This is a genomic window from Algoriphagus jejuensis (genome assembly GCF_039523455.1).
GTDB classification, from domain to species: Bacteria; Bacteroidota; Bacteroidia; order Cytophagales; family Cyclobacteriaceae; genus Algoriphagus; species Algoriphagus jejuensis.
Map to the genome: position 1 here is coordinate 1 of NZ_BAAAFI010000049.1, position 57,671 is coordinate 57,671.

A 57,671-nucleotide genomic window follows, 5' to 3' on the forward strand; every position below is an offset into this window, starting at 1 on the left:
CGAATTTTCGCAATCATCAATCAAGGTCGAGAATATGAGAAAAATTATATCCATCCCCTTGCTTAAACCATAAGAGTAGTTGGTATTGGGAGCCCAATAGAATCTCAAGTCCGGAGGGTTGGCTGCCGGGTCATTGTTGCCGAGATCTTCCATATACACCCAAACGCCTATTTCGTAGGTTTTGCCTTTTTCGGCAGGGAATGTGATCGCCTTATTCGAGTTGTCGGTGTGACCGATGATCATGCCCCCAGCTGGCTCCATGACCACATAGCCACTTCGCTTGCCATCCTTGGACTGGGCGTTGCTGATGTTGAACTTGTATTTGTCCCAAGGTGCTCCCCACCATTGATATGGCCAGTCGGTATTGGTTGAGGTCTCAAAGCTGTAGTCAAAGGCTGTTGTCTTCAGGATGTTTTCTCCCTCAAAGACCACTGGTACGTCGGCGAAGCTTGACGCGAGAACGCCATCTGCGGTAGCCAATTCTCCCGCGGTATAGGACACGGTGACCTTGTCATCGTTGAAGATTGTCTGATTATCCAAGGTGAGGATGACGAGATTCCCTTCGTTGGGATCCAGAGCCGCCGTCGCCACCGTTGCCGGAATGGGATTGTCCTTGTTGGTGATGGTCACTGTGAAATCGGCAGGATTGAGGGTCGCCTCATTCATCTCGCGGCTGAAGTTCAGTGCGATACCTCCGTTTCTTTCTTGCGCGCCGTCCAGCGTCACTGGCTCGGTAGAAGGGATGATTTTCAGGAAGTCGATGGTCCCCATGACAAACTCTCCCTGCGGTCTAGGTCGAGATGCGATCAGCCCGAAGTCAAATTCCCCCACCTTCTTGTAGCGGACGTCGAGGGTTTCGACCAGTTCGGAGGAGAAGGCCGGGTCGCCTCCTTCGAGATTCCAGTGGTAGACAGAGGGCTCGCCTTCAGCCTGCACGGTGTATCGTACCCAGCTTCCTGCCATTACCTCGTTGAGCGCGCCGTCCTGTATCGTCAGCACCTTGCCCAGGCTGCCGTCTGCGTTGAGCAGATTGGCCGAGACCGCCAGTTTGATTTCGCCCAGCACCTTTACCACGATCGTGGTGTCCAGCTCCTTGCCTCGCTGCTCCAATCCCACAAAGGCATTATCCTTAAACACCTGGTGCAGTTTGACTTCGTGAGTGCCGACGACCTTGAATACCGTCTTCACATTGGCTTCGGTAGAGGTGAGGTCATTGTCGGAGCCTTCGATATCCACGACTCCCTCCGGGAAAGTCCAGACTCGGGACACTACGCCAGCGGACACGTCCCCAAAGGAAAGGGTGCCATCCACTTGAACCGTATTGTCAAAGTCCATCTCAGAGGTGACGATCACCTGGTGGCTGGCTTCGTTTAGGTTGATCCCTTCGTAGGGATCTTCACAGGACTGCGAAAGGACTACCGCAGCCATCATCAGTAGGTTATTGATATATTTTTTCATTTCGGGATTATTTGCCAATCGTATTATTTGTCTGAAGCTCCTGCGCCGGAATCGGAAAGTAATTGTGGGCGGCAGGATTGTAGTTGGCCGAGGAGAGGAGAAAGTCGGGTCTGATTCGCTCCACGATGTAGAGAGGGGCCTTGTCGAAGATTTCGGTTTTGTGGGCTTCTCTCCAGATTTCATCCTGTCGGAGCTCCGCAAAGACGGTCTGTACCAGTCCCCAGCGAACGAGATCTTTCCAGCGGTGGCCTTCGAAAGCTAGCTCCACAGGACGTTCTACCCGGCGGATGTGCGTCATGACATTTTCCGCAGTGGGAGCGACCATGGGTTGCACGCCGTGCACTTGCTTGCTGATGTGCAGCTGGGGAAAGGTGTTGCTGTTGGCATTCAAGTATTGTCTGAGTGTGACGACGCCTGCCCGCGCGCGGACTTTGTCGATGTATTCGATGGCCTCATCTACCGAGCCGCCCGCGTTGAGCAAGGCCTCGGCATACATTAGGTACACGTCAGCGAGTCGGATGTGGCGGAAGTTGATCCCTGAGCGGGAGTTTCCGTCTTCGTTGGGCAGATGGTACCAGTTGGTGAATTTCTTGATGTAGGCACTTTGACCAAAGGCCCATCCCGCCCGGGTGCCGATAGGGAGGAGGTAATAAAGTCCTTCCCCGTTCTTTGGAACGACCGATGCGGTCATCCGCACAGACTGTGTGTTTCCCTTGTTGATGGAGTTTTTGGGATCGACCTCGTCATTTACATAGAGTTCGTGGAGGTAGTAGCTTGGCAGGAGCGTGTTGTAGGCTCCAAAGTTCAGCTGTCCCAAAGCCGTGGCAATATTGGTAGCCTCAGCGCCGGTGCGGCCTGGATCGTCATCCACCACAGATCCATGGGCGCCTGGGTTGATCTCGGAGTTGTAGGCGACTTCAAAGATGGACTCCTCGTTGAATTCGTTTTCCTCCGAAAAGTTGTCTCTGATCTTTGGGGTCAGGGCATAGACATCGGAGTCGATGACGCTCTTGAAGGCATTGGCAGCTTCCGTCCACTTTTCCTGGAAGAGCAGGGTCTTGCCATAGAGTGAGCTCGCCGCTCCCCAAGTCGCCCTTCCCAGGTTGTTGGAGTCCCAGGTTTTTGGCAGGTGGGTTTTGGCAAATTCCAGATCAGGAAGCACCACGGTGTTGAAGATCTCTTCTTGGCTGCTGGCAGCTTTGTTGAAATCCTCATCCGTCACGGGCACTTCCGTACGGATCACCGCCTGTCCGTAGGTGGTGGCCAGTTGGAAATAGAAGAATGCTCTCAGAAATCTTGCCTGCGCCTCGATGCTTTCTTTTTCATTGATTCTAAACAAGTCTTCGTCGGCGGCAGCGATCTGGTTGATGACCTGGTTGGCTCGGAATATGCCGATATAAAGCTCGTTCCACTTGTTGGTCACCTGGTCGCTGGCGTCGTTGTAGGTGAGGTTGCGGTAGGCTGTGGGACGGTACCAGGATTCGGTTCCTCCGATATCTCCCAAGATCATCTCATTTATCAATCCCTCACCGCTGACGGACTGGAACTGAAGGGCACCATAGACGGTGGCCAGGCCACTCTGGAACTGGGAAGCATTTTCCCAAAAGGTATCCGTGGTGATTGCGTTTGGATTGGTTTCGTACAGGAAATCCTGGCCGCATCCAGCAAGCAGGGTCGTGCACAAAGCCATGCAGACCGCAGATCGTTTGTATGTTTTGAGTTTCATTGTAAGAGCTGTTTTGGGTTAGAATTGGATCTGGACGCCGAAGATGAATCTGCGCGTGACCGGGTAGTTTCCTTGGTCGACACCTCTGGTGCTGATGCCGTTGCCACCTACCTCAGGATCATATCCCGTGTATTGCGTGAAGGTGAAAGGGTTCATCGCCGTACCATAGATCCTCGCCTTGTTTACGCCGATCTTATTGGTGGTGGCGACGGGAAGGGTGTATCCCAGGGTGATATTTCTGATCCTGAAGTAGGATCCGTCTTCCAGGAAGAAGTCTGATCTTGCGCGGACGTTGTTGTGGTAGCCATCACCTCGGTCTGTAGGGATGTCAGAGTTGGAATTTTGCGGAGTCCACATGTAGTACTGATCCATATGGCGACCTTGGGTATAAGTATAGTAGCGTGAGCCATTGTACAGTTTGGCACCGTAGGAAAAGTAGTTTTGGACATACAGGTCAAAGCCTTTGTACTCAAAATTCCCACTCAGACCGATGTTGAACTTAGCCTGGCCAGAACCAGAATAGACTCGATCATTTTCGTCGATTCTTCCGTTTCCGGCATCGGGGATACCGTCGCCATCGGTGTCTTCGGTGAGTTGATCCTTATACATCATATCACCGATCTGGGCACTTGGGTCGGTCTTTTTGTATTCCGCGAGTTGCTCCTGGGTTTTGACAATGCCTTGATGTTGTACCAAGAAAAATGCTCCCGCCTCATAGCCGACGGCAAAGAAGGTGGTATAGTCCACATTTGGTCCCAAGGAAGAAGAAGGCTGGCCATTGCCATATCCCCGCTCTATGCCCTCGAGATCCGTGATTTCATTTTGGTTTTTGGTGAAAGTAGAAGCGAGATTCCACTTGAAGCCAGAGGCATATTCAGTGCGGTAGGAGAGGGAAAGTTCGATCCCGCGGTTGGTCATGTTGCCGGCATTGACGATGATGGGGCTGTAAGTTCCCACAGCACCGGGATGGTAAGCGCCGCCGGAGGGGGGAGTGGCACGAGGCAGGAGCATGTCATGCTTTTCGTTGTTGTACAGATCCATGGTGAAGTTCAGGCGATTGGAAAACATGGCCAAGTCCAAGCCGATGTTGGAGGAGATGCTGGATTCCCACTTGACATTCGGGTTAGAATACCGTCTTTGGATCGCACCATTGTATAGGTCTTCTTCCGTCCCAAAGATGTAGTTCACGCCGCTTTCGATCTGGCTGGCATAGGTATAGGGCGGGATGCTTTGGTTGCCGACCTGGGCATAGCTTCCCCGGAGCTTGAGGTTGTCGATGAATTCTATATTTCCATTTCTGAAAAATTCCTCCTCGGAGATATTCCAGCCGGCCGATACGCCGAAGAAGTCACCATAAACGTTGCTTTGGCCAAAGTTGGAGGAGCCGTCTCTTCTGTAGCTTCCCGAGATCAGGTAGCGCTCGTCATAGTTGTATTGCACTCGGGCCATCAGGCCGCTCAGTGTGTTGACAAAGTCAAAACTGGTAGGCTTGGTAGCCTGCTGGCCTGCGCCGAGGACTGGGGTATTATTGCTGAGCAGACCGATGATGCCTGTGCCGATTTGCTTGGAAGTGAATTTTTCCCAGGAAGCAACTCCGGTGACATTGAATTTATGCTTCCCGATCTCCTTGTTGTAAGCCAGGATGTTTTCGATGGTGTTCCGCTGGGTAAAGGTGTAGTCTTCGTTGAGTAGGGCATCCTCGCGGGAAGCCGTAGGGTTGTAGGAGCCATCCCGGTTGGTAACCAGGTATTGAGGTCGGAAGAAATTTCTTCGATAGTTCCAGGAGTTGCTTCCCAGGTTGATTTTGTAGCTCAAGCCTTTGACGATCTCGTATTCGAGATTCATGGCAATGTTGCTGGTGTTGGTTTTGCGCTCGTCCACATTCTCCAGCTCGCGGGAGAGGTAGCTGTAGAGGATAGCGTTGTCCACGGGGATTTGTACGTTATTTTCTCCCACAGACTGGATGGAATTTAGGGGAGTGAGCCATGGGCGCTGCGCAATCGCGTATTCGTAAAGAGACCAAGGCTCCTGGGTTCTTTTTTCTTCTGTATATCCTAGGCTGGCGAAAGCTTTGAACTTACCTCGGTTAAACTGGGCAGTGAGTCGGTTGCTCAGTCGGTCAAAGCCTGAATTGATCAACACACCGTCTTGGTTGAAGTAGTTAGTGTTGAAGTTGACCAGCAGGTTTTCAGAACCTCCTGAGACTCCCAGCCCATAGTTTTGGATCAGCGCATTGTTGTTTTGCACGTCTCCCACAAAATCCGAATCATAGTCCAGCGCATCGGGATTGAAGAAAAAGATCAGCGGATCCCGGCCCAAAGCCTGTAGCTTGACCTCTTCCGCATACATCTGCTGCTGCGAATTCATGAGCGGCGTGCCGGAAGTGATGTTTTGAACACCCGCGTAAGCATTGAGATCCACGACAATGTTTCCTTTTTTGCCCCGCTTGGTTGTGATGAGGATGACCCCGTTAGATGCCCGCGTACCATAAACTGAGGCGGCAGCACCGTCTTTGAGGATATCCAGTGACTCAATCTGGTCGGGAGAGATGTTGGGATTGCTCTGATAGGGCACGCCGTCCACGACATAGAGCGGTTCCAATGCACCCATCAGCGAGCCTACGCCCCGGATTTGGATATTGGCTGGCTGTCCCGGTCTTCCGCTGGCAGCCTGGACATCCACGCCGGCCACTTGTCCTTGGATAGCTTCACCCACATCCGATACGGGAGCTTTACTGATTGTTTCGGCTTTGACCTGTGCTACCGCACCGGTGATTTCCTTTTTGGTTTGGGTACCGTAGCCTACGACCACGACTTCGTCGAGATTTTTGGTATCGGCAGTCATCTGGACGTTGATTTCATTGGCAGCGCCAACTGTCCTTTCTTCGGAGTTGAAGCCGATGAACGTAAACACCAGCACGTCGCCTTCTTTGGCACTCAATACAAAGGCTCCGTCGATGTCGGAGATGGTACCCTGGGTGGTACCTTTGATGATGATCGATGCACCGGGAAGAGGGTCGCCGAGGTCATCGGTGATCTTACCCCTAATTTGCTGCTGGGCCGATACCAGCGGTATCCATAGGCACAGCCAGATGAGAGTCAACGGGAGGGTTTTCCTCCATTGGTAGAGTTGTTGTTTCATACGGTATTTTGAGTTTAGGTTAATTGCTGTGGAGTCGGAGATCAAAAGCTTTTTAGCTGATGTCAGCAAGCACTTTGATCACAAAAACCTCGGTCAAGGTAGAATTCCGAAATCATACATTGCATTTTTACAACTCGATTAAAACTGGACAAAAGCGCGAAAAAATCGATTGCGAGCCTATTTTTCGCTGTACATAACTCGATGGCACCTTTTTTTGTCTGATAGACGTCTCGAAAAGCAACTCAATAGGGGCATAAAAAAACATCCACCGTGATAGCGGGTGGATGTCTTGAAATTTGGCGGTTTTTTGTAGGAATGAACGATGCTTTTTGTCGAGCCTAAAAAGGGACTAGTTTGGAAGTTTTAAGAATATCCTGCGATGAACTCGACTAAATTTTCATTTCTGTCTATGTCGAATTTCTTTCGCAGTCTATAGCGGGAAGTATGGACACTCTCGATAGAAATGCCCAGTAGGGAAGCCATCTCTTTGCTGCTAAAATTCAGCTTGACCAATGCGCAGATCTTCAAGTCTGCTTGGGTGAGTTCCGGAAATCCCTTCTGCAGGTTTTCATAAAAACTCTGGTTGATGGCCGTAAATCTTGCCTCAAACTCTTTCCAGTTGCTGCCGGGGGTACTTTGCACCGACTTGATCATTTTTTTCAGACTATTGACGTCCACCAAGCCCTTGTCGTCGGAGAGGTTGACCTTGAGTTTTTCGATAAACTCGTCCTTTTCGATGATCTGCAGTGCCGTGGTCGTCAGTTCTTTGTTTTTCAGCTCCAGGATTTCGTTGGTTTTTTGGAGCTCCATTGCCCGTTTATCCGCAAGGGCTTTTTTCTCCAGCTTGTGCTTTCTCCGGATATTTTTCACCAGTAGCAGCCCATAGATCACCAGTGAGAGGAGCACGACGGCCAGCAGCCAAAGCTTCATGGTATTCATCCGCTCTTCATGTTCCAGATTGGCGATGTGCTGCTCTTTGATCAGTTCTTTCTCCTTTTCTTTCTGGAGGCGATACTGGTCATTGATTTGGAAAAGGTGCTTGTTGTTTTTGCTGTTGGGGCCAAAGATTTCTGAATTGATGCGGTTGACCTCCCGTGAGTGAAGGAAGGCATTCTCAAACTGACTGGTCAGGGAATAGACAGAGGCCAGAGCCTCGTGGGCCATCAGCTTGTGGTTGGAATGGCTCCGAAACGCCTCCGAGTACCGGAGCGACTGGTTGTAATGCTCAGCACTCTTGGCGAGATCCCCCTTTTTCCGATAGATGTCTCCGATCAGGGTATGGATTACGATCAAGTAGGAGCGGTCATTTTTTTCGAAAAAGTCCATGGATCGCGACAGCTTGGCCAAGGCACTCGAGTAATCTCCGTTCATGCCATCCAAGTAGCCATCCTCGGCTAGGACATAGCTCATCGGATTGGTGCCCAACTCGTCCTTCAGTTGATAGCAGCTATCGAGATAGATGGCGGCCTTGGCATAGTCCCCGTTGACTCGGTAGAAGTTGATGAGTGCAAAAAAGTCGCTCATCACATAGGGCGCGTTGATGCTGTTTCGTTCGTAGAGTTCTTTATTGATGGAGAGTGCCAGGTTGAAATACTTCAAGGCTTCCTCGTCCCGGTGATAGAAGCTGTAGAGCCACCCCAATTCTTGATAGATCTTTGCTTTTAGAGAATCGTGGTCGATCTCATCCGCCAGGATGAGCGCTTCCCAGTAGCCGTCGTACGAGTTTCCGTAATCCAGCAGATGGGCGTAAAGACTCGAAAGTTCATTGAGCGTTTTGATAAGATTGACCGTGTCCTTCTGCTCACGCAACTGCTCGATCGTAGTTTTCAGATGAAGGATCGAGCTATCCGGGTTACTGTATTTCGCTTCGTTTTTTTGAAGGTTGAGAACTGGGTTTGTATAGTTGTCCGGTTGGGCTGTGGTTTGGGCTGTCGAGACCGTTCCTTGGATCAGTAGAATCAAGCCCAAAAGTGTAGCACATAATAAGGCGTTGCTCGGGAAGCGGGGGATATTCAGTTTATCAAAAGGAAACAGGGACATTTGTCTTAGAATTGGTTGTTTTTGGGCTTTGTGCCTACAATAAGCAAAATCTTCTGTGGCTTCGTTGCGGCAATTTTTACTTGGGTTAAATTTATTCACTGTCTAGGATTATTTTTTTTCATTCAGTTTCTTTTTTGCCCTTGTTCAGTTTTTGTCTAGTCTGGTTTTCGGGCGTTCAGCATTCCAAAGTCCATATTTGTTTGAGTTGGCCGGGGCATTTGTCTACAAGAAGACAAAGCTCTTTGGTCGCCTTCAACAAGTGAAACCCAAAATCAACGGATAAATGAACAACAACTCTTTAATGTCTCTATTGGCGGGCGCGGCGCTACTCTTTTCCTGCGCATCGCCTTCATCAAATCCATCGACGTCGGAAAAATCCGACATCCAGGTTACCCCCGCACAGATGGACAAGTTGGGAATCACCAACGCGGATTATATCAGTGCCGCATCCAAACGCGCACTGAAGTGGCCGGACATCGGCAACGAATGGTTTATCGAGTTTTCGGAGCTACAGCCACTGAAGGGCGACTTGGCCTATGAAGAGGGCGTGGTCCGTCGAGATCCGAGTGCGATGATCTTCGAAAACGGCAAGTACTATGTCTGGTATAGCAAAAGCCTTGGTGCAACCGACGGTTTTGCTGGGGATGTGGAAAAAGACAAGGTCTTCCCTTGGGATAGAAGCGACATCTGGTATGCTACTTCCGAAGACGGTTGGACTTGGAAGGAAGAGGGTATGGCAGTGGGACGCGGCGAGCCGGGAGCCTACGACGACCGCTCGGTATTCACCACGGAGATCATGAAGCATGAGGGCAAATACTACCTGGTATACCAGACGGTCAAGTCACCTTATACTGTGCGTGTCAAAAACCAGATCGGATTGGCTTGGGCTGACTCTCCGGACGGACCTTGGACAAAAAGCAGCGAACCCGTCCTGAGCCCCGCCGACAACGGCATTTGGAAAGGGGAGAAGCAAGACCGTTTTGCGGTGGAAAAGAAAGGGGACTTCGACAGCCACAAAGTGCACGATCCCTGCATCATCCCCTACAATGGTAAATTCTACCTCTATTATAAAGGAGAGCAGATGGGTGAGGAGATCACCTTTGGCGGACGCCAGATTCGACATGGAGTGGCTATCGCCGACAATCCCCTGGGCCCTTACGTCAAGTCGCCCTACAATCCTATCAGCAACAGCGGCCATGAGATCTGTGTTTGGCCATACAATGGAGGCATAGCCTCGCTGATCACGACTGACGGCCCGGAAAAGAACACGATCCAATGGGCGCCGGACGGAGTCAATTTTGAGATCATGTCCTCCATCAAGGGAGCGCCCCATGCCATCGGGCTCAACCGCACGGCAGACAACGAAGTGGAACCTACCGAAATCCTCCGATGGGGACTTTCCCATATCTACAAGAGCTACGACTACCAGTGCATCATGCGCTTCAGTTCCAAGCGAATCACCACCCACAAAGGCAAGGGAGAATAAGCTAACCAATAACCAACAAACATTTTGAAAGCAACAGTTTACCAAGGCAATCAATCCTTCGCTGTGATTGAGAAGGAAATCGACATGCCAAAATCAGGAGAAGTCCGCATCAAAGTCGCCTATTCTGGCGTCTGCGGCACCGATGTGCACATCTTTCACGGAATGATGGACAAGCGGGTGAGCATCCCGCAAACTATCGGGCACGAGATGTCCGGGGTCATTGACGCCCTGGGCGAGGATGTAGACGGCTTTGCCCTCGGGGACAAAGTGGTCGTCCGCCCACTTGACGATCGGCTGGTGCAGCCCTCCGACAAGGGGTTCAACCACATCTGCGAAAAGCTCAAATTCATCGGGATCGACAGCCCCGGATCGATGCAGCAGTATTGGAATGTTCCGGCTTTTGTGCTTCACAAGCTGCCGGCAGCTACAGACTTGAAGTTGGCTGCACTCGTGGAGCCTTTGTCCGTGGCGGTGCACGATGTCCGGATGTCCGGTCTTGTGCCGGGTGAGACTGCTGTCGTCCTCGGCGGAGGACCGATAGGCCTCCTCGTGGCCCTGGTCGCGAAGGAAGCCGGAGCCAAGGTCATCATCTCCGAGGTCAATGAGACCCGCATTCGGATGGCGGGGGAATTTGGGCTTACCGCAGTGAATCCTACCCAGCTGGATCTAGTGCAGTATGTCCGCGAGCAGACCGAAGGACGTCTGGCAGACGTGGTGTTTGAAGTCGCCGGGGTGCAGCCCGCACTGGACGTGATGACCGAACTCGCAGGCATACGCGGACGCATCGTGATGGTGGCGATTCATGGGCAGAAGAAGCCCGTGGACCTTTTCAAGTTTTTCTGGAAAGAACTGAAGCTGATCGGTGCCCGAGTGTACGAGAAGGGAGACTATGAAAAAGCCATCGAGCTGATTACAGCCAATGAGCTTCCTTTTGTAAAGATGATCACCGACGTCCAGCCTCTGTCCAAGATCCAGCAAGTATTTGAATCCATAGACAAAAATCCCGAAGGCCTGAAGGTGCTGATGGATTGTCAACTTTAACCACTAACCAATCAGAAAAATGGGAGTACTAGATACATTCAGTTTAAAGGGAAAAGTCGCTTTGGTCACAGGCTGCAAGCGGGGAATTGGCAAAGCCATGGCCATCGGTTTGGCTGAGGCGGGAGCGGACATCATCGGCGTGAGCGCCACTTTGGAGGAGTCCGGTAGCGCGGTGGAAAAGGAAGTAAAAGCACTCGGCAGGGAGTTTAAGGGCTATGCCTGCGACTTTGCGGACCGAAAAGCCCTCTATGCTTTTATCAGTCAGGTAAAGGCAGACTTTCCCCAAATCGATATCCTGGTAAACAATGCGGGAACGATCCTGCGGGCTCCGGCTGCCGAACACCCCGACGAGATGTGGGACAAGGTGATCGAGGTCAACCAAAATGCACAGTTTATCCTGACGCGTGAGATCGGCAAAGAGATGGTCAGTCGCGGATATGGCAAGATCGTCTTTACTGCTTCCCTGCTCACCTTCCAGGGAGGGATTACCGTGCCGGGCTATGCTGCATCCAAGGGTGCGATAGGTCAGATGACCATGGCTTTTGCCAATGAATGGGCTGGCAAAGGCGTGAATGTCAACGCCATCGCTCCCGGCTACATAGACACCGACAATACCGAAGCGCTGCGAAATGATCCCGCAAGAGCGGCTTCGATCTTGGCGCGTATTCCCGCAGGTCGCTGGGGACAGCCCAAGGACTTTGCAGGGCCTACCGTCTTCCTCTGCTCCGATGCAGCCTCCTACATGAGTGGCAGTATCATGCTGGTCGATGGAGGCTGGATGGGACGGTAATCTTTTCTCACAAAAAATCAAAACCATGTCTGAACTCAAAGAATATCAATTGTTCATCGATGGCTCTTGGGTTACCTCAGCCTCAGGGGAGACCATCGACATCATCAATCCGGCGACAGAGGAGCTGGTCGCCAAGGTGCAAAACGGTACCGTGGCCGAGGCCATCCAAGCTTTGGAGGCGGCCGAGGCGGCTCAGAAAGCCTGGGGCAAGATGCCTCCTAGGAAGCGTGCGGAGCTGCTGTACCAGTTGGCTGCCGAGATCAAGGCCAATTCGGATTATCTCGCCGAGCTGCTCGTGAAGGAGCAGGGCAAGTTGCTGAAAGTAGCCAAGATGGAGGTCGCCGTGACCGCATCGTTCATTGAATATGCCTGCGAGGGAGCCCGCCGAATTGAAGGTGATATCATCCCCTCCGACAATCCCGGGGAGCAGATCTGGATTCAGAAGATCCCCCGAGGTGTGGTGGTCGCCATCACCGCATGGAATTTCCCCTTGGCCTTGGCCGGCAGAAAGCTGGGCCCTGCCTTGGTCGCCGGTAATACGCTGGTGCTCAAGCCTACCTCAGAGACGCCTTTGGCTACTTTGGAACTGGGAAATCTCGCCAACAAGGTGGGCATACCCAAGGGCGTAATCAACATACTCACCGGACCGGGACGTGCCATGGGTACCGCACTCGTGGAGAGTCCCATCACCAAGATGGTCACCATGACCGGCTCCACGCCGGTGGGACAGGACATCGCCAGAAATGCCGCCAAAAACCTCACCCACGTCCAGTTGGAACTGGGAGGAAAAGCGCCTTTCATCGTCTTTGCCGATGCGGACATCGACGCGGCAGTGGATGCAGCGCTCCATTCCAGATTTGACAACTGCGGCCAGGTCTGCACCTGCAACGAGCGCATGTACGTGCAGGAGGAGATATACGGGGAGTTTATGGAAAAATTCCTCTCCAAAACCCAAGCCTTGAAGGTAGGCGATCCCATGCTAGCCGATACGGACATGGGGCCCAAAGTCAATAACGCCGAGCTGGCCCACATGGAAAAACTGGTGCAAATCAGCTTGGAAGAAGGGGCGACTTTGGCCTGCGGGGGCCAGCGTCCCAGCGGAAAGGCCTTTGAGAAAGGCTATTGGTTTGAGCCTACCGTCCTGACCGACGTCAGACAGGATATGACCATCATGCACGAGGAGTCTTTTGGCCCCATCCTGCCGGTGATGAAGTTCAAAACCTTCGAAGAAGTCATCGCCTATGCCAACGACTGCGACTATGGACTCGCAGCGATGGTTTTCACCAATGACATGAATCTGATCATGCGCTGCAACGAGGAGTTGGAGTACGGGGAAATCTACGTCAACCGAGGTCATGGGGAGCAGCATCAGGGCTTTCACAACGGCTACAAGCTCTCCGGAAGCGGAGGCGAAGACGGTAAGTACGGATTTGAGCAGTACTTGGAGAAAAAGACCTTTTACGTTAAATACAGAGGAGCATGAGCACATTGATCAAAGAAGTAAAGTGTCGCCTGTTTCAGGTGCCTTTGCCTGAAGTTTTGAATGACGCCAAGCATGGTGACCATACCCATTTCGAGCTCGTGACGACGACCATCACGCTGGAGGACGGGACGCAGGGCACCGGCTATACCTATACCGGAGGCAAGGGTGGCTTTGCCATCAAGGCCATGGTGGAGCATGATTTTGCCGGAGTACTGCTGGGAAAAGAGGGTACGGATATCGACGGGATATACGATTTTATGGAGTGGCATATCCACTATGTCGGTAGGGGCGGAATCGCCTCCTTTGCCATCTCCACGATAGATATTGCTCTTTGGGATATCAAGTGCAAAAGAGCCGGGCAGCCCCTGTGGCGGATGGCTGGCGGAGCGGATCAGACCTGCAAGGCCTACTGTGGGGGGATTGACCTTCAGTTTCCCCTGGAAAAGCTGCTGCACAACATGGAAAACTATCTGGCAAGGGGATACAATGCGGTCAAGATCAAGATCGGACGGCCAAATCTACAGGAGGACCTCGATCGAATCTGCGCAGTGCGAAAGTTCATCGGGCCTGATGTGACCTTCATGGTGGATGCCAACTATTCTATGAGCGTGGAAAAGGCGATCCGGGCTATCGAAGGCTTTCGCGACTATGACATCACCTGGTTTGAGGAGCCGATCATCCCCGATGACTATCGAGGCTATGGGGAGATCGTGGATAGGACGGGTTTTCCGCTCGCCATGGGCGAAAATCTCCATACCATCCACGAGTTTGAATACGCCATGGAGCAGGCCAAGCTTTCCTTCATCCAGTCGGATGCTTCCAACTGTGGAGGAGTTACCGGTTGGTTGCGGGCCGCACGCTTGGGAGCCAAGCACGGGATTCCCGCCTGCTCGCACGGCATGCAGGAGCTTCATGTGAGCTTGGTGTCGGCACAGCCCAATGCGGGATGGCTGGAAGTGCACAGCTTCCCCATCGACGAATACACGATGAGACCTTTGGTGGTCGAAAACCACCGCGCCGTAGCCCCGGACAGTCCCGGTGTAGGGGTGGAGTTCAACTGGGAGAAGCTGGCACCCTTTCAAACCGGATCCTGAGCCATGAAGACTTCGAGATCTGATTTTGGCAAAGTAGGGGATGCATCGATTGGGCTGTTCACGCTGAGCAATTCCAAGGGGATGAGGGTGAAGGTGATGGACTACGGCGCGACGATCACTTCCATCACGGTGCCGGACCGAAGCGGAAATCTCCTGGAGATAGCCTGCGGTTTCGATACCCTGGAGGGTTATTTTTCCGAAAACTACAAGGCGAACTCCCCATACTTTGGCTGCACGGTGGGGCGCTATTGCTCCCATATCAAAGATGGGCGATTCACGCTCAAGGGGCGTGAGTATAGCCTTGCAAAAAACGGGGGAGGCAACAATCTCCACGGTGGCGCGGTGGGCTTTGACAAGAAGGTATGGACTGCCAAGGTTCCCGATCCTGAGGCTGCGGAGGTGGTCATGTCTCTCTTGAGTCAGGATATGGAGGAGGGCTTTCCCGGCAATGTCGAGGTGTCGGTGGTTTTTTCACTCAGTGAAAACAACGAGCTCTCGATCCGGTATGAAGCGACGACTGATGCCGAGACGCCTTTGGCCCTCACCAACCATACCTACTTCAATCTTTCGGGATTTGCCGCCAACATCCTGGGGCACAGTGCCCAGATCGCCGCAAGCCGTCGGCTCGTGATGGACAAAACTGGCGCCGTGACCGGGGCGGTGATTGACCTCGAGAGCCAGCCGGATAACCTTTGGAACGCCAAGATAATCGGCGATGTCCAGCAGGCGATCGGGGATGGCTTCGAGCATTATTATGTCTTTGACAAGCCGGCTTTCCAGATGGCTGAGGTCGCAGAATTTCGCTGTGTCGAATCCGGGATATCCATGAAGGTGGCCACCGACGAACTCGGGATGCTCTTCTATACCGGCAAATATACATGTGACTCGCTCCGGCGGGAGGATGGCCTCCAATACGGGAAATTCCGGGGATTTTGCTGCGAGACGCATCGCTTCCCCAACGGACCCAACCTTCCCAATTCCCCGGGAACCCTGTTGAAACCGGGGCAAGTCTTCCGCAGCGCCACGCGCTTTTCCTTTTCGCAGTAAAAATACCCATTTGTAAAACCCCAAAATCCAACCAAAATGACCGAAGGAGTACTATTGGCAATCACTGCCGGCATCATGCTCGGGATCTACGCGCTTCCCGAAAAATTCACCAAGGGCTTTCAATATGAAAATACCTGGAGTCTGTTCTTTCTCCTGACCATGTTCGTGGTTCCCATCATCGCCTCCATGCTACTGATCGAGGGATTTGGGGAGATCTTTGGCGAGATGCCTGCGGAGCTTTGGGTCAAGATGGGATTGGCCAGCTTCCTCTGGGGCATTGGCGTGATGATGTGGAGCCGGGCGATCAATTACATTGGCCTGTCTCTGGGTTTTTCGATATTCATCGGGACGGTTATCCTGATCGGTTCTCTGCTGCCCTTTTTGGTGGATGGACTGCCCGACACGGACTCACTTGTCCTGATATTGGGCGGCATCCTGGTGGTCTTGCTCGGCATCGTGCTCAAAGGACGCGCGGGATTGCTTAGGGAAAAAGACGAAGCGGCCATCGCCCCTAAGGGTTCTGAGGCTGCCGGGGGAAACATGACGACCGGAATCCTGATTGCGGTCATTGGCGGACTGTTGGCTACCGGATTCAGCTATGCCAATGCGGTCGGCAGACCCTACCTGCATGAGGCAAGCCAGGCCCATGGCAATGCGGATTGGGTGACCGCTGTGGCGGTGATGTTTCCGATTTTTATCAGCGGCGGGATCGTGATGACGGCCTATTTCGGCTACCACCTTTCGAAAAAGCAAGCTTGGGGAGCGTTCAAAACTCCGGCATTCGCAAGCAATTTCCTGCTGATCTTATTTATGGCGGTATTTCACTATGCCGCATCGGCACTGTTTGCTTTTGCTGCCTTCAAGCTTGGTGACTCCGGCAACACGGTCGGCTATGCGATCTACAACACTGCCTGCGTGGTCACGGCAATCGTCAGCGGTATCGTGACCAAAGAATGGGTCTCCGCTTCGGGCAAAGCTAAGCGTCTACTATATGCGGGAGTTGCCTGCATGATCATCGGCATACTGGTCATTGCTGCTGGAAATTGAAAAGATATCACCCCGCCATGCGTCATTTCCTGATCTTTCTGGTTTTGTCTCTGCTCGTCTATTGCCAAGTAGTCTTTGCGCAGCAGCGACCCAACATCGTGTTGATTCTCGCCGATGATGCAGGCTATGCGGATTTCGGGTTTCAGGGGAGCGAGGAGTTTTTGACCCCAAATCTGGACAAGCTTGCCAAAGGTGGGCTGAGGTTTACCCAAGCCTATGTGTCTGCTGCGGTTTGTGGGCCGTCTCGGGCCGGGCTTTTGACCGGAAAGTACCAGCAGCGTTTTGGTTTTGAGGAAAATAATGTCCCCGGCTATATGGAGCCTTCTCGCTTGCCCGATGATGAGATGGGCCTGCCTTTGGATCAAAAGACGATGGCAGACTACCTCAAAGCTTTGGGATACTCGACGGCCCTTTTTGGCAAATGGCATCAGGGAAATGCGGATGAGTTTCACCCCCTTCGTCGGGGATTTGATGAGTTTGTGGGTTTTCGGGGTGGGGCGCGGAGCTATTTCCCTTTTGGGGAAAACAATCCAAATCACCGGCCTGAAGACCGATTGGAGGAAGGCTTCGGCAAATTTCGCGAAGCACCAGTCTACCTCACGGACTACTTGGCAGAGCGTGCGGTGGATTTTGTCGAGCGGCATCGCGCTGAGCCCTTCTTTATTTTCCTGTCATTCAATGCTGTCCATGCTCCCATGGATGCCCTTCCCGAAGACTTGGCATTGTTTGCCGAGCTCCCGGAAGGTCGTCAAAAACTCGCCGCAATGACCTATGCGATGGATCGTGCTTGCGGGCGCTTGTTTGACGAGCTTGAGCAGGAGGGACTGTTGGAAAATACGCTGATCGTCTTTACCAATGACAACGGAGGGCCCAGCGATGCCAACTTTTCCGACAATTCACCCCTCAGCGGCACCAAGGCCAACCATCTGGAGGGCGGGATTCGGGTTCCCTTTCTCATGAGTATGCCGGGTCAACTCAGCCCAGGGATTTACCAAGAGCCGACTAGTACGCTGGATTTGCTCCCCACATTTCATAGCCTAGCTGGAGGAGAGGCTGGGCAGCTAAAAGAGGTGGACGGGATTGACCTGATGCCCTTCCTGAAGGGAGAGCGGGAGGGACGTGCCCATGAGCTGCTCTACTGGAAAAAGGAAAACCGCGCTGCAATCAGGGAGGGGGATTGGAAGCTGCTTCGGTTCCCGGATCGGCCTGCCGAGCTCTACGACCTGAGCCGTGATATCAGCGAGGTGAATGATTTGGCCAGCACCTATCCCGAGCTGGTGAAGACACTTTACAAAAAGCTGTTCGACTGGGAACTGACCCTGTCGCGGCCCTCATGGCAGCTGCTGAGAAAGTATGAGGGAGACGCCATGCAGCGTATGGATCAATACCGAAAAACCAAGACCAATTAGACCAAACCTATGAAAATCAACTGGATGAATTATCTGACTTGCATCTTGGCAGTCATGCTCTCGGCGGCAGCTTGTACCGAGACTCCCACTATCGATACCGACGATGATGACGTGGCGGAAGTACCCCAAGATCCCCCTGCCTCGGGTACCCAGGAGGCGAATTGGAAGGAAATTCCCGTCCCTGCAAATCCGGGCGAAAACAAGATCTGGGAATTTCAGGACATCTCAGACGACTTCGAATACCAGGCTGCGGCGGACGCTAAGGGCCAAACTTTCAGTCAGAAATGGGACGACTTCTACCACAATACCTGGGTAGGCCCGGGGCTTACGGAGTGGAGGAGAGACCACTCTCTGGTGCAGGACGGGCAGCTCCAGCTGATAGCTGCGCGCAAGCCAAATTCCGAAAAGATCAATCTCGGCTGCATCACGTCCAAAAAGCGTGTGATCTATCCCGTCTATATCGAGGCCAAGGCCAAAGTGATGAACTCTACGCTCGCTTCGGATGTGTGGCTGCTCAGCCCGGATGATACCCAGGAGATAGACATCGTCGAAGCCTATGGGGCGACTTACTCCGAAAGCGCCCAGCAAGGTCATACCTGGTATGCCGAGCGGATCCACCTCAGCCACCACGTCTTTATCCGCAACCCCTTTCAGGACTATCAGCCGACGGATGCCGGGTCTTGGTATCGGGATGGTACGATTTGGAATAAGGAGTACCACCGGTTTGGGGTGTACTGGAAAGATCCTTGGCACTTGGAATACTACATCGACGGGAAGTTGGTCCGCACCGTCACCGGCAAGGACATGATCGATCCCAAATTCTTTACCAACGCGGAGCAACCCGGAAACACCTCAAAAGATACCCGAACCGGCCTCAGCAAGGAGATGGATATCATCATCAACGTGGAGGATCAAACCTGGAGGTCCAGCCCAGCTTCCGGCAAGCAGTCCGATCGCTATACGCCTACCGACAGCGAACTGGCAAAGACTGAGGATCATACCTTCAAGGTGGAGTGGATCAGGGTGTACAAGCCGGTCAGAAAGTGACCTCGTCAGGCTATGCAGTACATTAAAAACAGTTTGGATGAAAATGAGAATGCTTTTTGGAAAATCTTAACAACTTGTAAATAGTCTCGGGGAAAAGCATGGATTATTGACAGAGAAGATCAAATCAATAGAACTCCTAGGATACGATCCGTGTCCGACATCGAGCCTCTCATAAGAGGCGTTTGGAAGTGAAATTCCCCATATTGTTAGGGAGATTATACCCGATCTTTTAAACTTACTTTTGAATAAACAGCAACTAAAATGAATATGTTAAAGCTATCCTCCTGTTTGCTCTTCGTGTTATTTGTGGTTGGGTCTGACAATTTTGCCCAAACGTCCAAGCAACCCAATATCATTTTTATTATGTCTGACGATCATACGACCCAGGCGGTCGGTGCATACGGCGGACGGTTGGCTGCTTTGAATCCCACCCCCAATCTGGATTATCTCGCTTCGGAGGGGATGCGGTTTGATCAGGTGTTTTCTACCAATTCTATCTGTACTCCCAGTAGGGCGACTATCATGACAGGGCAGTACCCGCAGACCAACGGCGTGCTGGATTTGGATGGGGAGCTGCCTCCCGAAAAACAATACTTGCCGCAGGAACTCAGCAAACTTGGCTACACGACTGCAATCATTGGGAAATGGCATCTCAAGCAAGAACCTGCAGCCTTTGATTACTATGAAGTATTGCACGTACAGGGGGAATATTTCAATCCGGATCTAAAGACCAAAACCGCAGGAAAGTGGCCTGACAACAAGATCAACTATCCAGGTCATTCTTCCGACGTCATTACTGATAGGACGATCGAATACCTGAAGAAGAGGGACAAGTCCAAGCCGTTTTTCTTGATGCATCACTACAAGGCGCCCCATGACATGTTTGAATATGCGCCCCGATACGAGGAGTATTTGAAAGACGTGGAGATTCCGGAGCCTGCAAGTTTATACAGCCAGCCTTATTTTGGTTCGGCGGCGACGGTGGGCACGCTGGATAAGCTCAAGCCTGTGATTGGAACTTCCGTCTCCAGTAGGCATATCGCCAGAAACTATGTGGAAACCTTTATCAAAGACAGTGTCCAAGGTGATGAGGCAACGCATCTGGCCTACCAGGAATACCTAAAAAGATACCTGCGCTGTGTCAAAGGTGTGGATGATAACCTCGGCCGTTTGTTTGATTTTCTGAAAGCCGAGGGACTATGGGAAAATACGGTGATTGTTTACACCGGGGATCAAGGAATGATGCTGGGTGAGCACGACTTAATAGACAAGCGTTGGATGTTTGAAGAATCCATGCGTATGCCGTTTATTATGCACTATCCGGGGGTGATCAAACCAAACTCAGAAAGCAAACTGTTGGTCAACAACAGCGATTTTGCGCCTACTCTTATCAATCTGGCCGGTGGTCAGGTGCCGTCCTACATGCAAGGCAAATCATTTACCAATACCCTAAAAGGCCAACCTGAATCTGAATGGAGGGAAGCGACCTACTACAGGTATTGGATGCATATGATCCACCACTGGGTGCCAGCTCACTTTGGCATCCGGACTGACCGATACAAGCTTATTTTTTTCTATGCCAAACACTACCTGCCTGAGTCGGACTGGAAAAATTTCTACTGGAACGATCAGCTCCGTAGTTTGGGATATAATACTCCGGTAGCCTGGGAACTATATGATTTGAAGAATGATCCGTTTGAATTGCACAATCGATATGAGGATCCTGCCTATCAGGAGATTATCGCTGGGCTGAAAAAGCAATTGGCTGCACAAAGGGAGGAATTGAACGAGACGGATAAAAGCTACCCTGAAATCCAAAAGATAATCGAAAAGCACTGGGATGATTGATTGAAATCCCGGTGCCAAGGCATCTAAGAGCTGGTAATTTTCATTATATACTCTCCAAGATTGTCTTCTTTCTTCAGTCCAAGTTTTTTGCGAAGCCGATAACGGGAAGTATTGGCACTCTCGGGAGATATTCCCAGTAGCCTGGCCATTTCTTTCCCGGAAAAATCCAGCTTGATCAGTGCGCAGACCTTGAGGTCATAGGCTTTCAGCTCGGGGTGGAGCTGCTGGATGCGCTCGTAGAAACCCTCATTGAGGGCGAGAAACCTGTTTTCGAAATCCAGCCAGCTTTGGTCTTTGTTGATGTCAATGGTTTTGATCAGCTTACCCAGTTCTTTGCCATGAGGCTCCGCCTGCATGGACTTGAGCTGCCCCTTGATCTGGTCTATCAGCTCATCCTTGGCGACCATCTTGAGTGTGGTTCCAGTCAATTCTTGATTCTTGACAGCCACGATCTCCTTGGCTTTGTCCAGTTCCATCCTTCGCTGCTGCTCGGCCTGGATCCGCTCCGCCCGATGTTTGGCGCGCCAGTATTTGAAAAGAAAGAAACCCAGCGAAAGCAGGAATCCGAGCCCGATGATCAGGAGCGTATTTTGGAGTTGGGAGATTTCATTTCGTTGCTGCAGGTTCGTCAGTTCTTGCTCGCGGGCGAGTTGCTGGGCCTTTTGCTGCTGCTGGCGAAATTCATCCTTGATCTCCAAGAGGTAGTGGTTGTTTGGACTGCGGCTGCTGTAGAGCGAGCGGTTGATGTTGTTGGCCAGTTTGAGATAATGATTGGCATCGGCAGGCTTCCCGCTTTGCTCCAATACCAGGGCGAGCTTCTCGTAGATGTCCGGCACGAAGTTGAGATGGCTTTGATGTTGAAAAGCCGCCCTTACGGCCAGTAGGTAAGTTTCCTCGCTTTTGTTCAGGTCTTCGGAGATGAAATAGATGTCCGCCAGGTAGTTATAAAAAATGACCAGATAGTCGGGCTGAAATTTCTTTATCGGGCTTTCAATCAGGATCAACCTTTCCCCGGCCTTCTTGGGATCCCCCTCCAATCCCAAGATATGGGCACGTTCTGCTTGGGTAAACAAAGAATTGGTCTTGTGGGCTTGGATGCTTTCGCAGCTATCCAAATAGGCCTTGGCCTGATCAAAATCGCCCTGATACTTAAAATGCACCGCGAGTGGATAGTAGTTTTCCCTCAGCGCGAGGCTGTCGAGCTCGCCCTTTGCGAGTAGATCCTTGCTGACGGAGAGGGACTGCAGATAGTAGTTGAGAGCTTCTTCCCGTCTTTCAAATAGGCTGTACAGTATGGCCAAGCCTTTATAGCTGTCAGCTTTGCTCCCTTCGTCGCCGATCTTGTCCGCCAAGAGGAGCGCCTGCCAGTACCCATCGTAAGATTTGGCATAGTCCACCCGATTGGTGTAAAGGCTGGAAAGGGCATTTAGATCACGGATGGCACCGAGGGTGTCACCCTTTTCCAACTTCTGACGATGGCTCAGCCTGAGTGCCTGAAGCTGTTCGTCTGACTGCTTTGCCAAGAGCGAATCTTCAAAGTAGCTGGTCTCCGGATCGATCGTGTGCAGTTTGAGCAGATCCTGTTGTGCTGGACTTTCCTTTGGGAGGAATAGCAGGGAAAAAAGCAGGCTCAGTCTATAGCAATTCGGCATGACGGTAGTCTTGGGTTTTTTCAAATATGCCCATTTACGCTGTCTAATTGAATTTTTCAACGCAGCATAGACTGTCTTTTTTCTTCCAGTCTATATCAAGTCTATAGCTGAAATTATGTTTTGGGGCGCTGGGATTAAATCTTGGGACAGAATTGTGGAAGCAAGGACGACAAGATCGTCAACCCAGATAACCCATGAAAACAAATACCCACTTAAGCATTCTTGTAGCCGCCGCCTTTGCTGGCTTGGTTTCCTGTAAGGTCGATTTGCCGGAGCCGATCGAACTTGCCTACGAGCAGCTGCCCGAGCAATTGGATTTTAACATCCACGTGAAGCCAATTCTTTCCGACAAGTGTTTTGCCTGCCACGGCCCTGATGAGGGAAAGATCGAGGCGGGGTTGCAGTTGCACACGGCAGAAGCCGCCTACCGGGAGCTGCCCGAGTTTCCCGGTCACTTCGCCATCACTCCCAAAAGTCTGCAAAGCTCCCAGCTTTTCCATCGGATCATGTCCACGGACGAGTCTGAGGTCATGCCCCCGCCAGAGTCCAATCTCACCTTGTCCGACAGGGAAAAGGCCATCTTGATCAGATGGATAGAAGAGGGGGCGGAGTACAAACCGCACTGGGCGTTTGTGAAGCCGGTCTCTCCGCCGATTCCCAAGGTCAGGGAAAGCTCCTGGCCCAAGAATGAGATTGACTTTTTCGTCTTGAATGCCATGGAAAAGCAAGGACTCAGCCCTGCTCCCGAAGCGGAGAAGGAGATCCTCCTGCGGCGACTCTACTTGGATATGACGGGCCTTCCACCCCAGCTGGACGAGATTCGGGAATTCCTCGGCGACCAGTCTCCTCAAGCCTATGAGAAGCAGGTGGAGAAGCTGCTTTCCTCCGCGCACTACGGAGAGAAGATGGCCACGGCATGGATGGATTTGGCCAGATTTGCCGATACCCACGGCTACCAGGTTGATGACTACCGGGACATGAGTCCCTGGAGGGACTGGGTGATCCGGGCCTACAACGAGAATATGCCATACGACCAGTTTGTGACCTGGCAGCTGGCCGGAGACTTGATGCCCAATCCCTCCAGAGACCAAATTCTCGCCACTGGCTTCAACAGACTCAACTCCCAAAACTCCGAAGATGGCATAGTGGCAGAAGAGTATCGGGTGGAAGGGGTCATAGACCGCACGGCGGTGGTAGGACAGGGGATCATGGCCCTGACCACCGGCTGTGCACGCTGTCATGACCATAAGTACGATCCGATTTCCCACCGGGAGTTTTATGAGATGTACAGCTTTTTCAACCAAGTCAACGAGTCAGGGCAGATTTCCCGTGACCCCATGGATATCCCGGTTCCGACCTTGCTACTTCCTGATGATCGCCAACAGAAGATCCTGGATTACCTGAAAAAGGAACAGGAGAAAAAGGAGACAGCGGCGGTCGCTTTGGAGAAAAAGGCGGAAGTCGAAGCTGAGCAATGGCTCGACTCGGAGTCTTACCGATCGCTCAAGATCCAGTCCTTGGATCGCGGACTGGTAGCACATTTTTCCTTTGATGGATCCCTGAAAGACAGGATTTCGGGTATGTCTGGAAAGATGGATTTGATGTATGCCAAGGCTGACCCGGCGAACTTTGCGCTTGGCCAAAGGGGCAAAGCGCTTCGTCTGGACGGGGACTCCTGGCTAGACCTGAAGCCCGTCGGCATCTTCAAGAGAAATGAGCCCTTCAGTATCGGGCTATGGTTGAACGTGCCTGACTCCTTGAAGGAGGGGGTGGTTTTTCACAAAAACATGGGAACCGCGCTGCATGCCTACAAGGGGTACCATGTGTATTACCGGGATAAAAAGTTGGAGGTCATGCTGGCCCACACCTGGCCGGACAATGCCATAGAAAAGATCAGCGTGGAATCTTTGTCCACAGATACCTGGAATCACTTGGTGATGACTTACGATGGTTCCAGTAAGGCAGCTGGAGTCAGGCTTTTCCTCAATGGGAAAGAACTGGATATGCAAGTCAAAAACGACAACCTATACAAGGACATCATCTTCAAAGACTATGAGGATGTCATCTATCCAGAGCCCATCGAGCCCGGACTGAGTATCGGAGGTAGGTGGAGAGGCTTCGGTCTCAAAGGTGGTGGCGTCGACGAATTGCGGGTATATGACCGCGAACTCAGTAGCCTCGAAGTAAATGCTTTATACAATCCTGCAGCGATATCCGGGCTTGCTGCCAAGCCGAGAAAACAGCTGACTGAGGTGGAGGAGAAAGGGTTAAGGGACTATTTCCTGAGCCAAAATCAAGACTATACCCAAGCTCTTCAAGCATTGGCGACGGCCCGAGCAGCCTATGTGGACAGCATGGAGACCGTGCAAGAGGTCATGGTCATGAGGGACATGGAGACGCCCCGACCCACGTTTATCCTCCTGCGAGGTCTCTATGACAACTATGGGGAGGAGGTTTTCCCCAATACTCCCAAGACAATCCTGGCCATGGATGAGAGCCTCCCAAAAAACCGGCTTGGCTTGGCCCGTTGGTTTTTTGATCCGGATCATCCACTTACTGCCCGGGTGGCGGTCAATCGGTATTGGCAGAGCTACTTTGGGCGGGGAATAGTGAAGACCAGCGAGGATTTCGGCAACCAGGGAGAGTTGCCCAGCCATCCCGAATTGCTGGACTGGTTGGCGGTTGAGTTTATGAACAGCGGCTGGGATGTGAAGAAGATCCAAAAAATGATCGTCATGTCTGCTGCGTATAGACAAAGTTCCCAAGCCGACCCGGCCAAGACCGAGCGGGATCCGGAAAATGTATTTCTGTCCCGAGGTCCCAAAAACCGACTCAGCAGCGAGATGGTACGGGACAATGCCCTGCTGGCTAGTGGATTGATGGTGGGGAAAGTCGGTGGTCCCAGTGTCAAGCCCTATCAGCCAGCTGGACTTTGGTCCATGAATTCCACCGAATATGTGCCCGATAGCGGGGAAGATCTCTATAGGAGAAGCATGTATACGTTTTGGAAAAAAACCATCCCCAACCCCACGCAGGCGACTTTTGACCAGCCTGAGCGTAACGAGTGCACCATCCGCAGACAAAAAACCAACACGCCTCTGCAGGCGCTGGTATTGCTCAACGATCCCACCTACGTGGAAGCCTGCCGAAAACTCGGCGAAGACATGAGCAAATCCGCCGGGCCGGACCAGGCGATCGCGGAGGCTTTTGTCCGATTGACGGGAAGGATGCCGATGCCTAAGGAGCTGGAGATCCTGCAGTGCCTGCAGCGGGAGGAAAAAGCCATTTTCCAGTCAAATCCCCAAAAAGCAAAAGGCTGGCTCGAGTCCGGAGAGTACCTCATAGATCCCCGCCTGGACCGGGCAACGGTGGCGGCCAATGCCGTCGTAGCCAGTGCCATCCTCAATTCTGACGCAGTCATCACCAAACGATAAATCCCATGTGCCACTACGATAAGATAACGCATTCACATCCCGAGTTTCAGAAACTCGAAAAAACCATAGGTCGCCGGGAATTCCTGACCAAAACATCCCTGGGAATGGGCGCATTGGCCTTGGGCTCCTTGCTGAAGGCAGACAAGCTCTTGGCTGCGACGCCTTCCAATGGAATAGGCGGGTTGCCGGGCCTGCCACACTTTGTACCCAAGGCAAAGCGGGTGGTCTACCTGTTCCAAAGCGGTGGGCCTTCCCAGTTTGAGACTTTCGATTACAAGCCAAGCTTGGACAACATGTTTGGCAAGGATCTGCCAGCTTCGATCCGTGGGGAGCAGCGACTGACTGGCATGAGTGCCAACCAATCCTCGCTGCCCATAGCTCCCTCGATGTTTAAGTTTCAGCAGTACGGACAAAGCCGTGCCTGGGTGAGCGAACTGATGCCCTATACTGCCGAGGTGGTGGATGAGCTTTGCTTCATCAAGTCCATGCACACTTCCCAGATCAACCATGATCCGGCCATTACCTTTTTCCAAACTGGCCATCAACTACCAGGTCGGCCATCCATAGGATCTTGGGTGAGCTATGGACTGGGCTCAGACAACAATAACCTGCCGTCTTTCATCGTGCTCAATTCCAAAAATGCAGGCGGCCAGCCGCTTTACGCGCGGCTATGGGGAAATGGATTTCTGCCTACCGAGCATCAGGGGGTACAGTTTAGATCCGGAGCAGACCCGGTGCTTTTCCTCAACAACCCGGAAAATTACGACGGGGCAGACCGGGGCCGGATGCTGGACTACCTCAAGGAACTCAACTCGGCCCAGTTTGATACCTATGGAGATCCGGAGATCAACGCGAGGATTGCCCAATATGAGATGGCATATAGGATGCAGAGCTCTGTGCCGGAGCTGACGGACCTTTCGGATGAACCCGACTATATCTTCGACTTATACGGTGAGGGTAGTCGCGACTCCGGGACCTATGCGGCCAATTGCCTGATGGCCCGGAGGCTGCTGGAGAAGGATGTGAAATTTGTACAACTCTATCACCGTGGCTGGGATCAGCATGCCTATCTCCCGGGAGCGATACGAAACCAGTGCAAGAACACAGACCAGGCCACCGCCGCCCTGATCAAAGACCTCAAACAGCGGGGCTTGCTGGAGGATACCTTGGTGATCTGGGGAGGGGAATTTGGGCGCACCGTGTATTCTCAGGGAAAACTAACCCCAAATGACTACGGAAGAGACCACCATCCTAGATGCTTTACCATGTGGATGGCCGGAGCGGGAGTCAAGCCGGGCTTTACCTATGGGGAAACGGACGACTTCAGCTACAACATCACCAAAGATCCAGTTTCGGTTCATGACTTTCACGCGACCCTGCTGTACATGATGGGGGTGGATCACGAAAAGCTGACCTTCAAGCATCAGGGCAGAAGATTCCGGCTGACCGACGTGGAGGGGCATTTGGTCAAAGACCTCATCGCATAATCAGCCCACTATGAACTCACGAAGAAACTTTATCAAAAACTCGGGTTTTGCGGCCGTCGCTGCAGCTGCCACTCCGCTGTCGAGCTTTGCTATCCATCACAGGACTCGGCGATCCGAAGAGATTCTGGGCCATGGAGACTACCAATACCGTATCGTGCGGGACTGGACCCAGCTCGATCGCATCCGATACCCGCTGCTAAACTGCCATGAGATGGTAATGGACAGCCGGGGCAGGCTGATCATGATTGGCGACCATCCCCACCACAACGTCCTCGTGTTTGATCGGTCGGGAAAGCTGCTCGACGCTTGGGGAACCGCCTATCCAGGCGGGCACGGCATTGCTTTGGCACAGGAAGGAGGAGAAGATTTCCTCTACCTGGCTGATTCGGGATGGTTTATGGGAAAGGAAGGCAAGATGATTCCCCAAAACGGTCGGGTAAGCAAATGCACCCTGGACGGCAGGACGATCTTTGATATCGGGCATCCGCAGACTCAGGGCATATATGCACCGGGTTCACCTTTTCGCCCTACCGAGGTAGCCGTCCACCCGAGCAAGGGGGATATCTACGTCGCTGATGGCTACGGGAGTGACTTTATCCTGCAATACAATGCACAGGGGGAGTTTATCAGAAAATGGGGCGGGCATGCCAACGAAGATTCCAACTACAACCTCTCCAATGCCCACGGTGTCGCGCTGGATCTGAGGGATCCGGCGAATCCCATGGTGGTCTGCACGTCCAGAAATGAAAACGCCTTCAAGTTTTTTACCCTCGAAGGACTATATCTGAAGACCCTGCACCTTCCCAACATGTATGTGTGCCGAGCGGTCATGGATGGTCAGAATCTCTATGCGGGAGTCTGCTGGTCAGCACCCCAAGGCGGTGTTTTCAATTGGTTGGAGCATACCGGGTTTGTGACTGTCTTGGAAGGTGATCGGGTAGTATCCAATCCGGGGGGAACGCAGCCGGAATACGCAAACGGCGCACTGCAGCCAGCCTATCAGCTGCCCGGCAAACCCCTGCTGCATGGGCATGACGTCTGCGTGGACGGGGACAAAGACCTCTACATCTGTCAATGGAACGCCAACGGGACTTCCCCCATCAAACTAGAACGTATCTGATATGGAAAATCTAGACCTGTTTATCGGAAGGTTTCATCCCCTGTTGGTGCATCTCCCCATTGGCTTTTTGATACTGGCATTTCTGATGTGGGCCTTCCAAATCTGGAAAAGGACGCCGCTGTATCGGGAAGCAATCGCGTTTGCCTTGCTGCTCGGAACACTGAGTGCGGTTGCGGCTTGCGTTGCAGGTTTCCTATTGTCCGGGTCAGGGGAATATGAGGGGGATATGCTGGATCAGCACAAGTGGGCGGGTATTTTGACCACCCTGGTTGCGGGCGTCTGCTATGCCTTGTTTGCATTTAGGCTTCAGCGAGGCGTCCATGCCAAGCTTGCGGGGAGCCTTTTGGGTGGTATGATGTTGGGATTGGCGCTGACAGGGCATCTGGGGGGCAATCTCACCCATGGTAGCGATTACCTGACGGCCTATGCTCCATTTCAGGAGAAAAAAGTAGCGGTCCTACCTCCGCAAAGCATGCAGGAGGCTCTGCTGTTCCCCCACGTTATCCAACCGATCTTGGATCAAAAATGCATCTCCTGTCATCGGAGCAGCAAACTCAAGGGAGGGCTTTCACTTGAGAGTCCAGAAAGCATCCTAAAAGGAGGAGAGAGCGGGACTGTCTTTGCGGCCAATATTGCTGACAGCGAGCTGTTCCGTCGCATCCATCTGGGGGAAGAAGAGGAGGAGGTGATGCCGCCCAAGGGAAAAAAGCAGCTGACAGAACAGGAAATATTCCTCTTGGAAAGTTGGATCAGCGGAGGTGTAGACTTCGCTAGGCCCTTAGTCGGCTATGGAGATTCGGTTCAGTATGTGGCGGCTGCCTTTTTGGGTTTGGGCTCATCCGATCAGGCCAGCGCTTCGGAGGGAGCCTTGTCGCCGGTGGATTCCCTGGTCTTGGATGAGTTGCGGGGCAAGGGCATTCTGGTTCGGGAACTTTTGAAAGATTCCTTCCGGTACGATGTGCATATTCCGTCAGCTGCCTTGACTCAGCGCGGACTCCCGGATTTGTTGAAATCATTGGAGCCAATCCAAGCCAATGTCCTGTGGCTGAATCTGTCAGGCTTGGGTTTGACGGACGATGAATTGGGATCCCTGCCCGAACTGCCCAATCTGATGAAGCTGAGGCTGGAGAAGAATGCGCTGACGGATAAGGGCCTGACTTTAGCTGAAAAATTCCCCCGACTGGAAGTGCTGAATGTCTATGGAAATGACCTGACCGACGACTGTCTTGATGAACTGGGCAGATGTGGGAGTTTGCAGAAAGTCTATGTGTGGCAAACTAAGATTACCCAAGCCGAACTGGGGAGCGTTCGTTTGATCAAAGGAATTTGAAAGGAAAGAATTCAAAAATCCCGGAAAAGCAGTTTATTCGACCATAACCTTTTATTTTGAGCTTCGGTGATTTCGCTTTGAAATCATCGAGGACAAAAAACCTCAAACCCATTTTACCTATGAAACTGAACAGGATTTCTGTTTTTTCCTGCCTTCTGGCACTGACATTTTTACCAAACCTCAGCTCAGGCCAGACCTCTTCCAGCACTCGATTTGATATGGAAAAGGATCTGCTTCTCGTACAGATGGACTGCAAAACCGATGTGGACGACATCCATACCGCAGCGGCCCTGTATACGCTGATGTCCCAACCCGATTTCCAAGGAGTCAACTACCTTCCCGTGGCCGGAACCTATGGCGTGCAGGAAGGCCTCTATGTTTCACCCAATGAGCTCCTTGATGTGGCTTTTGGAAAAAAATGGGCAGATGCAGATGCCGACCGCGCCAAGGCACTCAAAGAAGTCATGAAGAAGGCGAAGAAGGCCCTAAATTCCGGCGGTGATATCTGGATAGCGGAGGCAGGTCAGTCTGACTTTTCCGCTCTTTTGATCCAAGAGATCCAGAAAACTATGTCCCAAATCAAGCCATCAGAGCGTATCCATGTCGTCCAGCACAGCAACTGGAACGAGAAGGTGACCTCGGAGGAAGCCCTGGCTTTTGTCAAAGCGACCGCAGACTACCACAAGATCCCCGACGGAAACGCAGTGGGGAATGGCAGTCCGGGCTTTCGCACCCCCGGCTATACCCAGTGGCAAACGCAGCTGTCTGATCCGAAACAACTGGAAGTATGGCAGCTTGCCGTGAAGATCGGCTTGGAGTATAACGGAGTAGAGGGCCGCTACAACAATGAGGCGGTTGCTGAAAATGGGCTGGACTTCTCCGATCTGAGTGAGGTCTGTTATATCCTCGGACTGGAGGAGATCAAGGACACGGAGGAGTTTTTTGGGCGATTTGCGAAATGATAGCCTAGAGCGAACTAGGGCTTGACGCTGTGTTTCTTCCGGTATTGCGCCGGGCTGATCCCAAAGGCCTCATTGAATTTTCGATGGAAAAAAGGCAGGGAGTCGTAGCCGCAGGCATAGCCTATCTGGGCGACGGCATCGTCCTGTTCCAAAAGCATCCTGGCCGCCGCATGGATTCGATAGTCATTCAGGAAAGTGAAAAATGGCCGTCCCATCATCTTCGAGAAAAATCTGGAAAAGGCCTGCTCCGACATGTTTACCAGGTCTGAGAGCTCTTTGAGATAGACTTTCCTGACATAGTTTGCAGCCACAAAGTCGTGCACCTTTTCCATCCTCGACGAGTATTCTATAGGTATGGCCTGGGTAAAACTTCCTTGGGACAGCTTCTCGTGATTGCAATCCACCAAGGCGGACAGTAAGGTCAGGAGCTGAATATACAGCTCGGCGCCTTGAAGGCCGGCGGATTTTTGGATCAGGGGAAACAGCGTTTCGGCTTGGCTCCGGTCGAAGATCAATCCCTGTGCGGAAGCCTTGAGCATCTCATGAATCGCTTCCAGTTCCGGTGCTTTTGGGATGGCGTCACCATTCCACTGGATGACATAGGACTTGGCCTGAGCGGCTTGGTCCTGTCCGTTTTTCCAATAATGAGGCAGGTTGGAATGGAGCAAGACGAGTTCGCCCGGCTCATAGTTTCCGATGAAGTCGCCCACGAACTTGGTCCCTGTACTTGATGCTATCCAAGTCAGCTCGAATTGGGGATGAAAATGCCAGGGCGTTTCAAAGTTTTTTTTGTCGAAGCAAAAGGCCAGGATCGACTGGCTTTTTTCCAGGGGAACAGACTCCAGTATCGGTTTCATACTTTCAAAACTAGTCGATTGTTTACTATTGTGTATGGGTGAGTCTTAAATTGGTTCTGATTAGGTCAAAATAGTGTACTTATTGGTAAAAATTGGTTAGTCCTCTCGGCTGGCTTTTCACAAATATTGTAGGAGCAATTTTTACCCACCAAAATACCTAGCCGTGAAAGACAGTGAAATACCCGATCCCTTTGCGCAAGTCCGTGCGAGTAAGGGATACGCAGAGATCGATGACCAAGGAGATCCCGTCACCATGCTGCTTCGCCTGAAAGATGTGCGAAAGACGGCTCACAATTACCAAACCTTCACTTCCGAGGCGGTACCGGGTAGGATCGTGGTACCCTCCGAGGTCAGCATCCGCAGCACTCGCCAGATTCCATTTGAAGTAGATCCTCCCATGCATGGCGCCTATCGGGCGATGATCGAACCCTGGTTTAAACGTCCCCTTCAGGAAAAGTATCAGGAGCAGCTCAGGGCGATTATAGCCGATCTTTTGAAGGTGTTGGCCCATGGGGAGAAGCTGGACTTGGTGTATGATTTTGCGCTTCCATTACAGTCTCGTGCCTTGACGCTCTTGCTCAATAGTCCGATGGAGGAGGCGGAAACCTGGATCTCTTGGGGTACCCATGTGTTCCGAAGCGAGGGTGAGGCCTTAGACGGTTCCAAGGCGGATGTCCTGTATGACTACATCGATGCCAAACTTGACCAAGCGGTCTCCCATCCCGGAGACGATCTGTTTTCCCTGCTGATGCAGGGCGAGGTAGAAGGGAGAAAGCTCAGCAAGGAGGAAGCCAAAGGGGTGATGGTACTCACCTTTGCCGGAGGACGGGACACAGTGATCAATGCAGTAACCAACGCAATGGCGCATTTCGCAAGCCATCCCGAGGATTTGGAAAGGCTGCGTCGGGAACCCGAATTGATCAATACGGCTGTGGAGGAGATGATTCGGTATTTTTCACCCCTCACCCACATGGGCAGGGTAGTGACCGAGGATACTCAGGTTTGCGAGCATGCGCTGAAGGCAGACTCCCGCGTCTCCCTTTGCTGGGCCTCAGCCAACCGCGATGAGGCGGTGTTTGAAGAGCCGAACCAACTCAAGATCGACCGAAAAGTGAATCCCCATGTAGGCTTTGGCTTCAGTCACCACAATTGCCTGGGGGCAACCCATGCACGGCAGGTCATGCGACTTTTGCTGAAGGAAATGGCGGCGTCCATTTCTTCCGTTGAGCTGATCGAGGGCCGGGAAAATTGGGAGGTCTGGGGAGATTTTCGCAGAAAAGTCGGATACCACCAGCTCCAGGTCAAGCTACAACCGAGGCACTAGACAAAACCTGTCTAGTTCCATTACTAGTTAAAAATCAGATAGATATCATATTTATATAAAATGGCAAAGATAACATTCATCACGGCGGACGGAAGCAGCCGAGCCGTAGAGGGCCATACGGGTTCCGTCATGGAACTGGCAGTCTCCCATGGAATCCCCGGCATCGACGGGGACTGCGGGGGGGTATGCTCCTGTGCAACCTGTCATGTCCACGTAGCCCCCGAAGATCTCGACAAGACCGGTCAGGCCTCAGAGATCGAAAAAGACATGCTGGAACTGGCCGACGGAGCGGACGAATTCAGTCGCCTTTGCTGTCAGATTTCGCTGAGCGAAGATCTGGATGGGATTCAGCTTCGCGTGGCGAAATAATTCCCGAGACCATGGAAGCTTTAGAAACCAGTAAGTTGACATGTGTGGTGGTCGGCGCCAGTCATGCGGGAGTCAATTTTGCCTTTGCCCTGCGAAAGGAAGGCTGGCAAGGACAGCTGATCCTCATCGACGCAGATCCGGACTTGCCTTATCATCGGCCGCCTTTGTCCAAGACTTATCTGTCGCAGATGGAGGAAAGTAGCCTCAGCTACCTGAAGGCTGAGGAAACTTATGCCCGAGAAAATATCCAGCTGAACCTGGGACGACGGGTGCTGTCCATAGACCGGGAGGCACGGACGATCCAGCTAGACGACGGTACGGAGCAGGCATACGACAAACTGGTGCTGGCTACCGGGGCGAGCGCCTGGGTGCCGGAGGTAGCTGGACTGGAGGCGGATATGCCTGTCTTCAGCCTTCGAAATGCCGGAGATGTGAGACGAATCCAAGTACAAATCGGCAAAAAAACCGATCAGCGCGCAGTGATCGTTGGGGGAGGTTTTATAGGCTTGGAACTGGCTGCGTCGCTGCAGAACATGGGGCTGCGTGTGACGGTCTTGGAGCGGGAGGAGCGCGTGCTGTCCCGGGTCACGGCGCCGGATTTATCCCATTATTTTCAAAAACTCCATCAGTCAAATGGAGTGGAGATTCTTTTGAACCAAGAACTGACAAGGATACAGAAGACAGAAACCGGGCTATTGCTGAAGACAAAAGATGGTCGGGGTGTAGAGGCTGATTTGGTGGTGTTTGGTGTGGGAATCCGGGTGAATGCCCAGCTGGCTCAGCAAGCGGGGCTGGACGTGTCGGGAGGAATCGCGGTGGATACTTCCTGCCGGACGGAGGACGACGATATCTATGCCATCGGGGACTGTACCCTTCATTTCAATCGCCACTATCAGCGCTACCTGAGACTGGAGTCGGTACAGAATGCCGTGGATCAGGCCAAGGTCGCAGCTGCAGCGATTCTCGGCAAAGATGTGGCGTATGACGCGATCCCTTGGTTTTGGTCAGATCAATATGACGTCAAGTTGCAGATGGTGGGTCTTTCTCAGGGATTTGACCGCTGTGTTTTGAGGAGTGAGGCTGAGCACAGCTTCTCGCTTTGGTACTTCAAAGCTGGGCAGCTCCTGGCCGTGGACGCGGTGAATGCCGCCAAAGCCTACGTATGGGGTACCAAATACCTCAAATCCCAAGCCCCGCTGGATCCGGTCAAGGTGGGTGACCTGGCCGTGGATTACAATTCTTTTCTGCTTTTGCCCGAAAGCCAAGCCAACAATTCCCAAATTGAAGTATGACGTTCCAAATCCGCCGTTGGGCTAGGTGACGGAACTTTTCGTTGATGCGGTGCTTTCAGAGTCAGAAGGGCAACCAGCACAACTGTGAAAAGAAAACTCTCCGGTAGTCGCCGGTGGCAATTTCCTGTGGCGAAAGGGTGGCGTTTGACTAAGCGTATGCACCGTATGAAGTGGTGTGGAAAAAAGAAACCAGAGTTTAGTTGTTTTCGCGAAATACCTCTAGCATGAAGATCTTTTTGAAAAATCAGTTTTTATCGGGCTTAAACTAAGGTGCTCTTTCAAGTGTTGCGAGTACGCCAGCAAATAGTGTAAAACTACTTTTTTTCAAAAATTCTCCAACTCCTTTTCATCTTTTGAATAAGAGATGGCTGAAGTAGTCAAGTTTGGTACTCGTTATAGTTTCAAGACGATGATAATTGGTCAAAGTGAACATAGGGCTGTTGAGCTCTTCGAGATAAATGTGGTAAGCATTATCCTTAAGGCGAACCTTGTCCGGGCATCCTGCTAAGAGTTCAAATGTTCCAATATCATCCACAGCCGCCACGGCTGCGTCAAAATAATACACTCAATTGTTAATAAAGTGAATGTTTTCGTGCCGCCAGATAACTTAATTTTATCGATTAGTTAGCTGTTTTGCCAGCCAGCTGTTACCCGGCACCAAGTTGCAACCCGAGGCCACTACTCAAATCATTGTTAGCAATTCACCAAGTAAACCGACATGCACAGATTCAATATGACATGTTACTGGACTGACTTCATGGCAGTTTCCCTATATGTACGATTCACTATTGCGAAAAGACTTATTCTTGTCTTTGCAGTGTTGTTACTCGGTTGCGTTGATTCCTATGCTCAAGACAATCAAACAAAGCCCAATTTCATTTTTTTTCTAGTTGATGACATGGGGTGGATGGACATAGGTGCCAATGGGAGTTCTTTTTATGAGACCCCCAATATTGATGGGCTGGCCAAAGCTGGCGTACGCTTTACCCAAGCTTACGCGGCGTCGCCTGTTTGCTCTCCGACACGTGCGTCTATCTTAACAGGAAGAAATCCTGCACGCATCAAACTGACCCAATGGATAGGTGGGCCGGGAAATCCTGATTATGTTCGAAACCTCCCGCTTGAAGAGGAATTATTTCCCGAAATTCTGCAGCAAGCAGGTTACAAAACGGCCTTTATCGGAAAATGGCATCTCAATAACGTAGCGGGAGAACAAAAATTCTGGCCTGACCAACAAGGGTTTGATATCAACATCGGCGGTCACTACCGGGGTGGGCTTTATTTGAAGAACAGTTATTTTTCCCCGTGGGATATACCAAATTTAAAGAACGGAACTCCCGGGGAATACATGACGGACCGCCTCACTCAAGAGGCTGTTCAGCTTATCGATACACTGAAGAACAAGCCGTTTCTGCTCTATTTCTCCTTTTATTCTGTTCATGCTCCTTTCGATGCACCGGCTGACAGGATTGAAAAGTATACGAAGAAGAAAGAGAAATTGGGATTATCCGATGAAGACAGGTTTGCAGAAGAGACCATCGACGGCAAGACGTTTACGTTCAGGGCAAAGCAGGACCATCCAACATATGCTGCCATGGTTGAATCTGTAGACAGGGCAGTTGGAACAGTCCTTAACAAGCTAAAAGAAACGGGAATAGAAGACAACACCGTGGTCATATTCTTTTCGGACAACGGAGGGCTATCTACGTCAGAAGGTACGCCAACGGCTAACACACCTCTGAAAACAGGAAAAGGATGGCTCTACGAAGGTGGCATCCGGGAACCAGCTATCATTAGGTGGCCTGGAAAGACGGATTCCGGAAGGGTGTCAGATGCCTTGATTACGAGTATGGACTTCTATCCTACTATCCTGGAGATGGCAGGGCTGCCTCTGCGTCCTGATTTGCATGCCGACGGCAAGAGTTTGGTTCCGCTGCTTGAAAAGAAGGCAGACAAGATACATGACGTTGCGTACTTTCATTATCCACATCTTTCAAACCAGAAAGGAAGCCCGAGCAGTGCGATTCGTGACGGGGATTACAAGTTGATCGTATTCTTAAATGATAGCAGGTTGGAACTTTATCACATAAAGAACGATATACGGGAGATGCACAACCTGGCAGACAAACTGCCTGATGTCAGGGATGAGCTCTTTTCAAAACTTAAGAAATGGTGGATCGACGTAGACGCACGTTTTCCGGAAGGCTATACACCAGGATAGATGTACAGGAGTATAAGACAGTCGTTTGCATCAGGAGTCTTGCGTCGCTTCATAATCATTGCTTATGGCTTCAGGAAGGAAAATGTTTCTACTGATCATGGGAAGTCGCTGAGGCGACTTGGACGGTAAGTTCAGCGTATGTTCAATGAAGAACAAAATCCTGAAGTAATATAAATATCAATCTATGGGGAGTCTTACCGGATAAGGTAGCGTGCTGAACAGGAAATAACCGTCGTTATTCAATGCTGGTGCCAAGCTGTAAGTTCAAGAGTCCCGATACCGTCTCGGTGCAGGATATTAGAATCGTTCAAATCAGCTTTAGAATTATAAGATGTTTGAAATAGCCTGCAAAGGCTGATGAAAGATGGGAATCCTTTAATAAGAAATATGAAAAAAATCAAATTCTTGATCTTGCTGTTTTGTTTAGCTTTTGGGTATGTCAATTCCAGCGCTCAGGAACTACCCAACATCATAATCATTTATGCCGATGATGTGGGATATGGAGACCTTTCATGTTATAATGATAGATCAGCCTACAAGACCCCCCGGCTGGATAAAATGGCCAGACAGGGCGTTCGGTTCACGGATGCGCATAGTCCATCCACGATATGTTCGCCATCCCGTTACGGGCTGCTTTCCGGTCAGCAGATCTATCGCTCTACGGGCGGTGGTGGTGGCGCGTTCGAGGGGCCCGGAGGCCCTAGCTACCTGAAGCCCGGGCAATTAACGATTGCCGATATGCTACGCAATAAGGGTTACCGGACAGGCGTCTTTGGCAAGTGGCATGTTGGACTTTCCTGGTTCGATAAAGACAATAAGCGGCTCGAGGGAGGTTTCGATAACTCATTGCTTATTGATTATGAAAAAAGTACTCCATTGATTGACGGTCCCAACCAACGAGGCTTTGACGAATCATTTATCACGCCTAACTGCCCGACGACAGATCCACTTTATATTTATATTGAGAATGGTATGGTTCCAATACCTGCCAGCCAAAGGCATAAACAAGAGAACCTACCAAATCCGGGTGGTAAATGGCGATGGGATAATGACGAAGGCTGGATGGCGCCAGGATACAACTTTATTGAGGCCGATTTATTGTTTTACAACAAAACGAGAGAATTCATAACAGAGCACAGGAACAACACACCGGACAAGCCTTTTTTTGCGATATTTTCCACGCAGATCGCGCATGCGCCTGTTCTCCCCGCGCCGGAATTCAATGGCGCAACCAAGGCGGGGCCCCGCGGTGATTTTATGTGGGAATTGGATGTTCTGGTTGGACGTGTTTTGGATCTTGTGAAAGAACTAGGCATAGATAACAACACGCTGATTATTTTCAATGCTGATAACGGTGCTGAAACGGTCCACGTAGACTGGATGCGCCAGGACTTTGGTCATGATCCTTCCGGAGGTTGGAGGGGAATGAAACGTGATGGCTGGGAAGGAGGTCACCGGGTGCCATTCATTGTACGCTGGCCAGGTAAATTTCCTGAAGGCCTGGTGTCCGATCAGATGATAAATTCCACAGATATCTTCGCGACGCTTGCATCAATTGTCGGGTACAAGCTGAAAGATGAGGAAGCAACCGATAGCTTTGATATGTTGCCGGCGATGCTGGGAACGCAGGAGGAAGCCAAGCTGATCAGACCTCATTTACTCACCCAAAGCTTTCGTGGACAATTTCAGATCCGTAAAGGAAGCTGGAAATACCTTGATCACATCGGATCCGGGGGGAATGATTACGATCGGGGAAACCTGGTAAAGTATGCATTACCGGAGACAGCTGTGGGCGCAACTGGCCAGCTATACAATCTTACTGACGATCCTGGCGAAAGGAAAAATCTTTTTTTTACTGAAGCAGCGAAACGCAAGGAACTCCAGGATTTGCTTGAACAGCTGAAATCAAGTGGAAGAAGTGCTCCAAAGAACCGGGAGCCGTTGGGAATCAAAAAAATATATGAACTCAGCATTCTAGAAAAATAGGACTGTCCCGATCCGACGTCCCCTACAGTCATTTGATCTCTTTTAGATGCTGCTGTTACAGGGAAGCATGCAACTTCCAATTCTTTTTCGGGATGTAGTGATGAAGTGAAGGTGTTTTAATTCGTGAGCGGCGTGGTTCGTCAATGAATCTGCAGGGTATACTTCCGGTTTGCTAGAATGTTTTTTGCGATTTTTCACGGGCCGAGTGTCTTGGATTTGCTCGGAACAGGTCTGTGTTCATTCCACGATCAACCAGGTCTGGTCTGTCGACTTCATGAGCGATAGCCTTTGGAGCGGCAGGCACTTCCGGGTGCTCAACATTCTGGATGACTATAACAGGGAAATGCTGGCCATGGAAGTGGATTTTTCACTTCCGGCACAACGGGTGATCCGGGTATTGGAGTTTCTTGAGCTGGGCCCGGAGTTTATCTCCTGTCTGTTGGATCACTGGTGCCGGGAGAAGAACATTAGCTGGTCTTTATCCAGCCGGGCAAACCGATGCAAAATGGCTATATAGAACGCTGTAACGGATCGGTCAGGAAAGAACTGCTCAGCGCCAATGTATTCAATTCTCTGGATGAGGTCAGGAAAAAGCATGGAATAGATGGAAGATTATAACCGGGAAAGGCCCCATGAGGCACTTGGCTATCGGACTCCCGTTGACTTGTTGGAAGAGCTAAAATGAACATATCTTTTGCTTTTCCAACCGTTAAGCAGCGCAGAAGTGAATACGGAAAGCGGCCGCTCCTTCGATCTGAACGATTTTCTAAATCCAAACAAAATCAATACTGATTTCGCCACTGAATTAAAAACAAAACCCTAACTCGCTTAAAATTACTGAGTTAGGGTTTTTTCTTGTAGAGGGTGGGGGATTCGAACCCCCGGTACAGTTTAACCCGTACGGCAGTTTAGCAAACTGCTGGTTTCAGCCACTCACCCAACCCTCTATTCCGGTTAGCTCCTTGGCTAAAGTGTTGCAAATATAGTCCAATTGAAAAGAATTTTACAAGGACCAATACCTATACATGCATACTTTCCAAGAATTGGAATTAATTACCTGTAAATCAAGTCCAATATTTTTTGACTTGGAGCCGGTCGAGGGTCCTGTAAGCTGAGGTATGCCTTCAAATCTCCAAGAGCGTCTTTTATTCTGTTCGATCAACGTTAATTCGAATTGGTATTGATAGATGTTGGTTGACGATCCATTTGGGCTTTTTGGTGTTTTGCTCTCACAATACCCTCTGGAAATTGTATGGAGTGGACGATTTGGTGTTTTGCAATCCCGACTTGACCTTACTTTCTGGGTTTTGAAAGTTATGATCATCTCCTTTCTCTTTTTTGCTTTGTGGTTTTATTCTTCTGTGCCAGTAATAAGCTAGTATTATTAGAAAATTTGCCAAAAACGATCGGTAACATGATCTTCTTTAATCGGTTGTGGGTCGCCAAGATTGAGTTCTATGGTAAATTCGATGCCAGATACTTTCGCCTGAATATATTTTGGTTGAATGAAAAATGTCCTTAGTCGACAAGAATGCTTAATCTCCGTGGAACGCATGCTTTATTCCATTACCTTTTTTGGCCTCTTTTTCCTATATTCGCATTCGAAAAATCGAACCTAATATCCACTAAATATCCAAAACAATGGCTTTTGATATCGAGATGATCAAAGAGGTGTATGCCCGGTTTCCGGAGCGTATCGCAGCGGCGCGGAAGGCTGTCGGACGACCACTTACTTTGACTGAAAAAATTCTTTACGCCCACTTGTCCGAAGGTCCTGCTTCTCAGGCATATAAGCGAGGTGCTTCTTACGTTGACTTTCAGCCGGACAGAGTGGCAATGCAGGATGCCACAGCGCAGATGGCGCTGCTTCAGTTTATGCAGGCAGGCCGTGATCAAGTTGCGGTCCCTTCGACTGTTCACTGTGATCACCTGATTCAGGCGGAGATCGGAGCGGTAAAAGATCTTGACAAGGCCAAGGATAAAAACAGAGAAGTTTACGACTTTTTGGCTTCTGTATCCAATAAATATGGTATTGGCTTTTGGAAGCCCGGAGCAGGGATCATTCACCAGGTAGTTTTGGAAAATTACGCCTTTCCAGGAGGAATGATGATCGGAACAGATTCTCATACACCAAATGCCGGTGGTTTAGGTATGGTCGCCATTGGAGTCGGTGGGGCAGATGCCTGCGACGTGATGGCCGGATTGGCTTGGGAGCTTAAGTTTCCAAAGTTGATTGGTGTGAAGTTAACTGGAAAAATGTCCGGTTGGACATCTGCCAAAGATGTGATCTTGAAAGTGGCAGGTATCCTGACCGTAAAAGGCGGTACCGGTGCGATTGTTGAGTATTTTGGCGAGGGTGCTCGTTCGCTTTCCGCCACAGGAAAAGGCACCATCTGTAACATGGGTGCTGAGATCGGGGCTACAACCTCTATTTTTGGATATGATCAGAAATCTGCCGCTTATTTCCAGGGTACCGGACGTGCGGACATAGCAACCATGGCCGATGCGATCGCCGAGCACTTGACCGGCGACGACGAAGTATATGAGCAGCCGGAAAACTATTTCGACCAAGTAATAGAAATCAACCTTTCTGAGTTGGAGCCCCATGTCAATGGCCCATTTACCCCGGATTTGGCTTGGCCTATCTCCAAGTTCGCAGCTGCTGTTAAAGAAAACGGCTGGCCGGCAAAACTTGACGTCGGATTGATCGGATCTTGTACCAATTCCTCCTACGAGGATATCTCGAGAGCTGCATCCTTGGCACAACAAGCAGTCGATAAAAAACTGGTTGCTAAATCAGAATACACCATTACTCCGGGTTCGGAGCAGGTACGATTCACTGTAGAGCGTGACGGCTTCCTGGATACCTTTGGGAAAATGGGTGGTGTGGTCTTGGCGAATGCTTGCGGACCTTGTATCGGTCAGTGGGCTCGACATGGTGCGGACAAGCAGGAGAAAAACTCGATCATCACTTCTTTCAACAGAAACTTTGCGAAGCGAGCTGACGGCAACCCGAATACACACGCGTTTGTAGCGTCACCTGAGATCGTGACGGCATTGGCGATTGCGGGTGATCTGACGTTCAATCCCCTGGTCGATACCCTGACTAATTCAGATGGACTTGCGGTAAAACTAGACGAGCCAACCGGTCTGGAGCTTCCTACCAAAGGATTTGCTGTCGAAGATGCGGGCTATCAAGCTCCGGCGGAAGACGGTTCAAAAGTAGAAGTATTGGTAGATCCTGCTTCTGATCGTCTTCAATTGTTGGATTCTTTCACAGCTTGGGAAGGTACTGACATCAAAGGGCTGAAGCTTTTGATCAAAGCAAAAGGAAAATGTACAACCGACCACATCTCGATGGCGGGTCCTTGGCTGAAGTTCAGAGGCCACTTGGATAACATCTCCAACAATATGCTGATCGGCGCGGTGAATTATTTCAACGAGTCAACCAACTCTGTGAAAAATCAGCTGACGGGTGAGTACGGTGAAGTTCCAGCCACTCAACGCCACTACAAAGCTCAGGGAATCGGATCGATTGTCGTCGGTGACGAAAATTACGGTGAAGGTTCTTCCAGAGAACATGCCGCAATGGAGCCAAGATTCTTGGGTGTCCGTGCGATCTTGGTGAAGTCTTTCGCCCGTATTCACGAGACCAACCTGAAGAAGCAGGGGATGTTGGGTTTGACTTTTGCAAATCCGGCGGACTATGAACTGATTCAGGAAGATGATTCTATTGATATTTTGGGTTTGACGACATTTGCTCCGGGTAAGCCCCTGCAGATTGTACTTAATCACAAAGACGGTAGCAGCGATACGATCTCCGCCAATCATACCTATAATGAAGGTCAGATCGAATGGTTCAAAGCCGGAGCTGCCCTGAATTTGATCAAAGCAAAAGCGTAAATAAACGAGTACTAATGTGAAGCCGTGGCGTTGTCGCCACGGCTTTTTTCTATTTAATTAATGAAGAGTTCCTTGCCATCTTATTTGATTGCCTTAACGACGGCAATCCTGATGTTTCACTTGCTTTCAATTCCAGCTTTTTCTCAAGTAGAAAGCGATGAACGAGCCCTGATCAATGTGGACAAAGGCTTGAGTTTTTCTAAGGACTCACTGTTCAAACTCAACCTGCGATTCCGAATGCAAAACCGCTTCGGTATCAGAACTGAAAGTGGAAATGACCTGTCTATAGAGCAGACAGATTTCAGGGTTAGAAGACTGCGACTGCGACTGGACGGCTATGTACTCAGCCCAAAAATGCAGTACTACATCCAACTGGGATTCTCAAAGGCGGATTTGGACCTGGAGAGCGGGGGGTATGCGCAGCCAATCCGGGATGCAATGATCTATTATACGTTCAACAAGAACTTCTACGTGGGTTTCGGGCAAGGAAAGCTGCCTGGTAACAGAGAGCGTGTGGTCAGCTCCGGAAATTTGCAGTTTGCTGATCGATCTATCGCCAACGGTGTATTCACCCTGGATCGAGATTTTGGGTTTTTTGGATATTACACACTCCCTACTAAGGGACGGGCCGAATATCAGCTCAAAGGGGCGATCAATACCGGTGAAGGCAGAAATCCATCGCCGGGAGATGCAGGTTTGAGCTACACCGCGCGGTTTGAATACCTGCCATTTGGAAAATTCATCGACTCAGGAGACTATTCAGAAGGCGATCTTGAATTCGAACCAGTTCCCAAGCTGGCGATTGGCGTGTCCTATAACTACAACGACGAGGCCGTAAGGACTCGTGGTCAATTGGGTTCGGCACTCTATGAGGCGAGAGATTTGCAGGTTTTTATCGCTGATGCGATGTTCAAATACATGGGTTGGGCTGTGATGGGAGAGTATTTCCAGAGAGTAGCATCGGATCCCATTACTCAAAATGAGGATGGAGCAATTAGAACCGTCTGGGTCGGTAAGGGGAACAATATTCACCTGAGTAGGATGATTTCGAGAAAATCTGAATTGGCAGTACGGTATGCCTCGGTGAGACCTGATGAAGTGGTGAAGATGCAGGAACAGCGTCTGGAGGAAACTACTTTGGGCTACACAAGGTATATCAATGGGCACCGGATTAAGATGCAGGGGAACGTCGGCTATTCTTGGTCCAATAAACAAATCGAACTCGTTCAGACCAGCAATTTTTGGTTTGCGACCTTCCAGATAGAGTTCGGAATTTGATTTTCTACAAAAAAATGTATTTATAATAAGTATTTATTGCTACGAAATGCAAATTGCTGTATGTTTGCAAAGGATTGATAGCCATTGAGCTATTTATTCTTCAATAACGGCGGCAATTTCCTATTCAATGCAAGACAAGGGTATCAACAGTACATTCAAAAAGATTATTTACGAGTCATCTGAGATAGTCTTTCTTGCTGAGGGAACCTATCCGCATGCTATTTTTTACGCCAATAAATCCTTTGAGGAGAGGTTGGGTGGGAGTTTGAAAGACCGATCATTGGTCGGTTTGGGGCTGGACCTCAATGCCTTTATCTTCAAAGAAGAGTTGATCTTATCCCACGACAAGAGGGACTTTTCATTTAAGTTGAAATTGCCTCAGGATAGTGGGTCTGATTATTTTCTTTTTTATCAAGGGGAAGAAATTCAGACTCAAGGTCTTCCAGGTAAAAAGGAAACTTCCAAGTTTTTTGCCTCAAGTCGGGATCTGATCGGCGTCGGAAAGTTGGACTACATGACCTATTTGAATCCGACGGCTGGGCGAGTGTTGGGTTACGACATGGAAGAGTTGTTGCATGTCAATCTCTGCGATTTCATCCACGAAGGGGATCTCAGAAGGATTCAGGGAATCTGGGAAGTCGGCCAAAAAAGACTACAGAGCGAATTTTTTGAGGTAAGAATTAAGGCGAAGGACAACACCTTTCTGCATCTGGAATGCTCGGTACAGTTCAGCCTTAATTCCTTTTTGCTCATTGCCCGGGATATTTCTTATCGCGTCAAACAACAACTAAGGGATCAAAAACTTCTCAGTCTGAGAGAAAAGGCACCTGAACTGGCCAAGATCGGCAATTGGACGTTGGACTTGGCGAAAAGGCACTGGACTCCAGCTTCTGCTACGGAGACCATTCTTCGGTCATTGTTGTCAAAGGGTCATTCGTTCGAATCTGTCAGGGGAGTTTTCTTGGATCACATCAGCGGACTGGTTTCGTCACTTGTCTCGCAGCAGGAATTCAACGGCGTGTTGGCGATCACTGAAAGCTGTAAGTTAGGGTTCTCGGCCTGTTTATCCGAGGTGGATTCGTCTGAAGTGTATGGGGTGATCTGGGATGAAAGTACGGCCCAACAACTTCGTGCCGAATCAGAGTTGCACTTAAACCTTTGGATGGAAAGTCCGGAAGCGCTTATGCTCGTGGAGAGAAGTGGGGAAATTTTTCTTGCAAACAAAGAGGCAAGCCTCCTGTTTGGTTTTGGAAAAAGCGTGCCCAACCTCCATATGGGAAATCTGAATGTCTTGGCGGAGGGAGCCGGTCATTGGGCGGAGTGGTTGAACCCATCGACAAGTAACGGGGCTGTTTCTAGATTTTCCATGCATTTGCCCGGAGAGGATGGCCATATGTTGCCCTTGGAAGTAGGGTCAAGAAAACTTACTCTTAACAATGCTGAGTATATCGCACTTTCTTTTAGAAATATTTCTGAGAAGATCCATCTGGAAAGAAAAGTCGAGGCAAGTAGCGATTTTTTGGTCAATCTAACTGAGCAGGTTCCGGGCGGATTGTACCAGTTGGTGCTGAATTCCGAAGGGAAGATGAATTTTTCTTTTTTGTCCAAAGGCATCGAGACCGTACTTGGGCTTTCGCAGGATGAGATTCATCAGTTCACCGACATCTCGGCAATGATATCCAAAGTCCATCCACAGGATCTGGCCGCAGTCATCATGTCTTCTATCGCATCCGCCCGCAAGATGGAACCTTGGCAGTGTCAGTTTCGCGTCAAATCCGGAGGAGACGGCCTGGACTACCGCTGGGTAATGGGAGCGGCGAGACCTCAAGCCATGGAATTTGGCGAGATGGTTTGGTATGGATACTTGACCGATATTTCCAAGCAGAAGGAATTTGAAGCCAAACTCGATGAAGCAAGAATGGCCGCTGAGAAAGCAAACAAGATCAAGTCAGATTTTCTCTCCATGATCAGCCATGAGCTCAGAACTCCGCTCAATGCGATTTCGGGATCGGTGTATTCGCTTATCCACGAAGACCCGACAGAAAATCAAAAGTCAGCGCTCAATACAATCAATTTCGCAGTCGATAATTTGATCATCATGATCAATGACCTGCTTGATTTCCAGAAAATCGAGGCAGGGAAATTGACCATTGAGCACCATTCGATGAACCTGAAAAGCCTGATGGAGCAAGTAGTCCAAGGCCTGTCTTTCCACGCCAAGGACAGCGGAAATCATTTGGCATTGCATCTTTCCGAAGAGACTGATGTAAATGTAAGGGCTGATAAGACCAGACTTGCACAGGTAATGAACAACTTGATCACCAATGCGCTCAAGTTTACCCATGAGGGCAACATCGAGGTGAAGATTGAGGTTTTGGGACAGATCGGAGATCGAATTCGTGTGCATTGTTCCGTTGAGGATACCGGAATCGGAATTGCACCCGAGCACCGGGAGAAGATTTTCAACGACTTTGACCAGGTGAAACCGACTTTTAACTTGAAGTATGGCGGCACCGGATTGGGGCTCTCGATTACCAAAAAACTCCTGAACCTTATGGGAGGTCATATTCAGTTGGAATCCGAGCTTGGGAAAGGAAGTCGCTTCTATTTCGAGCTTGAGTTTGACCTTGTGCAGGAAGTGGAGATCCAGACTCCAATCAATGGAAATCTGAAGGGATCTAGTGATAGCCTACACCTATTGATGGCAGAGGATAATGAAGTGAATGCGTTGGTTTTGGGTAAGATTATCAAAAAGTGGGGCTATACTTTCAATCGGGTCTACAATGGGAGAGAGGCTTTGGAGGCAGTTCGAATCGGGGCCTATGACTGCGTACTGATGGATATTCAGATGCCCGAGATGGATGGCTTTGAAGCAACCATGGAGATAAAGAAATTCTCAGATACTCCAATAATAGCCCTGACGGCAGCAGCCAAACTGGAGATCATCGAGCGGATTGATGGGTGTGAATTTGAAGGTTTTGTTGCCAAGCCGATAGACGCCGACGAGTTGCTTAGAAAAGTCAAAGAAGTGACGGCCGCCCGCTATCATAGCGCCTGAGCTTTCTGATAGTATTCTTGCACAAGCTCCATATCAGGGTAATTTTTCGCAAGCTCATTCAAATAACTTAAGGCGGAGACCTTGTCCCCGATCATGACATAGTAAATCCCTTTGTTTCGAAATGCGAACGGGTTTTTTGAATCCATCTGAATGCTTTGATTGATTAATTCCAAGCCTTCCTCAAGTTTGCCTAGGAAGAGAAGATAGAGGCCCTTGTTATTGTAAAAGTACGCCTGTCCCTTCTCCAGCGCGATCGCCTTTTCGATCGATGTCAGCGCCCCGTCCAGGTCATTTTTTCCGAATAGAATCATCGATTTAAGGTTGTGTAGATGAGGCTCCGATGGGTTGATCTGCTCAGCTTTGAGTAGCATATCCATAGCAGCTTCGTATTTGTGCTGATAGTACAGGATCGTGGCTTGGTTGACTAGGAGGTCGGAATTTGTGGGCTCTAGACTCGATGCTTTTTCAAAAGCTTCGAGTGACGAGGAATAGTTTTTGAGTTTTTCTTGGCTCAATCCTACAAGAAAGTGAGACTTCCAGTTGTCTGTGTCGAGCTTGATGAGACGTTTTGCGTCTTCCTCAGCTTTGTAAAATTCCCCATTGTCCAAGAAGGTGAGTCCTCGTTGAAAGATCGCTTCAAAATAATCCGGACGATATTGAATTGCTCTGCTCAAATCCGAGATTGCTTCATCCAACTGTATGAGTTGGAGATGAGCCATGGCTTTATTGTAATACGCGTCGGCGTACGAGGAGTCGAGCGTAATCGCCTCATTGTAGAAATTGATTGCTGATTTGGGATCGTTTTCCTCCAGTTTTTCATTGCCTTTAAGCAGGAATCGTCCCTTTTTGTCTTCTAGGCTGTCGCAACTGCTCCCAGCCAGGAGGCATATTCCTAATAAAATTCTAATCTTTAGGTTCATCTTTTGGTAACTCCTTAATTTTTTCTTTTTCTTCTCCCATTAGCAAGGCATACGGTTTGGTATTTTCGGCGAGTTCAAAAATCTCCCGAAGAACTGCCATCATCGGGATGACCAAAACCATGCCGGCTACACCCCAGATGGCGGCACCGACCAATAAGCCTAGAAAGGTGATGAAAGCATTCAGGTTTACATTGCCTCCGACGATTTTTGGGGTTAGAAAGTTACCTTCCAATAGCTGGATTCCTTGATAGCAGGCGAAAATTGCGAGAGGGTAAAACAAGCTGTCCATCGTCAAGAACGCATAGACGATCGGTAGCAATACGCCAAAAAACGGTCCTACGTAGGGGATGATGTTCAGAATTGCACCGATAACGCCGAAGAAGATGGCATGTTTGATTCCTATTATAGAGTAAGCGATAATATTTAGGATCGCAAGGATGACCATGACTTTTCCTACACCGACAATGTAGCTTTGGATTACTTTTCTAAGATTGGAAATTCGTACTCTGACCAGCGTGGGGTCACGATCCCGATACACCATGACCATCATGTTGACCAAGTGGTCTCGATATAGCAGAAAGAAAAACATGAATACCGGAATCAAAATCAAGCCTGACAGTGATCCGATCGAATTCAATGCAAAAGCCGAGATACTCTTGCTGTTTTCATTTAAAATGGTGAGTAAGTAGTCAGATTCTATTTTTTCCGACAGGTTTTCATTGATGCCAAAATTCTCAAAAGTCCATTCGTCCAAATTGGCCGCAACCGATACCAGACGCCCAGACACGTCGTCAAAATCCTGGGTAAAATTGACGATGTTGTTCACGATAAAACTGATCAACCCCACAGCCAACGTAATCATCAGCAGCAGCGAAATGATGCAGCTTAGCGTTCTTGGGATCCGGTATTTTTCCAAAAACATACTGATCGGAGTAAACAGAATCGCAAAGAAACCTCCCATGAAAAGCGGTATCAGTAGGCTGCGCCCGACGATCAAGCAAAAAACCAAAACTATGATGAAAAGCATGACAAAAAGCGCTTTCAAAAACGCAGGCATTTTTGTGAAGACGGAATCCATAAAGGCAAACATTAGGTTTTAAAAAAGATAGTGCTAATCCGGTGATTTTGCAATTAAGACGTCAGGAGCCCAGAGCGTCTCAATAGTGCTTCCGGTTTTGGATCGCGTCCCCGAAATCGTCTGTAAAGTATGCTTGGATGCTCGCTTCCCCCTGCTGATAGAACATTTTTTTCAAAGGCAAGAGCCGTCATTTGATCAAAAATTCCCTTCTCCTGAAAGAGTTCAAATGCATCGGCATCCAGCACTTCAGCCCATTTGTAGCTGTAGTAGCCCGAGGAATATCCTCCTTGGAAGATGTGAGAAAAGCTCGTACTCATTAGCGTGCCCGGTACTTTCGGTAGCAAATCGGTCTTTTTCATCACCTCTTCCTCAAACGCTTCGACATGAACTATTGCCTCTGGATTGGCACTGTGATAGGCCATGTCCAGGAGACCAAAGCTAATCTGCCGCAGGGTCATGTAGCCCTGTTGGAAATTGGCCGCATTTTTTATTTTTTCGATCAACTCAGCCGGGATCGTTTCTCCGGTTTGGTAGTGCTTCGCAAAAAGATCCAAGCAGGCCTTTTCGTAGCACCAATTTTCGAAGATCTGAGAGGGAAGCTCGACAAAATCCCAAAATACGCTCGTGCCGGAAAGCGACTCATAAGTGCCTCTGGCCATCATGCCATGAAGCGCGTGTCCAAACTCGTGAAACAAGGTCGTCACCTCATTGAAGGTCAATAGACTCGGCTTGCTTTTGGTCGGTTTGGTAAAGTTGCAGACAATGGAGACATGCGGTCTGTGATCTTCGCCATTCTCGGTGCTTTGACCACGGTAGGAGGTCATCCATGCGCCGTTTCGTTTTCCTGGTCTTGGGAAAAAATCGGCATAGAATACCGCTAGATGCTTTCCGCTTCTATCATTAACCTCGTAGGCAGTGACCTCAGGATGATAGACAGGGATTTCGGGATTTGGGACAAAGGTAATACCGAAGAGATTTTCTGCGGTCTGAAAGACACCATCGATGACTTTCTCAAGCTGGAAATAGGGTCTGAGCAGTTCATCATCCAGCGCATATTTTTCCTTCTTGAGAAGCTCAGAATAGTAACCAAAATCCCAGCGAGCCAGTGCTTCCAATCCATCCGTTTTTTTGGCAAACTCCGCGACTTCTTCTACATCCGCTTCGGCCTTAGGTTTGGCTTTATGCAAAAAGGACTCCAGGAAGTCCATGACGGCTTTGGGACTTTTGGCCATTCGTTCTTCCAGGACAAAGTCCGCATGGGACGCGTAGCCGAGGAGATTAGCGCGCTCATGGCGCAGGCGAAGCAGTGCTTGGATCGTTTCTTTATTGTCCAACTCATCACCCTTTGCTGCTTTGGTGTTGTAGGCTAGATATAGTGTTTTTCGTAGTTCGCGATTTTTGGCGTAAGTCATCGCAGGAATGTAGCTCGGGTAGTCTAGCGTAAATGCCCATTTTCCCAGCTCACCTTTTTCTTCGGCGATCTGCGCTGCAGCTTCCTTGATGCCTTCCGGCAAACCTTCCAAGTCCCGCTCGTCTTCCACCAAGTGAACGTATTTGTTGGTCTCAGCGAGGACGTTTTCCCCAAATTTCAAGCTCGACTCAGCGAGTTGACGGTCGATTTCACGCAGCTTTCCGGCGTCTTCGCTACTGAGTTTTGCACCGTTTCGGACAAAAGACTTGTAGGTCTTTTCTAGCAAGGTCGACTGCTCAGCGCTGAGGTTGAGATTTTCTTTTTCTCCGAAAACCTGCGCCACTCGCTGGAATAGCTCCTGATCCAACAATACATCGTTGGAGTGGGCGGTCAACAGCGGAGAAATTTCCCGCGCCAGTTTCTGGATTTCGTCGTTGGTCTCGGCCGAGTTGAGGTTAAAAAAAATGGAGGAAACGATACCTAGTTTTTTTCCTGATCGGTCGAGCGCTTCGACGGTGTTTTCGAACGTGGGCAGTGCCTCAGCCTTGATTTTCTCGATTTCAGCTTTGGCCAATTGGATCGCTGTCTTGATTGCGGGAAGGTAGTGTTCGGTTTGGATCAGGTGAAAAGGTGCGGTATCAAAGGGAGTGGCAAAATCAGCCAAAAGCGGGTTGTTCATGGAGGAGGGTAATCGTTTGATTGCTTAACTAGGGGCGATCCATTTCGGTTCGAGCAGGTGCCCTACTTTTTTTAATTCAGCTTCTAATTTACCGATTTGTTCAGTAAAGCTCTCCAATTGCCAAGGATGGAAGGGGATATTTTTTGATTCCTCGACGTGTTTCCGATAAGATGCGAAGTCGCCAAGACCGAAATATGACTCCGCCCGATTGACCAATATCCAATATTTCTGACTGCTGTAGTATTCCTGAAGTTCCTGTCCGTCTTTGGTGCCGTCGTTGATGAGGGCTTGGTCATTTTTTTCTTTTTCCTGAATTAGTTTCCAGTCTCGATCACAGAGGTACAGCACCCGCTTCCAGGTTCGCTGCGCAAAAATCAGATCAGCGATTCGGTCCTGATCGGAAATGGCAAGATTGGATGTAGCGTGATATACCAGAGTCATCGCCAAGTTGATGCCGTTATATCGGTTGTTGAGCAGGTAATAGCTCCGCTGGTAATATAGGATAGACTCCTCGAGGTGCGACTCACCTTCGCCGCATTCGTAGAGCTTTTTCTCCACTGCTGCCGCAGATGAGACGGTCTCCGGATCATTGCTGGTGTCTAGATGGATGGATTTGAGTAGGGCCAGCGACTCATAGAGTGAGGTGACCAAATCTGGTTGGGCGGCTTTGTAGGTCGTAAACGCCAGGCGGTGAGTTAGGTAGGTGTCTTTCTGGCCGGAATTACTGGTGGACAGCAAAGCCGCTGTTTGAAAAAGGTTTTTAGCCTTTGCAAATTCCTTGGTTTCGATGGCATCTTCGGCTTCTTGGATGATCAGAGAAAGGGCTTTTCCGATCTCCGGCGCAGGTTCAGTTTTGACCGATTCGGTGACCGCCCTTTCGATTTGCTTCTGTAGCTGGGGAGGGATGAGCGCGTGTAGGTAGGTGTAAACGGGACTGTCGGCTTCTGTTTTGTCCAAAACGGTTTGGATTACATTTCCAAGGGCCGCTCTGAATCGTTCTACCTCCTCATAGTCTATTGCATCTCCGAGGTGTTGATAGCTGTGAATAACCACGTGATTGAGGTCAAATGGGTACACGAGCTTGTTTTCCGAAATTACAATCGTGGTAAAAGGCCGAAGTGCATGCCTGATTCCCAATTCATAAAGCGCATTTGCATTGAGTGTAGAGAGGTCCGCAATCACGAGATCCGCCTGCAGCAACTCCTGATACATCTGCACATCGATGGATCCGGAATGGGTGATTTCGTCGGCGCGAACGCATTCGATTCCCTTGGATTCAACCACCGGTTTGATCAGGAGCCGGTAGGATTTGTTCAGATCTAGCTTTCGTCCGTTGATGTAGTCGGTTTTGATTCCGAAACCCATGACGACAAAGCATCTTTTTTTAGTGCTTTCCATATCAAAAAACTTGCTTTTAGAGTGTGTAGGATAGCCACAATTATTCTGAAAGGCAAGGGTTTAGGAAAGCATTTTCCGAATCTTCTAATGGATAAAAAAAACCGGGCATATTAGACCCGGTTTTGAATGTTAGAAATCGAAATCACAACTCATTGCTTCCATTCCGATCGGCGCACCGTCAGGTGTGTTCAGTGTCTGCTGCGGTGTCCATTCTTCCGGTAGCTCAAGAAATGCCTCAATCTTGTCAGAAAGGTAAGTTCTATGAGCAAGCAATACCCCGCTGCCGCTGGTCATGTCGCTTATTTTGTCGAGCTGCATTCTCGTGATTGCCCGTACTGTTTGAGACGCATTGCCATCTTTGGAAAGCGCAATGAGTTGATCAGTCATCTTTGCCTCGGTCATAAGCTTGATCTCATCCTTCAATCCTCCCGGAAGGGTATTGGAAAAGACCGCCGAAGTGACTTGGTTCAGCACGTCTTGTAAGCCGGGCAAGGTCTTATCCTGAAGATTTTGGAGGTAAATTCTGTTCACTCTGCCACTTTCAAAGAGGAAATTGAGTGTTGCATCGACGACGTTTTCTGCCGGAGCGATCGGATCAAAAGTCGGTCCGGTACGGGATGGGAAGGTCTCTCTGTTTCGGCCGTATCCATACGGTCTTGGAGGGATCAGTGCCAAAATGTGCGCAGGTACTTCCAGCTGGGCCGGGGAAATCGTCGTCAACAAGGCGCTGAGTGCATCCATTTGATCCTTCGCAGGAATCCATTTTTGCTCGGGCTGGTTATCCCCTTTGATCTTGTAGGTATAGTCCAAGCCACCGATCACCTTGCTTGTCGCTTCGATCTGGAAGCGGTGCATGAGGTAAAGTGGCACAAACACTTCTTCAAGCAAAGCCTGAGGTTCGCCGGTTTTGATTGCATTTAGACCAAATGTTTTCATCCGATTTTCCCTCAGCTTGAGCATGCGCATCAATTCCCCGGATGCAGTCGTCCCGTTGTCCCAGAGGTGAGAGCGTGGATGTACTCCGCTTGGGTTTCTGGAGTCCGAATCGGTGATAAACTCAAAGCCTGCAGCGTAGGTGTCTTCCAGGGTTTTCTCCAAAAACTCTGCTTCGCTCTGTCCAGCGGACGGCGTGCCGTAGCCGTATTTGATCGCCCATTTGTCCCATTCACCGATTTTCAGGTCATAGGCCTGACTGAAGTCGAGTTCTCCATTTGCACTTTGGGTAATTAGCGGATGCGGATAATCCATCACCGACGCGCGATTGTTTGGAGAAGTGGCGTAGCTGTGAGCCACACCGATGGTGTGACCGATCTCATGAGCAGAGAGTTGCTTCAATCGATCAAGCGCCATTTGCATCGCCTTTGGATCGGCAGGTTTTCCTTCTTCGAAAGGCTGTAGCAGTCCCTGCGCGATCAAATAATCCTGTCTCACGCGAAGGGAACCCAGAGAAACGTGGCCTTTGAGGATTTCTCCCGTTCTCGGATCTCTCACGCTGGAGCCGTAAGACCAACCTCTCGTGGAGCGGTGCACCCATTGGATTACATTGTATCGGACGTCCATCAGGTCGAGGCCTTCGGGAGCGAGTTCCACACGGAAGGCATCTTTGAAACCGGCAGCTTCAAAGGCCTGCGCCCACCAGTTGCCACCTTCGATGAGTGCGGATGCGACTGGCTCAGGAGTTCCTCGGTCGAGGTAATAGACGATAGGTTCGACCACTTCAGAGACTGCGGCATTGGGATCCTTTTTCTCCAATCGATGTCTTGAGATAAATCGCTTAATCAAAGGCTCATCGATAGGTGTGGTATAATCCTGATAGCTGATGGAGAAAAATCCCCCGCGAGGATCAAATTCTCTCATCGCATAGAGTTCTGGAAGCTCGATGAAGGAATGCCTCATCCGTACGGTAACCGCCTCTGGCGTCGGAGTCACCGATCTGAGGTAGCCTCCGGCGCCTGTTCCGGTGAGCGTGATGGTCGCTTCTACTTCGGTGTTCTGGGGGAAGTTTTTGGTGGTGGGGAAATATAACCCTGACCTGCTCGCGTCCACTCGGTAGCTTCCTTGGCGGGATCTGGTGAGGGATTCTCCTACACCATGGGCATCCTGCAGGTAGAAGTTGGTGGCATCCACGATCAGTTTGTCGCCATCTTTTTGTACCACCTCAAATCCCCAAAGGATAGATTCTGCAAAGGCATCTTGGATAGATTTGGCCTCGTAGGGATTGTCAGTGTAGGCTCTGAATCCGAGGTTTTTGTGAACCAAAAAGACTTTGTTGCCAGTCTTGCGGAATTCGACCAAACGATCATCGCCAAGTTGGCCCCGATCCAGGCCGATGTCGTTAGACCCGACGCCAGCAGTCAGCGAGTTGACGTAGAGAAACTCTTGGTCCAGGTTGGAGATTTCGAGATAGATTTTGCCTTTTTCCTCATCGAGATAAAAAGGCACGAATCCTTCGTTTTTGTTGAATTTGCTCAAGTCGAGGTTTTGTGCGAAACCTGCAAAAGCACAAAGCATCAAAATAGTGAGTAGGTAAAGTGGTTTTTTCATAAGGTATTTAGCTTTGTCCCAAATTATCAAAAACCATAAGGACTGCGTCACCACTAGTGGAATATCATTTTAGAAAATAGCGGAGCATGAACGCGGTGTCGGTCTGTTTGGAGCCGCCAATCTCCTGAAGACCGCTGCTAATGACCTCCCGATCAGTATAGGAAGTCCGTGAGAAACGAAGGTAGGCGGTCAATTTAGGAGTGACTTGGTATTGACCGAGTAGGTAATAGCGCATGCCCTGACCCGAAAAGGCCGGGATCGAAAACGTCCAAAGTACATTGTTTTCGAAGGCATACAGCCGGTTGTCGTAGGTGTCGGTATCGAAAAGGGCTACTCGGCCGGTCAGTCGCCATTTTTCTTTTCCATACTGCACATCCTGAAGGATCATGAAGCCATGGGTGATTTCCTCCTGGATTTTCACCCGACTTACCAAGACCCGTGAGCGGATGAAAAGGTCTCTGGTGAGATGGCTCTCCAGACTGAGGGTGCCATTTAGTTTTTTGACCGGTTGGACGAGATAGGGTAGAGCTTGTTGGCCGGAGTCACTCAGATTTCTGTCTTTCTGTTCTTGGCGAATTTGGATGAAAGTGATCATGCTTCTGGTCGGTTGGTAGCTGAGCCTGCCGAGCCATTCGTAGCCTGAGGAGGGGGCATATACCCGGTACTTAAGCCAGGGAAATTTGAAATAATCGTAATAGGCGTTGATTTTCCAGCGCTTTTCAGGCCTGATCTGTAGGCCCAGATAGATGCCCTGCTCGTTGATCGGACGGGTGCTTTCTGAGAAGCCGGAGGCATAGAAGCTGTGAAAGTTTCGGTCGTATTTTCTCCAAAGGAGTGAGAGATCAATCTGCTTGCTAAGACTGCTGACAAAGCCGAGGACGGTGCCACTTCCTCCGCTTTGCGAAAGGGCGGATTCGCCGAAAAGCAGGAAGTTTTTCCAGTTGTAGTTGAAATAAAGGCTGGAAACCAGATTGCTTTGTCCGGCAAATTCGAATCGGTTGTACACTTCGGGTGTCTTGATCCATGGACGGTCAAACCTCGAAAACAGCGCGTTGGCTCCGGATTGAAACTTTCCGGAAGGATGGGAATACTGCACATTTCCGCCAAGATTGGTCTCCTGAAATTGGTTTTTGGTAGAAAGCTCGCTGGGGGTTCGATGCAGGCCTGATTGGTTCAATGTGCTGATAATTTCGCTGGCTGATTCTAGGCTGTCTAAGGATGATGTAATCCTTCCGTCTCTGGCAGCATGAGAAGCCAGCAGGGTAGCTTGCCAGTTTTTGAACTGCCTCGTAGCCCCGACACCTCTGAAAAAACCAAACTCCATCGCGGCGGTGTAGGGCAAGATTCCAATGCTACTACGCCGAACTGTCGGCACCGTCTCGGCTCCTTTGCCTAAAGCATAACCAGCACCGAAAACCAATCCCTGTCCAAATGATGCTTGAAAATCTCCCAAGGCGATGGTCTTCCATCTGCCTACGAAGTATCGGGTGAAGTGGAATGAGAGAAAGTTGAAGCCATAGCGGGCTGTCTTTCCGTCCCAGGCGAATTGTTCGCCGGCGTCTTTGTCCAGAGTCAAGCCCATGCTGAAGTCTCGGGCATGTTGGATTCTAAATCGCAGGTATACCGTGTTGGGATCACCAAGGTAGCGACTGGTGAAATCGCCTGCGGAGTTTGTGGTGGCGGGTGTAAAGCCTTTTCTGGTTTCCCAAGTCCGCTGGTGGCGAAATAGGATGTAAGCTTGCTCTTCGCTTTTGACCCGCTGCCAAAATCGCTGACTTTTCTTTCCCGTGTCTCCGATGCTGATAAATGGAACGAGTTTTTCGATGAGTTGAAGGTCAAACTCTGGGACGGCCTGCAGCTCATAGATCGACAGAAGCGCTCCGAATTCGTTGCGGTAGCTGATCAGTTGGCTGACCTGTGAGGGGTTGAGGAGGTAGGTGGCCTGCAATACTTCTGCGTCCGCCCGGTTGATGTCGATCGGATTGAGGTAAAGCTGGAAGAGCACTTCATAGATCGATTCGTAGTCCATATCCTCTTCCTGAACGGGGAAAAGTCGCTCGACAAATGCCTCCATGTCGATCGGGTATTTTGGAGGACTCTGGGAGAAGGCTAAAGTAGGCAGCATCATCGCCGCAACTATTCCCCAGACCCCTTTCATTTCTCAGTCAGTTTCAACACCAGGCTCACATGATGCGTGCGACCCAAGGAGGAGTTTTGTCCATAGGCATAGTCAAATCCGAATCGATTTTTTCTTATGCCGAGTCCGAAACTGAGTCTACTTGGATTACTGTTGACGCCAGTCCTGAGGATGATCCATTCTCTGAGTTCATACTCGATTCCAACTTTGAAGATCGGATCCAGTTCGACATCTTTTTCTAGCTCAGCCAAGACTCTTAGTGATTCGATGGGCAAATAGGAAACGCCAAGCTGGACGGCAGTTGGGAGTCTTTGTTCACTGTTTTGGCTGATTTTTGCACTGTTGAGATTGGAGAAGTTTGCACCAAGGAAAAATTTTGGGCCTAGTTCGGCAACTCCGCCTAGGGAAAAAAGGACGGCGTTTCCGTTGCCAAAGCCCTCGATCTGGGTTTGAAACCACTCTACCTTTGCGCCAATGCTGACGATGCCAAGGGTATTCGAAAAGCCAAGTCCGAACAATTGCTGGTTGAAGAGTTTTCCTCCAAAGCGTGATACACCAAGTCCGAGGGTTCCGA

General features: G+C 50.3%; 39 protein-coding genes and 1 tRNA gene (1 of these 40 running past the window's edge). 26 read left to right on the plus strand and 14 right to left on the minus strand.

Going from position 1 to position 57,671, the window contains the following annotated elements; translation table 11 throughout:
* The 4 genes from ABD031_RS21100 to ABD031_RS21115 form a co-directional block, all read right to left on the minus strand.
* Positions 1–1,458, minus strand: a 1,458-nt coding sequence (locus tag ABD031_RS21100; RefSeq protein ID WP_343854891.1) for a hypothetical protein, incomplete at its 3' end; no start/stop codon positions are given.
* A gap of 7 nt (positions 1,459–1,465) precedes the next feature.
* Positions 1,466–3,184 carry a RagB/SusD family nutrient uptake outer membrane protein gene (locus tag ABD031_RS21105; RefSeq protein ID WP_343854893.1) on the minus strand — a complete coding sequence of 573 codons (1,719 nt, stop codon included), beginning with the start codon at positions 3,182–3,184 and terminating at the stop codon, positions 1,466–1,468.
* Positions 3,185–3,202: 18 nt separating this feature from the next.
* Positions 3,203–6,325 (minus strand): SusC/RagA family TonB-linked outer membrane protein, encoded by a 3,123-nt coding sequence (locus ABD031_RS21110; RefSeq protein ID WP_343854895.1) that lies wholly within the window; start codon positions 6,323–6,325, stop codon positions 3,203–3,205.
* A 363-nt stretch (positions 6,326–6,688) separates the two neighbouring features.
* Positions 6,689–8,365 (minus strand): tetratricopeptide repeat protein, encoded by a 1,677-nt coding sequence (locus ABD031_RS21115; RefSeq protein WP_343854897.1) that lies wholly within the window; start codon positions 8,363–8,365, stop codon positions 6,689–6,691.
* Between the two features lie 283 nt (positions 8,366–8,648).
* On the opposite strand from ABD031_RS21115, the gene ABD031_RS21120 reads away from it, so the two are divergent.
* The 10 genes from ABD031_RS21120 to ABD031_RS21165 all read left to right on the plus strand — a co-directional run bounded on the left by ABD031_RS21120 (position 8,649) and on the right by ABD031_RS21165 (position 20,657).
* A complete protein-coding gene (locus ABD031_RS21120; protein ID WP_343854898.1) occupies positions 8,649–9,851 on the plus strand; it encodes a glycoside hydrolase family 117 protein in 1,203 nt (400 codons plus the stop codon).
* A 24-nt stretch (positions 9,852–9,875) separates the two neighbouring features.
* Entirely contained in the window at positions 9,876–10,892 is a 1,017-nt protein-coding gene (locus ABD031_RS21125) for a zinc-dependent alcohol dehydrogenase (protein ID WP_343854900.1), read from the plus strand.
* 19 nt (positions 10,893–10,911) lie between these two features.
* On the plus strand, positions 10,912–11,682 hold the full coding sequence (locus ABD031_RS21130; RefSeq protein ID WP_343854902.1) for an SDR family NAD(P)-dependent oxidoreductase: 771 nt from the start codon (positions 10,912–10,914) through the stop codon (positions 11,680–11,682).
* A gap of 25 nt (positions 11,683–11,707) precedes the next feature.
* Positions 11,708–13,165: an aldehyde dehydrogenase gene (aldA, locus tag ABD031_RS21135; protein ID WP_343854904.1), complete on the plus strand. Its 1,458-nt coding sequence runs from the start codon at positions 11,708–11,710 to the stop codon at positions 13,163–13,165.
* Entirely contained in the window at positions 13,162–14,259 is a 1,098-nt protein-coding gene (locus ABD031_RS21140; protein WP_343854905.1) for a mandelate racemase/muconate lactonizing enzyme family protein, read from the plus strand. Before aldA ends, ABD031_RS21140 begins: the two co-directional genes overlap by 4 nt.
* Before the next feature lie 3 nt (positions 14,260–14,262).
* Positions 14,263–15,306, plus strand: coding sequence for an aldose epimerase family protein (locus ABD031_RS21145; RefSeq protein ID WP_343854908.1), 1,044 nt, complete (start codon positions 14,263–14,265; stop codon positions 15,304–15,306).
* A 36-nt stretch (positions 15,307–15,342) separates the two neighbouring features.
* Positions 15,343–16,353: an L-rhamnose/proton symporter RhaT gene (locus ABD031_RS21150; protein ID WP_343854909.1), complete on the plus strand. Its 1,011-nt coding sequence runs from the start codon at positions 15,343–15,345 to the stop codon at positions 16,351–16,353.
* A 17-nt stretch (positions 16,354–16,370) separates the two neighbouring features.
* Positions 16,371–17,762, plus strand: a complete 1,392-nt coding sequence (locus tag ABD031_RS21155; protein WP_343854911.1) for a sulfatase — start codon at positions 16,371–16,373, stop codon at positions 17,760–17,762.
* A gap of 9 nt (positions 17,763–17,771) precedes the next feature.
* Positions 17,772–18,809 carry a family 16 glycosylhydrolase gene (locus ABD031_RS21160; RefSeq protein WP_343854912.1) on the plus strand — a complete coding sequence of 346 codons (1,038 nt, stop codon included), beginning with the start codon at positions 17,772–17,774 and terminating at the stop codon, positions 18,807–18,809.
* A 267-nt stretch (positions 18,810–19,076) separates the two neighbouring features.
* Positions 19,077–20,657, plus strand: a complete 1,581-nt coding sequence (locus tag ABD031_RS21165) for a sulfatase family protein (RefSeq protein WP_343854914.1) — start codon at positions 19,077–19,079, stop codon at positions 20,655–20,657.
* A gap of 23 nt (positions 20,658–20,680) precedes the next feature.
* Here the strand turns inward: ABD031_RS21165 and ABD031_RS21170 are convergent, their stop codons facing one another.
* Positions 20,681–22,309, minus strand: coding sequence for a hypothetical protein (locus ABD031_RS21170; protein ID WP_343854916.1), 1,629 nt, complete (start codon positions 22,307–22,309; stop codon positions 20,681–20,683).
* A 194-nt stretch (positions 22,310–22,503) separates the two neighbouring features.
* On the opposite strand from ABD031_RS21170, the gene ABD031_RS21175 reads away from it, so the two are divergent.
* The 5 genes from ABD031_RS21175 to ABD031_RS21195 all read left to right on the plus strand — a co-directional run bounded on the left by ABD031_RS21175 (position 22,504) and on the right by ABD031_RS21195 (position 30,642).
* Positions 22,504–25,743, plus strand: a complete 3,240-nt coding sequence (locus tag ABD031_RS21175; protein WP_343854917.1) for a DUF1553 domain-containing protein — start codon at positions 22,504–22,506, stop codon at positions 25,741–25,743.
* A gap of 5 nt (positions 25,744–25,748) precedes the next feature.
* Positions 25,749–27,230, plus strand: coding sequence for a DUF1501 domain-containing protein (locus tag ABD031_RS21180; RefSeq protein WP_343854919.1), 1,482 nt, complete (start codon positions 25,749–25,751; stop codon positions 27,228–27,230).
* A 10-nt stretch (positions 27,231–27,240) separates the two neighbouring features.
* Complete coding sequence (locus ABD031_RS21185; protein WP_343854921.1) at positions 27,241–28,350, plus strand: twin-arginine translocation signal domain-containing protein; 1,110 nt, start codon at positions 27,241–27,243, stop codon at positions 28,348–28,350.
* Position 28,351: 1 nt separating this feature from the next.
* Complete coding sequence (locus ABD031_RS21190) at positions 28,352–29,680, plus strand: c-type cytochrome domain-containing protein (RefSeq protein ID WP_343854922.1); 1,329 nt, start codon at positions 28,352–28,354, stop codon at positions 29,678–29,680.
* 119 nt (positions 29,681–29,799) lie between these two features.
* Positions 29,800–30,642: a hypothetical protein gene (locus ABD031_RS21195; RefSeq protein WP_343854924.1), complete on the plus strand. Its 843-nt coding sequence runs from the start codon at positions 29,800–29,802 to the stop codon at positions 30,640–30,642.
* A gap of 14 nt (positions 30,643–30,656) precedes the next feature.
* Here ABD031_RS21195 and ABD031_RS21200 read toward each other — a convergent pair whose 3' ends face one another.
* Positions 30,657–31,499 (minus strand): helix-turn-helix domain-containing protein, encoded by an 843-nt coding sequence (locus ABD031_RS21200; protein ID WP_343854926.1) that lies wholly within the window; start codon positions 31,497–31,499, stop codon positions 30,657–30,659.
* Positions 31,500–31,662: 163 nt separating this feature from the next.
* Here ABD031_RS21200 and ABD031_RS21205 point away from each other — a divergent pair, with 163 nt between their 5' ends.
* From ABD031_RS21205 to ABD031_RS22445, 8 genes are all read left to right on the plus strand, one after another.
* Positions 31,663–32,823, plus strand: coding sequence for a cytochrome P450 (locus tag ABD031_RS21205; RefSeq protein ID WP_343854927.1), 1,161 nt, complete (start codon positions 31,663–31,665; stop codon positions 32,821–32,823).
* A gap of 60 nt (positions 32,824–32,883) precedes the next feature.
* Positions 32,884–33,192 (plus strand): 2Fe-2S iron-sulfur cluster-binding protein, encoded by a 309-nt coding sequence (locus ABD031_RS21210; protein WP_343854929.1) that lies wholly within the window; start codon positions 32,884–32,886, stop codon positions 33,190–33,192.
* Positions 33,193–33,203: 11 nt separating this feature from the next.
* Entirely contained in the window at positions 33,204–34,484 is a 1,281-nt protein-coding gene (locus ABD031_RS21215; RefSeq protein ID WP_343854931.1) for an NAD(P)/FAD-dependent oxidoreductase, read from the plus strand.
* 718 nt (positions 34,485–35,202) lie between these two features.
* Positions 35,203–36,705: a sulfatase gene (locus tag ABD031_RS21220; RefSeq protein ID WP_343854933.1), complete on the plus strand. Its 1,503-nt coding sequence runs from the start codon at positions 35,203–35,205 to the stop codon at positions 36,703–36,705.
* Between the two features lie 387 nt (positions 36,706–37,092).
* Positions 37,093–38,691, plus strand: coding sequence for a sulfatase family protein (locus tag ABD031_RS21225; protein ID WP_343854935.1), 1,599 nt, complete (start codon positions 37,093–37,095; stop codon positions 38,689–38,691).
* 274 nt (positions 38,692–38,965) lie between these two features.
* Positions 38,966–39,208 (plus strand): hypothetical protein, encoded by a 243-nt coding sequence (locus ABD031_RS21230; RefSeq protein ID WP_343854937.1) that lies wholly within the window; start codon positions 38,966–38,968, stop codon positions 39,206–39,208.
* A complete protein-coding gene (locus tag ABD031_RS22440) occupies positions 39,190–39,309 on the plus strand; it encodes an integrase core domain-containing protein (protein ID WP_425542817.1) in 120 nt (39 codons plus the stop codon). Before ABD031_RS21230 ends, ABD031_RS22440 begins: the two co-directional genes overlap by 19 nt.
* Complete coding sequence (locus ABD031_RS22445) at positions 39,296–39,376, plus strand: integrase core domain-containing protein (protein ID WP_425542832.1); 81 nt, start codon at positions 39,296–39,298, stop codon at positions 39,374–39,376. Before ABD031_RS22440 ends, ABD031_RS22445 begins: the two co-directional genes overlap by 14 nt.
* A gap of 173 nt (positions 39,377–39,549) precedes the next feature.
* Here ABD031_RS22445 and ABD031_RS21235 read toward each other — a convergent pair.
* A tRNA-Ser gene (locus ABD031_RS21235) sits at positions 39,550–39,638 on the minus strand.
* Positions 39,639–40,332: 694 nt separating this feature from the next.
* Between ABD031_RS21235 and ABD031_RS21240 the strand changes: the two genes are divergently transcribed.
* The 3 genes from ABD031_RS21240 (at position 40,333) to ABD031_RS21250 (ending at position 46,930) form a co-directional block, all read left to right on the plus strand.
* Positions 40,333–42,594: an aconitate hydratase gene (locus ABD031_RS21240; protein ID WP_343854938.1), complete on the plus strand. Its 2,262-nt coding sequence runs from the start codon at positions 40,333–40,335 to the stop codon at positions 42,592–42,594.
* 60 nt (positions 42,595–42,654) lie between these two features.
* Positions 42,655–43,872 (plus strand): porin, encoded by a 1,218-nt coding sequence (locus ABD031_RS21245; RefSeq protein ID WP_343854940.1) that lies wholly within the window; start codon positions 42,655–42,657, stop codon positions 43,870–43,872.
* A 127-nt stretch (positions 43,873–43,999) separates the two neighbouring features.
* The gene (locus ABD031_RS21250; RefSeq protein ID WP_343854942.1) at positions 44,000–46,930 is read left to right on the plus strand and encodes an ATP-binding protein; all 2,931 of its coding nucleotides are present in this window, start codon (positions 44,000–44,002) and stop codon (positions 46,928–46,930) included.
* On the opposite strand, the gene ABD031_RS21255 is transcribed toward ABD031_RS21250, so the two are convergent.
* The 7 genes from ABD031_RS21255 to ABD031_RS21285 form a co-directional block, all read right to left on the minus strand.
* Positions 46,918–47,850 carry a tetratricopeptide repeat protein gene (locus tag ABD031_RS21255; protein WP_343854944.1) on the minus strand — a complete coding sequence of 311 codons (933 nt, stop codon included), beginning with the start codon at positions 47,848–47,850 and terminating at the stop codon, positions 46,918–46,920. The genes ABD031_RS21250 and ABD031_RS21255 overlap by 13 nt on opposite strands.
* Positions 47,834–48,928 carry an AI-2E family transporter gene (locus ABD031_RS21260; RefSeq protein ID WP_343854945.1) on the minus strand — a complete coding sequence of 365 codons (1,095 nt, stop codon included), beginning with the start codon at positions 48,926–48,928 and terminating at the stop codon, positions 47,834–47,836. Before ABD031_RS21260 ends, ABD031_RS21255 begins: the two co-directional genes overlap by 17 nt.
* Before the next feature lie 53 nt (positions 48,929–48,981).
* Positions 48,982–51,018, minus strand: a complete 2,037-nt coding sequence (locus tag ABD031_RS21265; RefSeq protein ID WP_343854947.1) for a M3 family metallopeptidase — start codon at positions 51,016–51,018, stop codon at positions 48,982–48,984.
* 24 nt (positions 51,019–51,042) lie between these two features.
* On the minus strand, positions 51,043–52,416 hold the full coding sequence (locus ABD031_RS21270) for a tetratricopeptide repeat-containing protein (protein WP_343854948.1): 1,374 nt from the start codon (positions 52,414–52,416) through the stop codon (positions 51,043–51,045).
* A gap of 129 nt (positions 52,417–52,545) precedes the next feature.
* Positions 52,546–54,960, minus strand: a complete 2,415-nt coding sequence (locus ABD031_RS21275; RefSeq protein WP_343854949.1) for a zinc-dependent metalloprotease — start codon at positions 54,958–54,960, stop codon at positions 52,546–52,548.
* A 64-nt stretch (positions 54,961–55,024) separates the two neighbouring features.
* Positions 55,025–57,118, minus strand: coding sequence for a ComEA family DNA-binding protein (locus tag ABD031_RS21280; RefSeq protein ID WP_343854951.1), 2,094 nt, complete (start codon positions 57,116–57,118; stop codon positions 55,025–55,027).
* Positions 57,115–57,671: the 3' portion of a PorV/PorQ family protein gene (locus tag ABD031_RS21285; RefSeq protein WP_343854952.1), read on the minus strand. The gene runs 265 nt beyond the window's last position; the window shows 557 of its 822 coding nt (coding positions 266–822); its start codon lies beyond the right edge, outside the window; the stop codon is at positions 57,115–57,117. The genes ABD031_RS21280 and ABD031_RS21285 overlap by 4 nt, the downstream gene beginning before the upstream one ends.

Bases quoted from the DNA above. Each gene is read 5' to 3' on its own strand.
- ABD031_RS21130 (WP_343854902.1), top strand. From the start codon at position 10,912: ATGGGAGTACTAGATACATTCAGTTTAAAGGGAAAAGTCGCTTTGGTC.
- ABD031_RS21165 (WP_343854914.1), top strand. From the start codon at position 19,077: ATGTTAAAGCTATCCTCCTGTTTGCTCTTCGTGTTATTTGTGGTTGGG.
- ABD031_RS21105 (WP_343854893.1), bottom strand. From the start codon at position 3,184: ATGAAACTCAAAACATACAAACGATCTGCGGTCTGCATGGCTTTGTGC.
- ABD031_RS21115 (WP_343854897.1), bottom strand. From the start codon at position 8,365: ATGTCCCTGTTTCCTTTTGATAAACTGAATATCCCCCGCTTCCCGAGC.
- ABD031_RS21230 (WP_343854937.1), top strand. From the start codon at position 38,966: ATGAGCGATAGCCTTTGGAGCGGCAGGCACTTCCGGGTGCTCAACATT.
- ABD031_RS22440 (WP_425542817.1), top strand. From the start codon at position 39,190: ATGCAAAATGGCTATATAGAACGCTGTAACGGATCGGTCAGGAAAGAA.
- ABD031_RS21175 (WP_343854917.1), top strand. From the start codon at position 22,504: ATGAAAACAAATACCCACTTAAGCATTCTTGTAGCCGCCGCCTTTGCT.
- aldA (WP_343854904.1), top strand. From the start codon at position 11,708: ATGTCTGAACTCAAAGAATATCAATTGTTCATCGATGGCTCTTGGGTT.
- ABD031_RS21145 (WP_343854908.1), top strand. From the start codon at position 14,263: ATGAAGACTTCGAGATCTGATTTTGGCAAAGTAGGGGATGCATCGATT.
- ABD031_RS21245 (WP_343854940.1), top strand. From the start codon at position 42,655: ATGAAGAGTTCCTTGCCATCTTATTTGATTGCCTTAACGACGGCAATC.
- ABD031_RS21150 (WP_343854909.1), top strand. From the start codon at position 15,343: ATGACCGAAGGAGTACTATTGGCAATCACTGCCGGCATCATGCTCGGG.
- ABD031_RS21280 (WP_343854951.1), bottom strand. From the start codon at position 57,118: ATGAAAGGGGTCTGGGGAATAGTTGCGGCGATGATGCTGCCTACTTTA.
- ABD031_RS21180 (WP_343854919.1), top strand. From the start codon at position 25,749: ATGTGCCACTACGATAAGATAACGCATTCACATCCCGAGTTTCAGAAA.
- ABD031_RS21110 (WP_343854895.1), bottom strand. From the start codon at position 6,325: ATGAAACAACAACTCTACCAATGGAGGAAAACCCTCCCGTTGACTCTC.
- ABD031_RS21120 (WP_343854898.1), top strand. From the start codon at position 8,649: ATGAACAACAACTCTTTAATGTCTCTATTGGCGGGCGCGGCGCTACTC.
- ABD031_RS21250 (WP_343854942.1), top strand. From the start codon at position 44,000: ATGCAAGACAAGGGTATCAACAGTACATTCAAAAAGATTATTTACGAG.
- ABD031_RS21155 (WP_343854911.1), top strand. From the start codon at position 16,371: ATGCGTCATTTCCTGATCTTTCTGGTTTTGTCTCTGCTCGTCTATTGC.
- ABD031_RS21200 (WP_343854926.1), bottom strand. From the start codon at position 31,499: ATGAAACCGATACTGGAGTCTGTTCCCCTGGAAAAAAGCCAGTCGATC.
- ABD031_RS22445 (WP_425542832.1), top strand. From the start codon at position 39,296: ATGGAAGATTATAACCGGGAAAGGCCCCATGAGGCACTTGGCTATCGG.
- ABD031_RS21225 (WP_343854935.1), top strand. From the start codon at position 37,093: ATGAAAAAAATCAAATTCTTGATCTTGCTGTTTTGTTTAGCTTTTGGG.
- ABD031_RS21185 (WP_343854921.1), top strand. From the start codon at position 27,241: ATGAACTCACGAAGAAACTTTATCAAAAACTCGGGTTTTGCGGCCGTC.
- ABD031_RS21195 (WP_343854924.1), top strand. From the start codon at position 29,800: ATGAAACTGAACAGGATTTCTGTTTTTTCCTGCCTTCTGGCACTGACA.
- ABD031_RS21260 (WP_343854945.1), bottom strand. From the start codon at position 48,928: ATGGATTCCGTCTTCACAAAAATGCCTGCGTTTTTGAAAGCGCTTTTT.
- ABD031_RS21255 (WP_343854944.1), bottom strand. From the start codon at position 47,850: ATGAACCTAAAGATTAGAATTTTATTAGGAATATGCCTCCTGGCTGGG.
- ABD031_RS21275 (WP_343854949.1), bottom strand. From the start codon at position 54,960: ATGAAAAAACCACTTTACCTACTCACTATTTTGATGCTTTGTGCTTTT.
- ABD031_RS21190 (WP_343854922.1), top strand. From the start codon at position 28,352: ATGGAAAATCTAGACCTGTTTATCGGAAGGTTTCATCCCCTGTTGGTG.
- ABD031_RS21265 (WP_343854947.1), bottom strand. From the start codon at position 51,018: ATGAACAACCCGCTTTTGGCTGATTTTGCCACTCCCTTTGATACCGCA.
- ABD031_RS21170 (WP_343854916.1), bottom strand. From the start codon at position 22,309: ATGCCGAATTGCTATAGACTGAGCCTGCTTTTTTCCCTGCTATTCCTC.
- ABD031_RS21140 (WP_343854905.1), top strand. From the start codon at position 13,162: ATGAGCACATTGATCAAAGAAGTAAAGTGTCGCCTGTTTCAGGTGCCT.
- ABD031_RS21270 (WP_343854948.1), bottom strand. From the start codon at position 52,416: ATGGAAAGCACTAAAAAAAGATGCTTTGTCGTCATGGGTTTCGGAATC.
- ABD031_RS21215 (WP_343854931.1), top strand. From the start codon at position 33,204: ATGGAAGCTTTAGAAACCAGTAAGTTGACATGTGTGGTGGTCGGCGCC.
- ABD031_RS21160 (WP_343854912.1), top strand. From the start codon at position 17,772: ATGAAAATCAACTGGATGAATTATCTGACTTGCATCTTGGCAGTCATG.
- ABD031_RS21220 (WP_343854933.1), top strand. From the start codon at position 35,203: ATGCACAGATTCAATATGACATGTTACTGGACTGACTTCATGGCAGTT.
- ABD031_RS21240 (WP_343854938.1), top strand. From the start codon at position 40,333: ATGGCTTTTGATATCGAGATGATCAAAGAGGTGTATGCCCGGTTTCCG.
- ABD031_RS21210 (WP_343854929.1), top strand. From the start codon at position 32,884: ATGGCAAAGATAACATTCATCACGGCGGACGGAAGCAGCCGAGCCGTA.